This window comes from Kurthia sibirica, assembly GCF_003143975.1.
Lineage (GTDB): Bacteria > Bacillota > Bacilli > Bacillales_A > Planococcaceae > Kurthia > Kurthia sibirica.
The window spans coordinates 1-57,671 of sequence record NZ_QFVR01000006.1 but is presented as its reverse complement, the minus strand read 5'-3'; the positions used below and the strand labels follow the sequence as shown (position 1 = coordinate 57,671).

Annotated in this window: 54 protein-coding genes (1 of these 54 running past the window's edge); 16 read left to right on the top strand and 38 right to left on the bottom strand. The window is 36.0% G+C overall.

From position 1 onward, the window contains the following. The 22 genes from pseG to DEX24_RS06150 all read right to left on the bottom strand — a co-directional run. Positions 1-300 carry the beginning of a UDP-2,4-diacetamido-2,4,6-trideoxy-beta-L-altropyranose hydrolase gene (pseG, locus tag DEX24_RS06255; RefSeq protein WP_109305559.1) on the bottom strand. 765 nt of this gene lie to the left of the window's left edge, so 300 of the gene's 1,065 nt are visible here — the first part of the coding sequence; the start codon lies at positions 298-300; its stop codon lies off the left edge, out of view. A gap of 8 nt (positions 301-308) precedes the next feature. Continuing rightward, the gene (locus DEX24_RS06250; RefSeq protein ID WP_109305558.1) at positions 309-1,034 is read right to left on the bottom strand and encodes a cytidylyltransferase domain-containing protein; all 726 of its coding nucleotides are present in this window, start codon (positions 1,032-1,034) and stop codon (positions 309-311) included. Between the two features lie 37 nt (positions 1,035-1,071). Continuing rightward, complete coding sequence (gene pseB / locus DEX24_RS06245) at positions 1,072-2,049, bottom strand: UDP-N-acetylglucosamine 4,6-dehydratase (inverting) (protein WP_109305557.1); 978 nt, start codon at positions 2,047-2,049, stop codon at positions 1,072-1,074. Between the two features lie 94 nt (positions 2,050-2,143). Further along, positions 2,144-2,458 carry a DUF8042 domain-containing protein gene (locus tag DEX24_RS06240; protein ID WP_246131372.1) on the bottom strand — a complete coding sequence of 105 codons (315 nt, stop codon included), beginning with the start codon at positions 2,456-2,458 and terminating at the stop codon, positions 2,144-2,146. Beyond that, positions 2,458-4,140: a motility associated factor glycosyltransferase family protein gene (locus DEX24_RS06235; protein ID WP_109305555.1), complete on the bottom strand. Its 1,683-nt coding sequence runs from the start codon at positions 4,138-4,140 to the stop codon at positions 2,458-2,460. The genes DEX24_RS06240 and DEX24_RS06235 overlap by 1 nt, the downstream gene beginning before the upstream one ends. A gap of 110 nt (positions 4,141-4,250) precedes the next feature. Next, positions 4,251-5,063 (bottom strand): flagellin N-terminal helical domain-containing protein, encoded by an 813-nt coding sequence (locus DEX24_RS06230; RefSeq protein WP_109305554.1) that lies wholly within the window; start codon positions 5,061-5,063, stop codon positions 4,251-4,253. A gap of 456 nt (positions 5,064-5,519) precedes the next feature. Then, complete coding sequence (locus DEX24_RS06225) at positions 5,520-6,332, bottom strand: flagellin N-terminal helical domain-containing protein (RefSeq protein ID WP_109305554.1); 813 nt, start codon at positions 6,330-6,332, stop codon at positions 5,520-5,522. A 208-nt stretch (positions 6,333-6,540) separates the two neighbouring features. Next, positions 6,541-7,353: a flagellin N-terminal helical domain-containing protein gene (locus tag DEX24_RS06220; protein ID WP_109305553.1), complete on the bottom strand. Its 813-nt coding sequence runs from the start codon at positions 7,351-7,353 to the stop codon at positions 6,541-6,543. Positions 7,354-7,478: 125 nt separating this feature from the next. Next, on the bottom strand, positions 7,479-7,697 hold the full coding sequence (gene csrA / locus DEX24_RS06215) for a carbon storage regulator CsrA (protein ID WP_109305552.1): 219 nt from the start codon (positions 7,695-7,697) through the stop codon (positions 7,479-7,481). Then, complete coding sequence (gene fliW / locus DEX24_RS06210; protein ID WP_109305551.1) at positions 7,697-8,140, bottom strand: flagellar assembly protein FliW; 444 nt, start codon at positions 8,138-8,140, stop codon at positions 7,697-7,699. Before fliW ends, csrA begins: the two co-directional genes overlap by 1 nt. A gap of 2 nt (positions 8,141-8,142) precedes the next feature. Next, a complete protein-coding gene (locus DEX24_RS06205) occupies positions 8,143-8,706 on the bottom strand; it encodes a DUF6470 family protein (protein WP_109305550.1) in 564 nt (187 codons plus the stop codon). A gap of 105 nt (positions 8,707-8,811) precedes the next feature. Continuing rightward, on the bottom strand, positions 8,812-9,735 hold the full coding sequence (gene flgL / locus DEX24_RS06200; protein ID WP_109305549.1) for a flagellar hook-associated protein FlgL: 924 nt from the start codon (positions 9,733-9,735) through the stop codon (positions 8,812-8,814). Positions 9,736-9,748: 13 nt separating this feature from the next. Continuing rightward, the gene (flgK, locus tag DEX24_RS06195) at positions 9,749-11,386 is read right to left on the bottom strand and encodes a flagellar hook-associated protein FlgK (protein ID WP_109305548.1); all 1,638 of its coding nucleotides are present in this window, start codon (positions 11,384-11,386) and stop codon (positions 9,749-9,751) included. Positions 11,387-11,713: 327 nt separating this feature from the next. Continuing rightward, entirely contained in the window at positions 11,714-12,202 is a 489-nt protein-coding gene (locus tag DEX24_RS06190) for a flagellar protein FlgN (RefSeq protein ID WP_109305547.1), read from the bottom strand. 17 nt (positions 12,203-12,219) lie between these two features. Continuing rightward, positions 12,220-12,483 (bottom strand): flagellar biosynthesis anti-sigma factor FlgM, encoded by a 264-nt coding sequence (gene flgM, locus DEX24_RS06185; RefSeq protein WP_109305546.1) that lies wholly within the window; start codon positions 12,481-12,483, stop codon positions 12,220-12,222. A gap of 165 nt (positions 12,484-12,648) precedes the next feature. Continuing rightward, the gene (locus DEX24_RS06180; protein WP_109305545.1) at positions 12,649-13,068 is read right to left on the bottom strand and encodes a TIGR03826 family flagellar region protein; all 420 of its coding nucleotides are present in this window, start codon (positions 13,066-13,068) and stop codon (positions 12,649-12,651) included. 75 nt (positions 13,069-13,143) lie between these two features. Continuing rightward, positions 13,144-13,725 carry a ComF family protein gene (locus tag DEX24_RS06175; protein WP_109305544.1) on the bottom strand — a complete coding sequence of 194 codons (582 nt, stop codon included), beginning with the start codon at positions 13,723-13,725 and terminating at the stop codon, positions 13,144-13,146. Beyond that, on the bottom strand, positions 13,722-15,125 hold the full coding sequence (locus DEX24_RS06170) for an ATP-dependent helicase ComFA (protein WP_109305543.1): 1,404 nt from the start codon (positions 15,123-15,125) through the stop codon (positions 13,722-13,724). Before DEX24_RS06170 ends, DEX24_RS06175 begins: the two co-directional genes overlap by 4 nt. Before the next feature lie 163 nt (positions 15,126-15,288). Then, positions 15,289-16,140: a DegV family protein gene (locus tag DEX24_RS06165; RefSeq protein ID WP_109305542.1), complete on the bottom strand. Its 852-nt coding sequence runs from the start codon at positions 16,138-16,140 to the stop codon at positions 15,289-15,291. 121 nt (positions 16,141-16,261) lie between these two features. Beyond that, entirely contained in the window at positions 16,262-17,050 is a 789-nt protein-coding gene (locus DEX24_RS06160) for a nuclear transport factor 2 family protein (protein WP_109305541.1), read from the bottom strand. Positions 17,051-17,273: 223 nt separating this feature from the next. Continuing rightward, the gene (locus DEX24_RS06155) at positions 17,274-17,948 is read right to left on the bottom strand and encodes a response regulator transcription factor (RefSeq protein ID WP_109305540.1); all 675 of its coding nucleotides are present in this window, start codon (positions 17,946-17,948) and stop codon (positions 17,274-17,276) included. Positions 17,949-17,986: 38 nt separating this feature from the next. After that, on the bottom strand, positions 17,987-19,135 hold the full coding sequence (locus DEX24_RS06150) for a sensor histidine kinase (RefSeq protein ID WP_109305539.1): 1,149 nt from the start codon (positions 19,133-19,135) through the stop codon (positions 17,987-17,989). Positions 19,136-19,329: 194 nt separating this feature from the next. Between DEX24_RS06150 and DEX24_RS06145 the strand changes: the two genes are divergently transcribed. The 3 genes from DEX24_RS06145 (at position 19,330) to DEX24_RS17150 (ending at position 21,498) form a co-directional block, all read left to right on the top strand. Next, the gene (locus DEX24_RS06145; protein ID WP_109305538.1) at positions 19,330-19,965 is read left to right on the top strand and encodes a YigZ family protein; all 636 of its coding nucleotides are present in this window, start codon (positions 19,330-19,332) and stop codon (positions 19,963-19,965) included. A 154-nt stretch (positions 19,966-20,119) separates the two neighbouring features. Beyond that, positions 20,120-21,172 (top strand): LCP family protein, encoded by a 1,053-nt coding sequence (locus DEX24_RS06140; RefSeq protein WP_109305537.1) that lies wholly within the window; start codon positions 20,120-20,122, stop codon positions 21,170-21,172. A gap of 167 nt (positions 21,173-21,339) precedes the next feature. Then, positions 21,340-21,498, top strand: coding sequence for a hypothetical protein (locus tag DEX24_RS17150; RefSeq protein ID WP_170112872.1), 159 nt, complete (start codon positions 21,340-21,342; stop codon positions 21,496-21,498). A gap of 382 nt (positions 21,499-21,880) precedes the next feature. On the opposite strand, the gene DEX24_RS06135 is transcribed toward DEX24_RS17150, so the two are convergent. Both DEX24_RS06135 and DEX24_RS06130 read right to left on the bottom strand, forming a co-directional pair. Beyond that, complete coding sequence (locus tag DEX24_RS06135; protein ID WP_109305536.1) at positions 21,881-22,918, bottom strand: glycosyltransferase family 4 protein; 1,038 nt, start codon at positions 22,916-22,918, stop codon at positions 21,881-21,883. A gap of 265 nt (positions 22,919-23,183) precedes the next feature. Beyond that, a complete protein-coding gene (locus DEX24_RS06130) occupies positions 23,184-24,863 on the bottom strand; it encodes a methyl-accepting chemotaxis protein (RefSeq protein WP_170112871.1) in 1,680 nt (559 codons plus the stop codon). Between the two features lie 318 nt (positions 24,864-25,181). Here DEX24_RS06130 and brnQ point away from each other — a divergent pair, with 318 nt between their 5' ends. The 6 genes from brnQ to DEX24_RS17145 all read left to right on the top strand — a co-directional run bounded on the left by brnQ (position 25,182) and on the right by DEX24_RS17145 (position 33,458). Continuing rightward, on the top strand, positions 25,182-26,501 hold the full coding sequence (brnQ, locus tag DEX24_RS06125; protein ID WP_109305534.1) for a branched-chain amino acid transport system II carrier protein: 1,320 nt from the start codon (positions 25,182-25,184) through the stop codon (positions 26,499-26,501). Between the two features lie 219 nt (positions 26,502-26,720). Further along, complete coding sequence (locus DEX24_RS06120) at positions 26,721-28,298, top strand: FMN-binding glutamate synthase family protein (protein WP_109305533.1); 1,578 nt, start codon at positions 26,721-26,723, stop codon at positions 28,296-28,298. Between the two features lie 237 nt (positions 28,299-28,535). Next, positions 28,536-30,230 (top strand): methyl-accepting chemotaxis protein, encoded by a 1,695-nt coding sequence (locus tag DEX24_RS06115; RefSeq protein ID WP_170112870.1) that lies wholly within the window; start codon positions 28,536-28,538, stop codon positions 30,228-30,230. 455 nt (positions 30,231-30,685) lie between these two features. Then, positions 30,686-31,993, top strand: coding sequence for a C40 family peptidase (locus DEX24_RS06110; RefSeq protein WP_246131525.1), 1,308 nt, complete (start codon positions 30,686-30,688; stop codon positions 31,991-31,993). Between the two features lie 328 nt (positions 31,994-32,321). Continuing rightward, positions 32,322-33,008: a C40 family peptidase gene (locus tag DEX24_RS06105; protein WP_109305530.1), complete on the top strand. Its 687-nt coding sequence runs from the start codon at positions 32,322-32,324 to the stop codon at positions 33,006-33,008. Positions 33,009-33,287: 279 nt separating this feature from the next. Beyond that, complete coding sequence (locus tag DEX24_RS17145) at positions 33,288-33,458, top strand: hypothetical protein (RefSeq protein ID WP_170112869.1); 171 nt, start codon at positions 33,288-33,290, stop codon at positions 33,456-33,458. An 80-nt stretch (positions 33,459-33,538) separates the two neighbouring features. Here DEX24_RS17145 and DEX24_RS06100 read toward each other — a convergent pair whose 3' ends face one another. After that, positions 33,539-35,077: a trypsin-like peptidase domain-containing protein gene (locus DEX24_RS06100; RefSeq protein ID WP_170112868.1), complete on the bottom strand. Its 1,539-nt coding sequence runs from the start codon at positions 35,075-35,077 to the stop codon at positions 33,539-33,541. A 473-nt stretch (positions 35,078-35,550) separates the two neighbouring features. Here DEX24_RS06100 and DEX24_RS06095 point away from each other — a divergent pair, with 473 nt between their 5' ends. After that, positions 35,551-36,276 (top strand): WecB/TagA/CpsF family glycosyltransferase, encoded by a 726-nt coding sequence (locus DEX24_RS06095; protein ID WP_109305528.1) that lies wholly within the window; start codon positions 35,551-35,553, stop codon positions 36,274-36,276. 118 nt (positions 36,277-36,394) lie between these two features. Here DEX24_RS06095 and DEX24_RS06090 read toward each other — a convergent pair whose 3' ends face one another. Next, the gene (locus DEX24_RS06090) at positions 36,395-38,959 is read right to left on the bottom strand and encodes a toxin-antitoxin system YwqK family antitoxin (RefSeq protein WP_109305527.1); all 2,565 of its coding nucleotides are present in this window, start codon (positions 38,957-38,959) and stop codon (positions 36,395-36,397) included. A 594-nt stretch (positions 38,960-39,553) separates the two neighbouring features. Further along, positions 39,554-41,254 carry a methyl-accepting chemotaxis protein gene (locus DEX24_RS06085; RefSeq protein ID WP_170112867.1) on the bottom strand — a complete coding sequence of 567 codons (1,701 nt, stop codon included), beginning with the start codon at positions 41,252-41,254 and terminating at the stop codon, positions 39,554-39,556. Between the two features lie 353 nt (positions 41,255-41,607). Between DEX24_RS06085 and DEX24_RS06080 the strand changes: the two genes are divergently transcribed. Beyond that, positions 41,608-43,209 carry a hypothetical protein gene (locus DEX24_RS06080; protein ID WP_109305525.1) on the top strand — a complete coding sequence of 534 codons (1,602 nt, stop codon included), beginning with the start codon at positions 41,608-41,610 and terminating at the stop codon, positions 43,207-43,209. A gap of 396 nt (positions 43,210-43,605) precedes the next feature. Here the strand turns inward: DEX24_RS06080 and DEX24_RS06075 are convergent, their stop codons facing one another. After that, the gene (locus DEX24_RS06075) at positions 43,606-43,899 is read right to left on the bottom strand and encodes a DUF2653 family protein (protein WP_109305524.1); all 294 of its coding nucleotides are present in this window, start codon (positions 43,897-43,899) and stop codon (positions 43,606-43,608) included. Further along, complete coding sequence (locus DEX24_RS06070; protein WP_109305523.1) at positions 43,887-44,333, bottom strand: hypothetical protein; 447 nt, start codon at positions 44,331-44,333, stop codon at positions 43,887-43,889. Before DEX24_RS06070 ends, DEX24_RS06075 begins: the two co-directional genes overlap by 13 nt. A 273-nt stretch (positions 44,334-44,606) precedes the next feature. On the opposite strand from DEX24_RS06070, the gene DEX24_RS06065 reads away from it, so the two are divergent. Then, positions 44,607-45,002 carry a PaaI family thioesterase gene (locus DEX24_RS06065; protein ID WP_109305522.1) on the top strand — a complete coding sequence of 132 codons (396 nt, stop codon included), beginning with the start codon at positions 44,607-44,609 and terminating at the stop codon, positions 45,000-45,002. A 197-nt stretch (positions 45,003-45,199) separates the two neighbouring features. Here the strand turns inward: DEX24_RS06065 and DEX24_RS06060 are convergent, their stop codons facing one another. Continuing rightward, positions 45,200-45,508 (bottom strand): VOC family protein, encoded by a 309-nt coding sequence (locus DEX24_RS06060; protein WP_307725588.1) that lies wholly within the window; start codon positions 45,506-45,508, stop codon positions 45,200-45,202. 172 nt (positions 45,509-45,680) lie between these two features. Between DEX24_RS06060 and DEX24_RS06055 the strand changes: the two genes are divergently transcribed. Further along, entirely contained in the window at positions 45,681-46,097 is a 417-nt protein-coding gene (locus DEX24_RS06055) for a PaaI family thioesterase (protein ID WP_170112866.1), read from the top strand. Between the two features lie 55 nt (positions 46,098-46,152). On the opposite strand, the gene DEX24_RS06050 is transcribed toward DEX24_RS06055, so the two are convergent. Continuing rightward, a complete protein-coding gene (locus DEX24_RS06050; protein WP_109305520.1) occupies positions 46,153-47,532 on the bottom strand; it encodes a S41 family peptidase in 1,380 nt (459 codons plus the stop codon). A 105-nt stretch (positions 47,533-47,637) separates the two neighbouring features. On the opposite strand from DEX24_RS06050, the gene DEX24_RS06045 reads away from it, so the two are divergent. Continuing rightward, positions 47,638-47,967, top strand: coding sequence for a hypothetical protein (locus DEX24_RS06045; RefSeq protein WP_109305519.1), 330 nt, complete (start codon positions 47,638-47,640; stop codon positions 47,965-47,967). Positions 47,968-48,067: 100 nt separating this feature from the next. Here DEX24_RS06045 and DEX24_RS06040 read toward each other — a convergent pair whose 3' ends face one another. From DEX24_RS06040 to DEX24_RS06025, 4 genes are all read right to left on the bottom strand, one after another. Then, the gene (locus DEX24_RS06040) at positions 48,068-49,072 is read right to left on the bottom strand and encodes a hypothetical protein (RefSeq protein ID WP_109305518.1); all 1,005 of its coding nucleotides are present in this window, start codon (positions 49,070-49,072) and stop codon (positions 48,068-48,070) included. An 81-nt stretch (positions 49,073-49,153) separates the two neighbouring features. Then, complete coding sequence (locus tag DEX24_RS06035; RefSeq protein WP_109305517.1) at positions 49,154-49,609, bottom strand: helix-turn-helix domain-containing protein; 456 nt, start codon at positions 49,607-49,609, stop codon at positions 49,154-49,156. A gap of 304 nt (positions 49,610-49,913) precedes the next feature. Next, positions 49,914-50,348, bottom strand: a complete 435-nt coding sequence (locus tag DEX24_RS06030) for a universal stress protein (RefSeq protein ID WP_109305516.1) — start codon at positions 50,346-50,348, stop codon at positions 49,914-49,916. A gap of 93 nt (positions 50,349-50,441) precedes the next feature. Continuing rightward, positions 50,442-51,062 carry a LysE family translocator gene (locus DEX24_RS06025; protein WP_109305515.1) on the bottom strand — a complete coding sequence of 207 codons (621 nt, stop codon included), beginning with the start codon at positions 51,060-51,062 and terminating at the stop codon, positions 50,442-50,444. A gap of 349 nt (positions 51,063-51,411) precedes the next feature. Between DEX24_RS06025 and abc-f the strand changes: the two genes are divergently transcribed. Further along, entirely contained in the window at positions 51,412-53,022 is a 1,611-nt protein-coding gene (abc-f, locus tag DEX24_RS06020) for a ribosomal protection-like ABC-F family protein (RefSeq protein ID WP_109305514.1), read from the top strand. Between the two features lie 620 nt (positions 53,023-53,642). On the opposite strand, the gene panF is transcribed toward abc-f, so the two are convergent. Next, positions 53,643-55,088 (bottom strand): sodium/pantothenate symporter, encoded by a 1,446-nt coding sequence (gene panF, locus DEX24_RS06015; protein ID WP_109305513.1) that lies wholly within the window; start codon positions 55,086-55,088, stop codon positions 53,643-53,645. After that, positions 55,088-55,345, bottom strand: a complete 258-nt coding sequence (locus tag DEX24_RS06010; protein ID WP_109305512.1) for a YhdT family protein — start codon at positions 55,343-55,345, stop codon at positions 55,088-55,090. Before DEX24_RS06010 ends, panF begins: the two co-directional genes overlap by 1 nt. A gap of 127 nt (positions 55,346-55,472) precedes the next feature. Here DEX24_RS06010 and DEX24_RS06005 point away from each other — a divergent pair, with 127 nt between their 5' ends. Beyond that, positions 55,473-56,387 carry a LysR family transcriptional regulator gene (locus DEX24_RS06005; RefSeq protein ID WP_109305511.1) on the top strand — a complete coding sequence of 305 codons (915 nt, stop codon included), beginning with the start codon at positions 55,473-55,475 and terminating at the stop codon, positions 56,385-56,387. 169 nt (positions 56,388-56,556) lie between these two features. On the opposite strand, the gene DEX24_RS06000 is transcribed toward DEX24_RS06005, so the two are convergent. Beyond that, the gene (locus DEX24_RS06000; RefSeq protein ID WP_109305510.1) at positions 56,557-57,162 is read right to left on the bottom strand and encodes a DUF1643 domain-containing protein; all 606 of its coding nucleotides are present in this window, start codon (positions 57,160-57,162) and stop codon (positions 56,557-56,559) included. Between the last annotated feature and the right edge of the window lie 509 nt (positions 57,163-57,671).

The following is a 57,671-nucleotide window of genomic DNA, read 5'->3' as shown; positions in this document are numbered from 1 at the left end:
ACCATAATGATCGACTATTAATAAATCAATTCGTTTACTAGCGATGAATTCAATACATTCAGCACTATCCAAAAACCAATTTTCTTGTGTCCATTCTATTGTAGAACCTTGAATTTGCTTAAGTATATGAACTTCAAAACCACGATTAATAATAAGATTGGCTATATTATTATTCAAATCTCTACATAAAAATTCCACATGGTTATGTTCATGAATCAGTTGTTCAGCTAATGTTAAACAGCGCATTACGTGACCTGAGCCAATATCAGCAGCAGAGTCAACTCGAAATAGAATATTCATTTAATCCCTCATATTTTTTTCTGCTCGATGTGAGCGTTAATATCAAACCAATCTGGATTATGTTCCATCAACTTTACAGCATTGAGTAGATTCAAGGGCAACTTTTGTCTAGCCGAAGTTTCGATCAGATTTTTCACTACTAAAAAATCTTCATCTGTATCAACTGTCCAACGATATTTACTATAATCTTTTTGAGCTTTATATGAACCTATCGAAAACAGATTTGCATGTGTATAAATATATGCTGTAACATGCTCTTTTTCACTAATTAAACTAGCCTCATGATAGGTTTTTTCTAAAACGCTACTGGAAAATACTTCCGTATCCATCCCTCTTGGAAAAGTTCTTTCAATTGTATTTGAAACATAATCAAAGCTGTTTTTTTTAAAATACTGTATGGTGTCATCCACAACTTCAGAATCAATAATAGGACAATCTGAAGTGAGTCTAACAATCGTTTCTCCACCATACGCCTTCCATGTTTCATAATAGCGCGCTAGTACGTCATGCTCTGCCCCACGATAGTAATGAATACGATTATGTTCACAAAATTTGACGATTTCATCATCCTGTTCTTCTATAGTAGTAGCAATTATAATACGATCAATATTTTTACATTTTCTTATACGTTCTATTTGATGTAATAATAAAGATTTACCATTTACTTGCTTCATTATTTTCCCTGGCAACCTAGTTGATCCCATTCTAGCTTGAATGATTGCTGTTACGCCCATTTTGTTTACCTCCTAAAAAAGAAATGTAGTCGATTGACTACATTTCTTTTACTAACTCCTGTAGTTCTTCAATCGACAGCCATTGTGCATTCACATTACTAACATAACTAAAATCACTTGCAAGTGATGTAGAACCCACTTTATTTTCTTCTGACCACCAATTAAACTCTGGTTGAATCACATAATAATCATCAAATTCTATTGTGTGTCTAGCATCATCTTCCGTAATCATCGCTTCATGTAATTTTTCTCCTGGTCGAATACCAACAATTTCAACCTTACATTCAGGTGCGATTGCTTTAGCTAAGTCCATAATATTCATACTTGGAATTTTAGGGACAAATAATTCTCCACCCTGCATACGAGCTAAATTATCGATGACAAATTGAACACCATGTTCAAGAGTAATCCAAAATCTTGTCATGCGTTCATCCGTTACAGGTACTGTTCCAGTTTCACGCATTTTTTTGAAAAATGGCACGACACTACCACGACTACCCACCACATTACCATATCGAACAACAGAGAATTTAGTTTTCTTGTCTCCAACATAGGCATTTGCAGCAATAAAGAGCTTATCTGATGCTAATTTAGTTGCGCCATATAGATTAATAGGACTACATGCTTTATCTGTTGAGAGTGCAATTACCTTCTCGACACCTTGATCAATTGCAGCGTCGATTATATTTTGAGCACCATGAATATTCGTTTTAACTGCTTCAAATGGATTGTATTCACATGCACCCACATGTTTTAGCGCTGCCGCATGGATGACAATATCTACACCATCAAAAGCTCTATATAATCTATCCTTATCACGAACATCCCCTATGAAAAATCGAATACGTGAATCTGTAAATTCCTGTGCCATTTCATATTGCTTTAATTCATCTCGACTAAAAACAATTATTTTTTTAACATCCGACTGCAATGCTTTTTTTATAAATTTTCGACCAAAAGATCCTGTACCACCAGTAACTAATACTGTTTTATTTTGCAAGCTATTGTGTACCATTTATTTTTCCACCTTTTTTTAAGCCATTTAGTATAGTTTTTATATCGTCTATCCTAAATTTTTATGAAGTTCTTCCTGTTATATTTAAAAAATATCAATTAGTACATTCGAAAAATGGTGCAATTTCATATTCAAATAAATCTGCAACAAGTACAAAATCTTGGATTTCTAAACCTGAATTAATTTCCAAAAGAAATTCTTGAATTCTTTTAAAATCAATCTTTTCTATTGTCGATACAGCGGCTAATTTTTCATTCACTTGCATAATCCAACCTGTACCTTCTGAAAAATCTTTAATACTTGATAAAGCTCCATGTAAATCACCCTCACGTAATAGTGTCGCAATTGCCAGACAACCTCCCGGTAGCTTTGTTAAATATTCATTATAACTTTCAATAATCTCTTCCATTACAATTCCCCCATTATATATTCTAAGTATGTTTTTGATGTTGTGATATTTTCTTCAAGCATTCTATACATATATTCATTTTGAGTAAATATACGTACATATTTTTCTTCTGGCTTTTCATTTGGTTTCGCTATAAATTTTGTCATTATATCTAAAATGAGCGGATCTAATATTCTATTTATAATTGTTTTTTCTTTTACCTTAACTACCAATTGATCTGCCTTATCTAATTCTTTTAATACTTTTTTATCAAACTGTGGTGCTGCACTATTTTTGGTTAATGCAATTCGAGCAATTTTTATTTGCTTTATAGATTGTTCCATGAACAGTATTTCATCTTTTAGTTTTTGTTCATATAATGCTTTATTCAAATGATATTTTTGCACTTTAGTAGCGCATAAAACTTCTTGTTGCTCTTGAATAACATCATAACAAAAAGAGTGGAAACTAATTTGTGGAATACCATCTATTTTAATGCCGCCTTCTGTACAGTTAAAAATGGTTCTCCCTTGACTTTGTTCTTGATACAATCTTTCAAAGTCATTTTTCATGAGTAAGAATGCATCATCCGTTAAAACTTGGTCTTCATAATAACCATCTGTATAATACATTCCTCTTGCCTTCATATATTGCTCATCAACGATTTTATAATTTTCATTTGCTTCTGCATGTGTTTTAAAATCTGTATAAGCTAAATCTTGTCCGATAAGAGCAATCGGCCCAGTCGTCATTTTTATAGCACATGAAAATGCATAATTCGCAACCGACGCTCCACCATATAGGAGAGGGACTGTTACGCCAAATGTTCTTTCTACATAGCTTTGAAATTCTGCATCTCCGCCATCTAAAAATACATATTTATCATTTTTCCATTGCTGTTGGATTTTATAATGATTACTAAAACTAGAGATTAAAGTCGTAGGTAAATCACTAATATTTTTAAAATGTTCATAATTTATCTCTCCACCATCAATACTGACAATATAATCTGGGATTATGTCATATTTTAATAAGGTATTAATCGTAGAACCTGCAGCAACTAATAGGATTTTTGAGCGGATTTCTTTGACCAAAGGTAGTTGTTTAATCAACGATGGACCACCAGAAGCGATAATAATTGGACAACTATAACTATCCGTCAATGAATCAAAATTCCTTGTATTTTTAAGTTCCAGTAAATTATAGACATAATTTTTTTCCCACATCTCAGAAAAATTTCGTGTCGTATTTTCTAATACTTGGTTCGTACTTTGAATATTTTTTACCTGTTTCAAGATATTTGAATACTCTTCAGCACATATTTTCTCATAGTTTGGAGCGCATATCACTTTAATTTTTTTACTATAATTCAATAATTTAGAGTGAATCAATCGTGCCCATTCTCTATCATTTTTTTCAGACATTACAGTCAGATCTATAGTTAATTGATGATCTATTTTTTCATATAATGGATCAATAATAAGAAGATTGTCATTGTATATTGATAAATTCAGTATTTCCTGTGCTAAATAACCTAAACCATAACCAAATAAAATACATAAACCTTGTGGATCATATTCTTTCTCAGCAATTCGCTGTGCTTCTTTTATAGGGTCATACTTACTATGTAATAAAAAACCATTCACTTCAACTGTCATATTATTATTTCTAGTTTCAACATAATTGATCGCATAATCACTCAAATTATTCACCTCTTAATATGTATTATATCGGTTTTATTTTCTAAAAATAAAGAAAAGCCATGAAAGAAATTAATCTCTCATGGCCTTACTTATTTATTGCGATTCAACTATTATTGTAATAATTGTAGAACGCCTTGTGGTTGTTGGTTAGCTTGAGCTAACATTGATTGTGCTGCTTGAGTTAAGATGTTGTTTTTAGTGAATTCCATCATTTCTTTTGCCATATCAGTATCACGGATACGTGATTCTGCAGCTGATAAGTTTTCTGATGTAGCACCTAAGTTGTTGATTGTGTGCTCAAGACGGTTTTGTACAGCACCTAAATCTGAACGTTGTGCTGATACTTTAGTAATCGCATCATTGATTGTAGTGATTGCTGTATCTGCTGCTGTTTGAGATGAAATAGAGATACCAGAAACACCTAATTTACCTGCATCCATAGAACCGATTGTTAAGCTAATGTTTTGACCAGCATTAGCACCGATGTGGAATTTTTTAGCAGAGAATGAACCATTTAAAAGTTTTTGCGTATTGAACTCTGTATTGTTAGCAATACGAGTAATTTCTGCAGTTAGTGCTTTTACTTCTTTTTGTAGATCACCACGGTCAGAAGTTACGTTTGTATCACTTGATGATTGTACTGCTAATTCACGCATACGTTGTAAAATTGCGTGTGTTTCGTTTAGTGCACCCTCAGCTGTTTGGATCAGTGAGATACCATCGTTTGCATTTTTTGAAGCCATATCTAAACCGTTGATTTGTCCACGCATTTTTTCAGAAATCGCAAGACCAGCTGCGTCATCACCTGCACGGTTAATTTGGTAACCTGAAGATAATTTTTCTAAGTTTTTAGAAGCTGCGACATTGTTTCCTGTTAAGTTACGGTGTGTGTTTAGTGCTGCGATATTGTGTTGAATTCTCATTGTGAGATTCCTCCTTGAATTTGTTTTTTATTCCACGTCCCTGTGGAAGTTGTTTGGCTTTTCAACCTTACACAATATATATCGCTATATTTCTCTATTTGTTTAGCTTTTTTAACATTTTAATTTGGCGAGATTGTATAAAACGATAAATTCTTCGCTACATTGCCTTCTTATTATTACTGTCTACCAGAAATTCAGTGAATTCCTCATCACTTGGCTAAACCTAACAAGTTTTAAGCTTGAAGTGAATGGCTTCGGTCTACTAAAATGTAAATCTTTCTTCTAAATTACAGCTGAAAAACAACAAAAAATTCATGAACAAATCATTATATGATGACATAACTTGAGTTACAAACATAAGGGAAGTGTCTTTTCTTTAATTGTAATCTAAACTAAAGAAAAGCCATGAAAGAAATTAATCTCTCATGGCCTTACCTATTTATTGCGATTCAACTATTATTGTAATAATTGTAGAACGCCTTGTGGTTGTTGGTTAGCTTGAGCTAACATTGATTGTGCTGCTTGAGTTAAGATGTTGTTTTTAGTGAATTCCATCATTTCTTTTGCCATATCAGTATCACGGATACGTGATTCTGCAGCTGATAAGTTTTCTGATGTAGCACCTAAGTTGTTGATTGTGTGCTCAAGACGGTTTTGTACAGCACCTAAATCTGAACGTTGTGCTGATACTTTAGTAATCGCATCATTGATTGTAGTGATTGCTGTATCTGCTGCTGTTTGAGATGAAATAGAGATACCAGAAACACCTAATTTACCTGCATCCATAGAACCGATTGTTAAGCTAATGTTTTGACCAGCATTAGCACCGATGTGGAATTTTTTAGCAGAGAATGAACCATTTAAAAGTTTTTGCGTATTGAACTCTGTATTGTTAGCAATACGAGTAATTTCTGCAGTTAGTGCTTTTACTTCTTTTTGTAGATCACCACGGTCAGAAGTTACGTTTGTATCACTTGATGATTGTACTGCTAATTCACGCATACGTTGTAAAATTGCGTGTGTTTCGTTTAGTGCACCCTCAGCTGTTTGGATCAGTGAGATACCATCGTTTGCATTTTTTGAAGCCATATCTAAACCGTTGATTTGTCCACGCATTTTTTCAGAAATCGCAAGACCAGCTGCGTCATCACCTGCACGGTTAATTTGGTAACCTGAAGATAATTTTTCTAAGTTTTTAGAAGCTGCGACATTGTTTCCTGTTAAGTTACGGTGTGTGTTTAGTGCTGCGATATTGTGTTGAATTCTCATTGTGAGATTCCTCCTTGAATTTGTTTTTTATTCCACGTCCCTGTGGAAGCTGTTTGGTTTTTCAACCTTACAACGTATATATCGCTATATTTTTGTATTTGTTTAGCTTTTTTCTAAATAAAAAAGAACATCTTCATAAAGTTGAAACGACCAACTTGTCCATGAAGATGTCTTGACTTTATAGAAATGCTCATACTTTGAATACGGATTACTGAAGCAACTGCAATACTCCTTGTGGTTGTTGGTTGGCCTGCGCTAACATCGATTGAGCAGCCTGAGTTAAAATATTATTCTTAGTAAACTCCATCATTTCTTTTGCCATATCCGTATCTCTAATTCTCGATTCTGCAGCTGATAAGTTTTCTGATGTAGCACCTAAGTTGTTAATCGTATGCTCCAGTCTATTTTGAACTGCGCCTAAATCTGAACGTTGGGCTGAGACAGTTTTAATTGCATCATTTATAGTGGTAATTGCTGTATCTGCTGTATTTTGAGAAGAAATAGAAATACCATGGACACCAAGTGCACTTGCAGTCATTGAATCAATTGAAAGGGAGATATTCTGACCAGAATTGGCGCCAATATGCAATTTCTTATCAGTAAATGAACCATTCAATAAATTTTGTGTATTAAATTCTGTATTTTTTGCAATTCTCGTGATTTCAGCAGTAAGTGCCCCAACCTCTTTTTGAATATCTTTTCGATCTGATGTCACATTCGTATCACTAGCTGCTTGCACCGCTAATTCACGCATGCGTTGTAAAATCGCATGTGTTTCATTTAGTCCACCTTCAGCTGTTTGGATAAGAGCTATACCATCATGTGCATTTTTCGTTGCCATGTTGAGCCCTGAAATTTGCCCACGCATTTTTTCAGAGATGGCTAATCCTGCTGCATCATCACCTGCACGATTAATTTTAAAACCAGATGATAACTTCTCTAGATTTTTCGATACTAAAGTATTATTTTGTGTTAAGTTGCGCAACGTATTTAACGCTGGAATATTGTGTTGAATTCTCATTTCCGGATTCCTCCTTTAATTTGTCTTCTCACTAATTCTTACGTAAAACGTTAGTAATAATCCTCTTGTTATCTTTTATATCGGCTGATTTTTTAAATGTTTAATTTTTCCATACGAATCTTTTTCTAAAAATTTTTTAAATCTTTTAGCATGTCTATATTAAAATTAATAGCTTGCTCATTTTCGTGTTGAATCGCATTATATACTTCTTCTCGATGTACTTTAATATCTTTTGGTGCTTCAATACCTAATTTAATTTGTTCTCCATCAATGGCAATTATTTTCACCGTAATATCGGAGCCAATTGTGATAGATTCACCAATTTTGCGAGTTAATACTAGCATTAGCGCGTACTCCCTTCAGCTTTCTTCAGTGGATATTGTAGCGGAAATAATGTAGATTCATTTAAAATTATTTGTTTACCAATATTACATTGTGAATTGATTACAATAGGTGCCAATAAATTCATAGTAGATTTTTCCAATGAGTCTTTCAAAGTCAATATGCTATAAATTAATACGGTATTTGGATTTTCTAATTCCAATATTTTTTGATCCTCTTTTGTTAGGTCAAACGCATAATCTTCTTTAAATTCATATGGATACGCCATTATAAAACCAATTTCAGGTGTTTTAACAGACTGTAAAATTATGAAAGGTGAGCTCTCTTGTAACGGGATTAAAACAAATTCTTGCTCTGATTCAAATGCTGGAATACCATCTGGAAATTTTATAATAGCTTCTTCTGCTATGCTTATTTCACCAGAAAATTTTGTTTGAATATTCATGTTTACTCTCCTTTAATGACTGTCGTTTCGACAGTAGGTCTTTGAATTACAGTACCGGATACATCACTTCGTGTAGCTTGGTGGTCGACTCCACCTAATTTTACATCGATTTTAGGTTTATTTGCTTGTATATTTATTTGCAAACTCCCTGCTACGTATTTAATTTTCACTGCACCAACTGATGGTTTCCATTCAATCCCTAATCTTTGTTGCTCAAACGTATCATGTTGTTTCGCAACATTGACAATCGCATTGCCACTATTTTTGCCAATATTCATGAGTGCATTGCCTTCCGATACGCGCCTAGAAACACCTTCTTGTACAGCGATTAAACCATTTTGAGCAAACTGCTGTACAGACTCTTTAGGGCTCAATAAGCCTAAATCTCTGTATGCCTGAGATGAATCCACCAATAATTTGGCATCTTTATGGCTTATTTGTAACGTCGCTGCTGGCTGTTCAATGAATTGTTTAGCTTCTCTTTGCTTGATATATTGTTGTGAATCACTAATCGTTAAATCGATTTTTGCATCCGTCGTTCGAATTTGAATTTGATCTAATTTCATATCTACTCACCTCAAAAATAAAAGTTGTCCATCAGTTAATTTTTTCGACATTAAAGTTTAAAACTTTAATGAAAAAACAACAACGATCTGAACAACTTCTAATTATTATAAGAAATCTACTAATGTTGGTTGAAGAATTTTTGCACCGACTGACAATGCTGCTCGATGGATTGATTCTTCTGTAATTAATTGCGTAATGGTTGCTTCATATTCAACATCTTCATTATTGGACATTGCTTTAGTAACTGTTAATTTTTGAGAAGAAAGTCGATCCATCATCGAATCAACACGATTTTCTTTCGCACCAACTTCTGCACGCACATTTAATACATGATCGGTAATTTTTGCCAGCTTACTAAGCTGATCTCCAATTGCAGTACCTGATGTCGAACCCGCATTGAGGATATCTGGATCTGTCATAGCTGTCTGGATATTTGACATAAAGTCATCAATTTCTTTAAACATTGCTTTGGCATTCGTGTTCATATTAATTTGAATACCATCGTATAATTCGATTGGTAAGTTCTCTGAATTCCCGCCCATATTTGCTTCCAAAATGACTGTACCAGCAGTAGCATTTACTGTGCTATCTGGATACAAAGGTGACAATGTATTTGAACCACTAAAAATGTACTTGTCTCCAACTTGTGTATTGGCTACATCCCTAATTTGCTGGCGAATTTGATCAATTTCTGTACGAATAGACATACGATCTTCATCTGTAGTAGTGTCTGTAGCTGCTTGCACGGTTAATTCTTTTACTCTTTTGAGCGCATCGCCTACTTGTCCTAAAGATGTATCTGATGAATCTAAATAACTCGTCACTTCATTCATATTGCGCGTAAATTGCTCATTTTTAACTAGTGTTGAACGATAGCCCATTCCTTTGATCGTCGCAACCGGATCATCTGAAGGTCTGTTTAACTTAGACCCTGTTGTTAGTTGTTCTTGTAATTTCCCCATTTTATTGTAACTAGCACTTAAATTACGTAACATATTATTAGAAAGCATCGATTGTGTAACACGCATAATTCGTAACCTCCTATAAACCTACTCGGCCCATGCCGTTTATTATTTTCTCTAATGTTTCGTCCATTACTGTGATCATGCGTGCAGAAGCATTGTAAGCTTGTTGATACATAATCATATTTGTCATTTCTTCATCTAAAGAAACCGCACTAACTGATGCTTTGTTATTTGATATGGAGGCTTGAAGTGTTGCAGAATTTGATGCCATAGCTAACGCTTGTTCACCTTTCACACCAAGATCACCAATCATCCCTTGATAAAAGGACTGCGCGGAGGCATTATTCAAACCTGCGATTACTTTGGTTTTTAAATTTGATAAAGCAATGGCTGTTTTACCATTACCTTCCATATCAGCCGCATCTGATGCAGCTACCTTATTTAAGTCCGCTGCAATATCAGGTGACACCATAATATTCGTAGCGCTCATCGGTTTCGTCGCATCTTTCGCCACGAAGAAATCGCCACCGGCTTGTGAAGGAACAACAACGCCATTCGCATCAGTATATGCTAATGTAAATCCACTATTATGGATGGCATTAAATGCATGAGCAAATTCCAGTGTTAACTTATCGAGATCTGCCATTTTTTCAGGATATAGTCCGCTAATATTAATCGTATTTACAGGGAGTCCGCCTGGATCACGCACTGCCGAACCATAGCTATGAACAAGCCCTTGTAAAATACCACTTCCATTATTTAGTTTGGCTAGATCTAACGAAGTTGCCGTACCTGTGGCCCCCATTTTAACTGTAAACTGTGTAAATGGTGTAAATGTTTCCGAATCATCAAAGTCACCCTCAGTATACGTTGTTACACCCGCTGCATCCGTTTGTGAAGAGTAGCCCTGTGCTGTTAAAGTCGCAGATTCCTTGCCTTTGACAACATCCACTTTTGTACCATCTGATAATTTGATGGATACATTATAGATCCCTTCTGCGATATCTTTTGCGTTACCGCCAGACGGAACTTTTTCAATTGTGATTGGAAAATATTGTGCTAGCTGATCTACTAAATTATCACGTGCATCGTAGAGGTCATTTGGTAAATAACCATTGGGCTCTGTCGTACCTATTTGTTCATTTAATTGTGCGATTTTTTTCAAGATTGAATTCACATTTTTAGTTTCTGCAGTGATTTCTGTTTTTAAATTCGTTTGAATTTGCCCAAGCTGCGTTCCTAAATAATTCAATGTATCGGCAAAGTGATTTGACTTTTCGATAGCCACTTGACGCGTTGCACTATTTTCTGGTTTGGCACTTAAATCTTGAAAAGATTTAAATAAACTATCAAATGCTGAATTCAAACCATATGTAGACGGTTCATTCATAACATCTTCCATTTGACTAATCGCTTCTGTTTTTGTTCCCCAATAACCGAGTTTCGTTGTTTCTTGGCGAAGTTGATTATCTATAAACTGGTCGCGAACACGTGTAATAGAACCAGCTTCCGCCCCTGTTCCTAAGTAACCAGGAATTTTTGGTGAGTTCATCCCAATTCCTGGGAATCCTGTAGTTGGGACAATATTAACCGTTTGACGAGAATAGCCGATTGTATTGGCATTTGAAATATTATGTCCTGTCGTATAAAGAGCCGATTGGTGAACACTTAGTCCACGTTTACTCGTTTCAAGACCCATGAAAGTTGAAGCCATTTTGTACTCTCTCCTTTTTATGTACGTTTTGTTCTATGTTCTTTTAATCGTCCTCTTCATATTTTTATGAAGTCTTTCTCATAAAAAAAGGTTCTGCATCAACTAGTAGGGTGGAGTGATTTGGATTTTTCTATTTGTTCGTTTCGGACGAATGCTTTCCACAGGCTTTGGCTGAGCCTCCACAAGCTCGTGTCTCCTGCGGAATCAGCTGAAGCGAGGACCGTGGAAAGCGTCGAGCAGAGGCGCTATTGTTTGAAAACTCCAACAAATAGTATAGAACCTAAAAAAAGTGATGAATGCTCATTGCACTCATCACCTATTTTTTTGCTATGCTTGTGAATCAAACTGACCGCTTTGTATTGTCTGTCTTGAACCCGATGCTGATTTATAATTAATCTGGTCTGGCTGCGGACGTAAAATATCTAAAGTGAAATTGACAAACTGTAAAGACGAGAACATCATTTTTTGATTGAGATCATTTTGATTTTTTAATGTGTCAATCGTCAACAATAAATCCTTACGTCTCTGCTCCAACTGGGCAACTTCCTCAGAAGATGCATGCGTCATGAGCGTCGTAATATTCGTATCTTCCACGACAATCTGTCGATTTTGAAAATATGCTAACACTGCTTTTTGACGCTGGCTCTCAAGCTGGCTTATAGCCGCGATATGCGCTTGTTCATTTTTCATCGTCGCTTCTAACTCTTCAATATTCGACGTTTTCAGCACTTCTGTTTTCGAATATGCGAGTTTTAAAAGGCTGCGATGCATCGTATTCAGCTTATCCATAATCGCTACAATCTGTTCAATAGACATGCTAAATTACTCCTTTATTATGGGCGGAAATTCTTTAAGAGATCATTTGCTAAGCGATCGGCATCTACTTGATAAGTACCCGCCTCAATTTGTTTTTTAATCATATTTACTTTATCTACACGCGTTGATGCGAAGTCTTTGATGCCTTGAAGGTCCTTGGCCTGAGAAGATATTTCTAGCTGATCTGAAAAATTCATCGTCGCCTTCTTCGCTGCCTCCGTTTTAAGTTGTTGATTTTTATATGGATTTATTGGATTCACACCAAAGTTGTTAATCTTCATTTGTTACGACCTCCTATCGATGTTTTCTATACATCTTATTTCGGCAAGTTTTACAATGAATTTAGCCTATTTTTATAATAGAGCCACTTTAACTATTTCGCTTTTTATTACCTAGTTCTATAGACCCTCAATAATTACTTTCCTTCTATTTATATAGTCTTTATACTATTTTTTTGGTCTACGTTCAGATAGGTATGTCGCTTTTTCGCTTTTCTGTACAGCTTCTCGAAATTCCTGCGCTGCTTCAAATTTATTCAAATCACCTTTCAATGATTTTTGGCAATGATCACAGATTTTACCGACGCTTGTTAAGTGACCACAATTATCACATGGGTAGCCCAAATTTGGGAATAACGCTGTTTGTAAACGTCCTTTTCTCACCCATTTATACAGTAATTCTTGTTCCACTTCTGTGGCCTCTACAATGCGTTCAACAGTCGCTGCACGATTTTCACGTTTTCTTAAAAAGCGATAAACAATCTGATACTGTTCTTCTTCTTGTGCAGCACATTTACTACAGATTTCACGAATACCATTATAGTTAAAAAAACCATTACATTTTGGACAGTTTCTTAATTCTCCCATATTTTCACCCTCCGAAAAATCTCTCTTTTCATTAATGTCGGTCTATTTCTTTAGTAGTTTATCATAAAAAGTAATTTAACCTTTAATAAGTGTCAAATAGTGTACAGATTTCACTTGTGCTTGTTGTAAAATTTTTGTCGCATGTTGGATTGTCGTACCTGTAGTCCATAAATCATCGACAATCAGTATACGCTTCCCTGCTATTTCCACTGTTGGCTTCAAACGAAATAAGTTTTCCATTTGGAGGCGCTGTTGTTTATTTTTGTCACTTTGCCGCTCAGTTGTCGTCTTTTCAAGTAAATGTTCAAAAGGAAGATTCGCGGATTTTAATAGCTCGTCGACATGGGCAAACGTTCTTTGTCGTAGTCGTTTCACATGCATCGGAATTGGCATAATAATATCAACTTCGTAGCGCTTAATCGCTTGCTGAAGTTCTTTGGCAAAAACTATTGTTAAACGACAATCTTGTAGAAACTTTAGTTGATGTAAGTATTTCTTCATTGCTTCGTTATAGCGATAAAGACTATTTGGCATTTGGCTTTTTTCGAATAATTCGCGACAATTTGTACAAATACTTTTTGTTTTTTCTCCATGAATTATTTGTTGCCAACTAGCCGTTAACTTCAGTTTACTATCACATAATAAACAGTTTTTCATACTGTATACCCCATTTTATTCGTTTTTTTTATAATGCGTTGGCAACTTGTCATTTTTGTCGTAATACCGTGATGAAAAAAAACCACTTCACCAATAGAGAATTGTTTTGAACGGCCTACACGCCCACTTATTTGTATGAGTGTAGCTGTTGTGAAAACAGCATGTTCTGCACCGACCACCGCTACTTGCAAATTAGCAATCGTAATCCCACGTTCGAGAATAGTCGTCGTTAATAAACCGCTATATTTTTTTTGACGTAATTTCCGCACTTTTTCATGGCGTTTTGGATCGTCAGCATAAACGGAGGCAATTTGCGGTATTTGTTGACTCAATCGCTTCTCTGCTGCCAACATCAAATCGATTGAGGAAAAGAACAGGAGGAATGGTGCTTTGATTGCTAAACATTTTTCTATCCAAATAATTAATTTTTTTGGTATTATATTTTGTCGGATTTTACGCTCATAATTCCATAAGGGCTGTATTTTAGGTACTGGTAGTGCTACACCATGAAAGCGTCTCGATAAAAAAGAATAGGCTGCCTTTTTTTTAAAAGAAGCAATTTGCTGTATCGTCGGGGTAGCTGTCAATAATAGGAGACGGCCTACACGGCTACATGATTTATTTACAGCATGCTGTAAATAATGATCCTTACTGTAAGGAAAAGCATCCACTTCATCGACAATAATCAAATCAAAAGCCTCTTCAAAGCGATACAATTGATGCGTTGTAGCAATGACGATTTGTGCATATTTTTTTGATTTTTTCTGCCCGGCATATAGTGCTTGAACCTCTATTGTAGTGAAAGCTTGTTGAATGCGTGGTACTAACTCTATGACGACATCTGTACGGGGGGTAGCGATACAAATACGCCAATTCTCTATGAGAGCTTGTGCTATAACTGGAAAGAGAATTTCTGTTTTACCAGCCCCAGTCACTGCATGAACGAGATGATTCCGTCCTTTCATCATACTAGATAGCACGTCAATGCTCACCTGCTGCTGCTGAGCGGTCAATTGTCCTTGCCAGCTCATCTTAGGGTGATGTCGAGACACAGGGGGAGCAAGACACCATTTAGCGAGCATCGTGCAACAGCTAATACGTCCTAGTTGCAAACATTGTAAACAATAAAGGCATGAGCCCTTACAGCGTTCACAAGTAAAATGATGAAATTGTTGTTTTTTTGTATTGTGACAACGGCGACAAAATGGTTTATGGCCTTGCTGTATACCTGGCATGATAGCGATGAATTTCTGTGTTATATGGTAGCGTAAAATATCTTGTAGGAAGGGGAGATCGTCGAACTGCCAAAGTCGACCACATAAAAATTGTTGGACTTCAGCATCAAAAATAGGTGTTTTTATCATTTGAGGGGGGATTTTAACGTTTAGAAGTCTCGTCATTCTCTACCTCCTTCTCGGAATGGTAGCGGTCTCCATTATTATAGTTGCCGACAACAAAAAAAGCATCCAAAGCTCGTGGGCTTCGGATGCTTCTTGTAGAATATTGTTTAGTCTCTATAGTTTATCATTATTTCGCCATATTTACTACCATAAATTTCGACAGTCAGTTTTCTCTTTTAAACCAGCCCATACCAATAGAACCTTCGCCTAAGTGTGTACCAATTACGGGCCCAAAGTAACTCAATTTGAATTCGACTGTAGGAAATTTAGTAGCTAATTCCGTCATCCAAGCACGCCCTTCATCTTCGCAGTTTGCATGGATAATGGATGCTTCAATAGCGCCATTATATTTTTCAACAGCCTGTGCCAATAAATCTTCTACACGCTTCATCGCTTTTTTGCGTGTACGAATTTTTTCAAATGGTATGATTACTTTGTTGTCAAAATGTAATACTGGTTTTATTTGCAACAAGCCTCCAATTAACGCGGCTCCAGCAGATAATCGACCACCACGTTGAAGATGTGCTAAATCATTGACGATAAAATAAGCGCTCATCGTATCACGCATCTTCTCCAATTCCGTCACAATTGTTTTCGCTGTTGCACCTTGTTGTGCCAGTTTTGCTGCACGAATGACAAAATAACCTTGGATGGCGCATGCAATTTCGCTGTCAAAACCATAAACTGTAATTCCTTCAACGAGATCCCCTGCTTGAAGCGCCCCGTTATATGTACCACTTATGCCACTTGATAAATGAATTGTGACAACCTCATCATGTTCTTTTGCAAGTTCTTCATACATCGTGATAAATTTACCAATTGCAGGTTGTGTCGTTTTTGGTAGTTGTTTTTGATCGCGTACTTTATCATAAAATACTGACATAGAGATGGATACTTCTTCTTCAAAGCTTTCCTGCTCAATAACTACACTCAATGGTACCATATGAATATTATATTTTTGTCGTTCTTCTGGCGTTAAGTATGCCGTGCTATCTGTTACGATTGCTGTTGTCATTTTTTACGTTCACTCTCCCATTTCTTTTATTTTAAAGTATGAGCTAGTAAAAAGAAACAAAATTACTTCATACTAAAAAACCACTTGCTTCCATATAGCGAAACAAATGGCGATTCTCTATTTATTGTGCATTCGTTGCATTACCAATTGCTTGCAATGATGTCACGCGCCATTGCCCATCTTCTTTGATGAATTGTGTTAATTGCTTGCCCTCGTCCTTCGCTTCATTATTATCTTGTTTTACTTCGATTATAATATCCGCATAGACAAATGCCGAAGTAGCGCTATAGTCTGTGATGGTCACATTTTCAACAGTTCTATGAATATCATAGTTAGCGAAAATTGTTTTTGTACTCGTTAAATCTTCCGCCAAATCAAAGCCTTGTGGGCTTGTTGCCAATACTTTTTCATAGCGTTTAATATCTTTAGCATTAAAAGCATCAATATATTCTTGGAATGCTGACAAAATTTCTTGTTCATCTTGTTGTGGAATATTCACTGCTGCACTAACCTGACCATCAACAACTGAAAAACCACCAGATTCATCATTTGCTTCATTTGTTTGTTGTTTTTGTTTGGTAGTGCCATCTGCTTTCCCACTGCTAACCGTTGATGTAGCATCGTCCTTTTTCCCAATCGGTTCTGTAGTTTCTGTCTCATCATTACTTTCTTGATCAGTTGACTCACTTTTTTGTGTTGATTCAACTGGTGGCGTGACTACTTTACCTTCATCAATTTGCTTCGTTTCTGCCTGCTGCTCTACTTCATTTTTTTGTACAATTTCTGTTGAAGACTTTTCTCCATCATCGATTGTTGAACTACTATTTGTAGCATCTTTTGTAGAGTCATTCCCGCAGCCTGCAAGCATTAGTATACACGCCGCAGAAAAAGCAATCTGTTTAAGTGACATTGACTCAAAACCTCCTTTATATAGTGTAACATCGCAGTGAAAAATAGCTTTTTCACTCATTAATAAATAGGACGTATTAAACATAATGAAGTTACAAACTAATCATTATTTTTTATTATGCCAAATTTACTAAAAATAGTCTTCAATAAACTGTCAAAATAAAAAAACTGTCCTAAAAAGCTACATATTGTAGCTTTTTGGACAGTTTTGAAGTGGATGTAAATTAACGTACTTCTACCCAGCCATTTTTAATCGCTGTAACAACTGCTTGTGTACGGTCATTAACACTCATTTTTTGTAAAATGCTTGATACATGGTTTTTAACTGTTTTTTCTGAGATGAATAAAGATTCTCCGATTGCACGGTTACTTTGACCATCTGTTAATAATTGTAATACTTCACATTCACGTTTTGTTAATAAGTGGAATGGACGACGGATCTCTGTTTGATGGAATGACCCTTTATTTTCGCGTTCGCTTAAACGACGGTATTCAGCAACAAGATTTTTTGTCACTTTTGGATGTAAGTAAGAACCGCCGTTTGCAACGATTTTAATAGCGCTAACAATTTCATCTGCATCCATTTCTTTCAGCATATATCCAAGCGCACCTGATTTAAGTGCATGTGATACATAAGATTCATCATCATGAATTGACAGCATGATTACTTTTGCATCTGGGTATTTTTCTAGTAATTCAGCAGTAGCTTCTACGCCATTTTTTTGCGGCATATTAATGTCCATTAACACAACATCTGGTGAAAAATCTTCATACAATTGAATTGTATCAAGTCCATCTTCGCCTTCTGCAACTACATCAAAAGAATTTTCGAAATCTAAAATACGTTTTACTCCTTCACGGAATAATTGGTGGTCATCTACTATTATAATTTTTGTCATTGAAAATTTCCTCCTCGGAAAACTACTTCATTCTACTTTTATTTTCCAGGCAATAAGGGAATTGTTACTAATACCGCAGTTCCATTATGTTCACCTGAATTTATTTCCATTCGTCCACTCAATAACTCTACTCTTTCACGCATACCTACCAAACCAAAAGAACCCTCTTTACTTACTTTGGTATTAAATCCACTGCCATTATCCTTAACAGAAATCACAACATTGTCTTTTTTCCAAATGAAGGTAACGACAATCTCGGTAGCTTTGCCGTGTTTAATTGCATTGTTTACACACTCTTGAATCAATCTGAAAATCGCTATTTCATAATTTGTCTTAATTCGTATGGCTTCACCAATCGAACTGAAATGAATAACCGTCTCAGGATTATAGTCTTCAACAGAATGTAAGTACTTTCTAAGTGTAGGGACTATTCCTAAATCGTCAAGTGCCATCGGGCGTAAATCATAAATAATACGTCGTACTTCATGTAATGCATCTCTAACCATGCCTTTTAAAGATAATATCTCTTCAAGTGCTTGTTCTGCTCCACGTTCTTTAAATGTTCGGTTGATTAGATCTGTTCGCAGTAGAACATTGGCAAGCATTTGCGCTGGGCCGTCATGAATCTCTCGAGAAATACGTTTGCGTTCTTCCTCAGTAGCTTCAATAATTTTTATCGTAAAATCTTCTTTTAACTTGGCATTTTCTAAAGCAGGTCCTACATGCTTCAAATCATATGTTAAATAGTTTAGAACAACATTTACTTGATTTACAAGATGATCGGCTTTTTCAATAGTATCCAATAAGGCACGAATGCGGCGTTCTAAATCATCTCGACGTTCTCTTAATGTTTTTTCTTCTGTTTGCACTACTGAAAGTCGAATTTGAATTTTATTTGCTTGCTCATAGGCATTCTTCACTTGTTCTTCACTATATACTTTAAAGTTTCGTGACACCTCTGCCAAATATTGTCGAGAACTTTGTGATCTTTCTTCTAATAAATCATTCTCTTCTATGATATTCTTTATTTTATGACGAATATCCTCTAATTCAAGTTTCATTTCTTCAAAGGAACTACGACTTTGCTCACTGATCGTAAAAATATCATGCTTTGATTCATCAATCGTTTTAACCATTCGATTAAACACTAAATCAAGTGACTTTATATCGAATTTATCGTTCGCCATACACATACTCCTTACAATTTATGCTACATTAAAAAACATTACGTCATAGCTATGAATTAGTTAATTATATTTATAAAATGCCGCGCTGTCTATTTAATTATAACATTTTTATGCCAAAACTATATATTAAATATTTATCATTGGTGTGACAAATGAATTATACATATTATTTTTTTACTAAGGAGAGGTTTTTAATGAGAGAAAATTACATAACAATTAAGCAAAAAGGGACTAATGAACTAACTGTTTCAAAATCAAAATTTATAGCCCATTGTTCCCGAGCATCCAATGAGGAAGATGCACTAGTTTTTATCCAAAAAATCAAAAAAGAGCATGCTTCTGCAACGCATAATTGCTCAGCCTATTTGATAGGAGAGCACAATCAACTACAAAAGGCCAATGATGATGGTGAACCAAGTGGCACAGCTGGCGTCCCCATATTAGAAGTATTGAAAAAACAAGGGTTGCAAGATGTAGTAGTAGTAATTACCCGTTATTATGGTGGTATCAAACTAGGAGCTGGCGGTCTAGTACGTGCATACGGTAAAGCGACAACACTCGGAATTGCTGCAGCTGGTGTCGTCGAAAGAAGATTACACGAGCGTATAAAAGTCTCCGTAGACTATACGCTTCTGGGTAAATTAGAAAATGAAATCCGCAACTCTTCCTATATACTACATCATATAAATTATACAGATCACGTAGAATTTATTGTAGATGTTGATCAAACGGCTATTGATTTCTTTACTGAATGGGTGACAAATGTCACGATCGGGCAAGTCAAATTAACTACTGAAAAAAAACACTTCATCGACTTTGAACAATTGTAATATGTTTTTAATTGTACTCATTTTTTATAGCATAGTATAATATAGAACGTTGCCATGATAATTTTTTATCTTTGGTGAAACTTAATTTTTATACCAAGCGTCAATTATATATACAATAAAGCAAATTATAGATAGAACCTAAAGGAGAACAGTTATGTCAGACAATAAAAGTACATCTGTCCGAAAGCCTGTCAAAAAAAAGTCGGGTAAAGTTTGGAAAATAATCCTCACATTTTTACTAATTATATTACTTGCTATAGGCTCATATCTCGTTTACTTATATTTTGTTGGAAAAAGTGCAGCCGATAAAGCATACGATGATAGCGGTCGAGTTAAGTCTGATTTACGTGAAGAACAGGTAACACCGTTTAAAGATAATGTTTCTATTTTATTCGTTGGTGTAGATGATAGTGAGAAGCGCGGTCAAGGAGAAAATAATTCCCGTTCTGATTCACTGATGTTGGCCACCCTCAATAATAAAGATCATTCTGTCAAATTATTAAGTATTCCTCGTGATTCTTATGTAACTATTCCGGCATTTGGTTATGACGATAAAATTACACATGCACACACTGCACCAACTGGTGTTCAATCAACAATTGAAACAGTTGAAAAAATGCTCGATGTGCCTGTCGACTATTATTTCGAACTAAATTTTGATTCATTCATTGAAATCGTTGATGCATTGGATGGCATTGAAGTAGATGTACCTTATGATTTACACGAACTGGATGAAAATGACAAACGTACCGTCAACTTGAAAAAAGGCGTACAAGTCGTAAACGGTCGAGAAGCGTTGGCATTAGCGCGTACGCGTCACCAAGATAATGATTTCAAACGTGGCGAACGCCAGCAAATGATTTTAAAAGCAATTGCAGCAAAAGCAACTTCAGTTTCTTCATTTACAAAATACGATTCACTCTTAACAGCAATCGGTGATAATATGACGACAAATATGACCTTTAAACAAATGAAATCCTTCTTCTCCTACTTACAAGATGGTATGCCATCAATGGAATCATTAAAATTAGAAGGTTCCGATGATATGTCTACTGGCGTTTATTATTTCAAAATAAATGATGAGAGCTTATTATCAACTAGTCAAACACTACAAAAACAATTGGAGCTTCCACAAACATCCGATTTAACACCAGCAGACCCTGAAAACCCAAACGCAGCTACTGATACAACAACAGATCAACAATAACACTTTCTAGACATATTAAAAAAGGCTCTCTATTAGTTATAATAGAGAGCCTTTTTTGGCGCTTTTGAAAAATATGCCACTTGTCCCAACTAGCCTCGATTACTCCTTTAATCGCGGCGTAATCCTTCGAAATCATGTGATTTATTGTCGCGGGCGATGATGTAACTATGATTTTAAAGTTAAATTTTACCGTAAACAGGTGTTACTTACCGCTTGACTCGATTTACTTACCGCTTGACCCATTTTACTTACCGGTTGACTCGATTTACTTACCGGTTGACCCATTTTACTTACCGGTTAGCCAATTACCTCGATTACTCTCTTGATCGCGGCTTAATATTTCGAAATCATGTGATTTATTATCGCGGGCGGTGGGATAACTATAATTTTAAAGTTAAAATTTTACCGTAAACAGGTGTTACTTACCGGTTAGCGCGATTTACTTACCGCTTGACCCGTTTTACTTACCGGTTGACTCGATTTACTTACCGCTTAATCCATTTTACTTACCGGTTGACTCGATTTACTTACCGCTTGACCCGTTTTACTTACCGCTTGACCCGTTTTACTTACCGCTTGACCCGTGTTACTTACCGCTTGACCCGTTTTACTAGTTTTGGTTTCATGAGATTATTGGAATATAAAAAGAGAGCTGCATGTAATCTGCAGCTCTCTTTTTGGTTATTTAGTTGTCTTTGTCGTTATTTTTCATTTTTTTTTAACGAGATTCAGCAGCGGGCGATATTTCGAGCCTGCTAAGCCAATCACTTCTACGAATAATTCAATTGTTAATAGTAAAATAATAACGAGTAAAATAGCACCCCATACTTTTGCCATTGAAAATATAATCGCTGCAAGGCCAAACATAGAGGCGATGCCATAAATAATTAACACCGTTTGGCGATGGGTGAATCCAATACTAATCAGTCTATGATGTAAATGAGATTTATCCGGTTGGAAAGGCGGTTGTTTGTTTAACAAGCGTCTGACAATTGCAAAAAATGTATCTGAAATAGGAACGCCCAGCATAATAATAGGGATGACTAACGATACAAATGTAACATTTTTAAAACCCATTAATGCTAGGACCGAGATGATAAAGCCGAGGAATAAGGCACCTGTATCTCCCATAAATATTTTTGCTGGATGAAAATTGTAAAATAGGAAACCAACTGTGCTAACGACTAACATAAGGGCCATTACAAGAACAAAACTATCATTCATAATAAATGCCATTGCCGCTAGTGTTAAGAGCGCAATGCTCGATACGCCAGCTGCTAAACCGTCTAATCCATCAATTAAATTAATGGCGTTCGTAATACCAACAATCCAAATGAGTGTTAAGGGAATACTTAAGTATCCAAAATCTAACACACCACCGAATGGAATATTAATCGACGCAATTTGAATATCTCCGAAAAAGATGACGATTGCAGCTGCTACTGTTTGACCTAGAAATTTTGCTTTTGCTGAAATTTCAAGCATATCATCTAATACACCGATTATAATAATGACAAAACTAGCGATGATGATTGGAATAATTGCGGGATTTTCAGGTCTATATACGAGAACTCCAATTAAAAATGCAAGGAATATCGCGAGCCCACCAAGGCGCGGCATAATGTGTGCGTGCACCTTTCGATAGTTAGGACGATCGACGGCACCTACGCGATACGCAAGTTTTTTAACAACTGGAGTAAGCAAAATTGAGGCAATGAATGCGACAACTAACGCGAGGTAGTGCATACCTTTCCTCCTTATACTATCTACATTAATTGACTAAAATAATTAGTCAGAAGAAGTTTATATTTATATTCAAATTCACTGTATTATATCATGTATTAACAAAAATTGAATAGTTCTCATGAAATCTTCATTGTTCTAGCTATAAGCTAAGACGTCAATCACTGCAAGAGGTTGCTCTTTTTATTATATTACTATAAAAAAAGAAGACAGCGTAACTATGCCACGGCTGTCTACTCTATCTTTTAGTACCTTTTAATTGTTACTTTTAAACATTGAAACGTTTTGTAGATTTTGTCATCGTTTCAATTTCTAGATATACATCCTGTACCGCATCTTTTACAATTAAACTATAGGCCTTATTTTGCTGTACATGTTGTGAAGTCGCTTCTATTTTTTCTGTATTTTTGTGAATGAAATTACCGAGTTCTTCGATTAATACTAATGTTTTTTCCTTGTCTTCTTCTATTATAAGAATCTTTTCTGCCATGTCTTCAAATTGTTGCTGCGACTTATCCAGTTCCATCGTAATCTGCTGCATGCTAGTAGAGGTAGACGTAACGGCTGCCATCGTCTCATCTGCGCAATGCAAACTTTTAGAAAAAGACATGGCCATGCGATCCCCTTGTAGATGAATTTCTGTTGAAACATTTTGTATATGTTGCGCAGCTTGATTGACTTGTTCAGCTAGACTGCGCACTTCCATAGCGACGACAGCAAAACTTTTACCTGATTCTCCAGCATGTGCGGCTTCGATTTCAGCATTTAGGGCCAACAAATGGGTCTGTCTCGAAATAGCTTTCACACTAGTTGATACACGTAAAATATCTGTCATACGTTCATGTAACAGGCTTCTTTCAGTATCTGCTCCATTAATCAATTGTTGAAGTTGAAGCATTGAATGGAGCGATTTTGTCATGGACTGATTATTCAATAGAGCCTGCTTGGCTGTTAGTTCTGTGTTTGTCGACAATTGTTCAATCGCCTCAATCATCTTGCTGAGACTCTTCGAAAAATTGAGGACAAAATGAACGATGGCATCTGAAGTTGCTGTTTGCTGTTGGGCGTTGGCTAATACTTCATGTAATTCATCTTCCATTTGCACGGCACCATCATATGCATGACTAGCTGTCGAACGTAAGGATGTCGTGAAATTCGTGATTTCCTGTGCCCCTTTTTGAATCATAAGAATCGTTGAATGAAGCTGTTCCTTCATGTCATTCATCGCAATGGTAACATCTCCAATTTCATCCTTCGTTTCTATTTCAAGAGCTGAAACAAGCAGATTCCCCTGCGCAATTTGACGTGCTTTTAGTGCTAATTTTTTTAATTGCTTACCTGCTTGACGATTTGTTAGATATAGTAAAAGACATGAAATTATTAAAGCTAGTAGAAAGGCAGAAATTAAAATGATCATGGATTGTCTTTGTGATGTAGTCATTTGAGCCGTGATATGTGTACGCTTTTTTGATTGTTCATCAATATTTTTAGAAATGAGTAAATCTGCATCACTATAATTTTGATAAATACTATTTAATTGTCGGCGTTTTGCAATATTATCTTTCTTTTTTACGGAAACTTGTAGGTAATTGCTATATGTATGGTTAATCTTATCAGCTATTTCTTGAATAGGTGCTATCTCTAAAAAAGTAATCGTTTGTAGACTCTCCTTTATGCTCGTATTGGCAGTTTGCACATCTTCATTGAATTTTGGCAGTGGATCGCCAGTATAATGGTTAATGGCAATATAAAGCGTAGAAAAATTTTGTGAAAGTTCTTCTAGTTGACTCACTTCGTTTGAAATACGATTGAGTTCTGTAGACCATTTTTTATTGGCAATTAATTGGGCAACAAGCCATGTTGTCATCACAGCAAACAATACAATTGTTACCGCTGTTGCCATCATATATTTTCTATTTAAAGATAATGATAACCATAATTTCTTCAAATGATACACCTCCATAGACAATGTAACATAGGTATTTTAGATTATGTTATGCATTACAAGACGTTTACAAAGTCTTTACTTACACTACATATTATTATTTAAATTCATTAATTTTCTATTTCAACTAGTATATACAGTCATAAATGTTCATTTTATGGATATTATCAAAATTGTTCATTCCTTTTAAGTCTTATTCGTGTTACTATTTGGAGGTTAGTTTTTCTTATTTAATTTGAATTTTCAGATAAAAACAAATAGTTAGATATTATTTTATATAATGATAAATACTAATCACACTTACATGAAGGAGTTCTTACTATGAAAAATCAATCTTTATCACTTTGGGGAAAAGTATCCGTAGGTTTTATGTTATTTGCGCTGTTCCTAGGTGCAGGCAATATTATCTTCCCTCCCGAACTGGGGCAAAAATCAGGGAATGAATTCGTCATCGCTATAATTGCCTTCTTAATAACAGGCGTAGGTCTACCGTTGCTTGGCGTTATTACTGTAGCAAAATCTGGCGGTGAATTGCAGGATATGGCGGGTCGCGTGAGCCCCATGTTCGGTATAATCTTTACCTCAATCGTCTTTTTAGCAATTGGACCATTTTTTGCAATGCCTCGTACAGGTACGGTTTCATATGAATTAGGCATTAAACCGTATTTATCTGAAGCAGTTGCAAATTCTCATTGGCCACTCATTATTTTTACGGTTTTTTTCTTCCTAATCACAAGCTTTTTTGCCTTGAAGCCTACAAAATTAATTGATACAGTCGGCAAAATATTAACACCTGCATTACTCATTGTAATCTCTGCTTTAGCAATTAAAGCGATTGTTACACCAATGGCTGGTCCAGGTGAGGCAGTGGGCAATTACATTGCTAATCCATTTGGTGAAGGTTTTAAACAAGGTTACTTAACAATGGACTTTTTGGCGGCACTTATTTTTGGGATTGTCATCGTTCAAGCACTGAAAGGGAAAAATATTACGCATCATCCGACCATTGTAAAAACGACAATATTTGCAGCATTTGTTGCAGCAGCAGGTCTTGCACTGGTTTATATTTCTCTTGGTTATATTGGTTCATCTTCTGTCCAAACAATTGGCTTTATAGGTGACGGATCAGAGGTTATTACAAAATCGGCAAATGTGTTATATGGTCAGTTCGGCAATATTCTGTTGACGGCTGTTATTATACTAGCCTGTTTAACAACTTCTATCGGCTTAATGACTGCGTCATCCGAGTTTTTCTATAAACTATTTCCAAAAATCTCTTATAATAAATGGGTGTTTATTTTCGCTCTATTTACGACGGTCATTTCAAATTTCGGCTTAAAATCATTAATCAAAATTTCATTACCTGTCTTATACGCTATTTATCCATTGGCCATTGTACTTATGATTCTAGTATTGTGTTCACGTCTATTTAAGGATGCTAGAGCGGTGTATGTCGTTGCCTTAATCTTCACAGCTTTTGTCAGTATTTATGATGGTTTAAAAGAGATGGGTGTTAAATTTAGTGCCTATGAAAAATTCTTGAATGCGATTCCATTGAGCAGTTTAAGCTTAGGTTGGCTCATCCCAGCAATCATTGGTGCACTCATCGGTTACGTAATCTCATTATCCCGAAAAAATTAATAATCATAAGAAAAAAAGACAGTTGCATTGGCACTGTCTTTTTTTACTGCTGTTTTATAGTAAAAATTAGTAGGTTTGAGTATCATTTCATAGCGGAATATTCTGTATATAAAATTCTTTTAAAAAAACACTTGTATCTATCTCAAAACGTGATATATTTAATGCTATATTGATATGTATTCACAATTTAGACATATACAGAAAAGGACGTGTAACCCCATGGATTGGCATGATTTACTATCTGCAATTCTAGTAACGATTATTGCTTTAATTATTATTATTCCGCTTGTTTTTGTAATCGTTTTCTATTTATTAGACCGCAAACAAAAACAACACTCAATACTTCGCAACTTTCCGGTACTCGGACGTATGCGCTATTTAACAGAGAAAATCGGACCTGAGCTTCGCCAATATTTATTTGACGATGATAATAAAGGTCGCCCATTCTCTCGTGAAGAATTTTTACATGTAGTATTACCCGGTAAATATTTGGGTAGTGTCATTGGTTTCGGGTCAAAACGAAACTTTGAAGAAGCCGGTTATTATATTCGCAATGCCGTTTTCACAAAACAAGTTGAAGAACTAACAGTAGACCAAGATCATCTTGTCGCTACTCAAAAATATGTTATTGATTCAGATGAATTATTTTCTCGTAAGGAACATACGGTACAAGTTGATGCAAAACCGTGGTTGCTTACAGATGATAATGCCGTAATTCTTGGACCAAATTGTCGAGAACCCTTCCATGTGAAAGGCATGTTTGGTCAATCAGCGATGAGTTATGGTGCGTTAGGTAAAAATGCCATCAGCGCTTTATCTGCTGGTATTGGTCAAGTACCTGGTTCTTGGATGAATACAGGTGAAGGTGGCGTATCGCCCCATCACCTAAACGGCGGTGCAGATTTAATTGCACAAATTGGCTCAGGTCTTTTTGGTTACCGTACCATCGATGGAGAGTTTAGTTTTGAAAAATTAAAAGAAAAAGCAGCTATTCCACAAGTCAAAGCATTTGAACTGAAATTGGCTCAAGGGGCTAAAACGCGTGGTGGACATGTTGAAGGTGAAAAAGTAACACCTGAAATTGCTGAAATTCGTGGGGTTGAAGTTGGTAAAACAATCAACTCTCCTAACCGTTTCCGTCAATTCAATAGTTTTGAAACTTTATTTGATTTTATTGAACAAATACGCGAAGCTGGTGGTTTACCAGTTGGTATTAAAATTGTAGTCGGTAGCAAACAAGATGCCGATGATCTTGCAGCATATATGGCTTCTTCTAATAAAGGACCAGACTTCATCTCAATTGATGGCGCTGAAGGTGGTACTGGTGCTACATTCCAAGAACTTGCAGATAGTGTTGGCCTTCCACTTCATACAGGTCTTACATTGCTACAAGATGCACTGGTACGCTATGGCGTGCGTCATCGCGTAAAAATCATCGCTGCTGGGAAGATTATTTCTGCGGATAAAGCAGCCGTTATTTTAGGTTTGGGTGCTGACTTGATCTATATCGCTCGTGGCTTCATGATGTCTGTAGGTTGTATTATGGCTCAAAAATGTCATACAAATGAGTGTCCTGCTGGTGTTGCAACGACAGACCCTAAACTACAAAATGGTTTAATCGTCGATGAGAAAAAATTCCGTGTATCCAATTATATTTTAAATCTTCGTGAAGGACTTTTCCGTGTAGCTGCTGCTGCTGGTGTTGATTCTCCTACGAAAATTTCTAAAGAACATATTATTTATAAAGATGAGATCGGTCGTGTCTATACATTAGATGAACTAGCCGAAAAACGCTAAATTTATACCCAAAACGCACTGCCAGAACTTTCTGCGCAGTGCGTTTTTTTAGTTTCTTCTATATTATAGAAAGATTTTTTAATTTTATTACTATATTCAAGATGAATACCCTAAAATCTATTGCTAAATTAAGCCATATGATGGATAATTGTATTTCCTCTTAGAGTCTTTCATCACAATAAGATGGTATTATTATCCATTATAAACAACTTTAGAAGTACAAAGGAGAGTTTCTATATGAGTTTTAAAAAAATTATTAGAATCGCTAGTTTATATGTTTCATTAATTGTTATTTTAAATATTGTTATTTTATTTATGCTTAAAGATAGTATTTCTCAACAACATGATTTTGCTCAAAACAAAGATACATTCTCAGAAGTAGGCTTAGCTATTCAAACAACATCGGAAACAAAGTCTGCTAAAGCACGTATCTATATCGATAATCATTCTGTACGTTTTTTAGATCAGTATAATGAAGCGGTAAAAAATACACCTGATTTTAAAAAATTACAAACTGATTTAAAAAAAGCCCATGTACCAGATCGTATTATTGCACAATCAGAGATGATTGAATCTCAATCTGCCTTTTTAAATACTATCGAAAAAACAGTGCTCGATACAATTCAAAAAGACAATTCAAATAAAGAAATACAAAAACAATTATCTGACGAGCAATATGTGATTGCACGTGATAATGTGACAAATTCCATTAATACATTCATCGCTTCACTAAACAAATGGACGCTTGCTGAAATGGAGAAATCGAATAAAAAAGTGAATTTATATTTCATTTTAATCGCTTCTTGTAATGCCCTATTATTTATCGCGTCACTATCAACATTAGCTTTCCTATCACGTAAAGTAAAACCGGTACATAAATTGATTCAATTGACTAAAGAATTCGCTAAAGGGAATCTACAACATAAACCACAGCGAAAGAAATCGCAGGATGAATTTTCAATTTTAACGAATACCTTTGCTGATATGCATGAACAATTACATGCGACGCTTTTAACGGTTACAGATACGAGCTCTAACTTAGCTGCCTCAGCAGAAGAATTACTTGCTAGCACAGAAGTATCAAATGATGCCAACCAACAAATCACTATTGCTACTGACCAACTTTCGACAGATATGGTCCAGCAAAGTGAATATATTTCCCAGAGTACACGGAGTATTCAATATATTGCTGAGCAAATCCAATTAGTTACGACAACAGCAAACTATGCTTCCTCTTTAGCAACAGACTCAAAGAATGTTACAACGGATGGTGGATTGAGCTTAAAACAAGCTGTTGAACAAGTATATGCGATTAGAAAATCGGTCGAAAGTACACGCCAAGCTTTGGGGCAACTCGAATCACGTACTACCGCCATTGACTCGATGGTTAGTGCCATTACAAACATTGCTGACCAAACAAATTTACTTGCTTTAAATGCTGCTATAGAGGCCGCTCGTGCTGGTGAACATGGTAAAGGCTTTGCAGTCGTAGCCGATGAAGTACGTAAATTAGCTGAACAATCGAATGCATCTGCGCAAGAAATACGCTTGACCATTTCGACAATTCATGAAGATATGACTTCAACCATGCAAGAAATGAGTGAAACCGAAATAAGTGTTACAAAGGGAATCAGTTTCTTTAAAACAACTGGTGAATCCTTCGAAGAAATTTTTAATTCTACTATTAATATGAAATCTAAGACAACTGAAATTACTGATTTACTCCAAACAGTTGATCAAGTGACTGGAGAAATCGCGCAATTCTTTACACGTGTAGAAGATTTATCTGGTCAGACAGCTTCTAAAACACAACAAATTGCTGCACTTACAGAAGAACAATACGCCTCAACTCAAGAAATGCGTGCATCTTCTGAAGAACTAAGTCAGCTTGCTGATGGCCTATCCCATCATGTATCTGCGTTTAAACTTTAATAAATGACGCCAGATAAGTAGACGTAATTGGTCTACTTATCTGGTTTTTTTAGTTTTAATATCAAAAAGGTAATTTTCCTCTAAAATATGTACATTTTATTAATAAATACCAAAAGTAGGTATAAAGTTCATCTTCTTTTAAATTTATCTTTTATTTAATAAATTATGCAAAGCTTTAGTATATCCTTATTAAAATGTTATTTCTCTTTTAAGCAATGTTTTTTAGTTATATACACATAATGAAAATTTTTGTTTTCAAGACTATTTGACTATGATAGACTACAATTAACATTAAGTATTTAGAACTAACTTAGAAACCATAATTAGCCATTTATGCAAGATTACCTTTGCTAGTATTTTCCGAATTTGTTTGAGACATTGTATTAAAGGTAATTATTCAATAAACTAAGTTTTCTAATGACTATAGTATTCGTATTAAAGAAGGAGTGAACATTGTGAAAAAATCATTATACGCCGCTGCCGCACTTGGAGCAGCAGTACTACTTGCAGGGCATGATGACGCAGAAGCCAGTTCAAAAACATATAAAGTTAAAAGCGGCGATAGTCTTTCTCTAATTGCTAGTAAATACAACATGACAACAACAGCACTCAAAAAACTCAATAAACTCACATCCGATATGATTTACGTCAATCAAGTATTGAAAATTACAGGTTCACCAAATTCAACGAATTCGTCTAAGCAAACAACTACACAGAAAAAGCCTACTTCTTCGAGTTCGTCTTCAAGTTATACTGTTAAAAGTGGTGACTATCTATATGCGATTGCTACAAAATATCGTATGTCAGTAGACCAATTAAAAAAACTCAATAAGCTCTCTTCTGATCATATATATATTGGACAAAAACTTAAAATCACTGGCAAAATTACCACAACTTCAAATCCAGTGAAACCAACAACGCCAACTAAAAAACCAGTACCGACAAAAAAACCAACTTCAACAACCGGTACTTCAAGTTATACCGTTAAAAGTGGTGATAGTTTATCTGCTATTGCAAATCGCTATAATACAACAGTTGCTTCGATTACGCAGCTTAATCATTTAAAATCAACTGTGATTTATGTTGGACAAAGCTTAAAACTTACTGGCAAAGTAACTGTCACGAAACCAACAACGCCAACTAAACCTACAATAACCAAACCAACGAAGCCTACTACGTCGACATCACAATACACTGTGAAGAGTGGTGATAGCTTATCTGCTATTGCGAGTCGCTATAATATCTCTACAGCTAAATTAATGTCGTTAAACTCATTAACCGGCCCTATGATTTATGTTGGACAAAAACTAAAAGTATCTGGCTCTGTTACTACTACAAAACCAAATACAGGTAATGGTAATTCAACTGTCAACAAACCCACAACACCAGTTGGTAACCCATCAACATCTTCTTCACTAATCACAAATGCTAAAAAGTACTTAGGTGTGCCTTATGCTTGGGGCGGTACTAATCCAAATGGCTTTGATTGTTCTGGTTTCATCTATTATATTTTTAATCAAAGTGGAAAATCGATTAGCCGCACAAATGCAGTTGGTTATTATTCATTAGCTACACCCATTTCTTCGCCCAAAGTTGGTGATCTTGTCTTCTTCAAAAATACGTATAAAATTGGTATTACACATTTAGGCATTTATATGGGGAATGGCATGTTCATTCACGCTGGTGGTGACCGTGTACAAATTTCATCTGTAAGTGAAAATTACTGGGCCAGTCATTTTGCAGGATATGGCCGTTTAAATTAATAATACTGATAAAAAAGAGCTGAATTCTGCTCTTTTTTTATGTTCATTTTTGTAACTATTACAGACTGTAATCCCCTAAAAAGCTATATATTGTTATATTTCTTAACTTTTTTTGCTATTTGCAATAAATTATTATTAATTAACCTATATTTACAAACTTATTATGTATTTTAGCTCATTTTCTGTAACGCAACTGTAATATAACTGTAATTGAAATACAGTTGATATAACAGCTGATTTTTTATACAGTAGGTATAGAGAAAAAATAACAATTGAACTTAAATGACTAGTACATATAAAAAACGAACTTAACGGAGGAATTTCATTCATGTTAAAGAAACTAATTATCTCAACAATCGCTACAGGGGCTATCGCTTTATCAGCAGCATTCGGATCAACTACTGATGCATCAGCAGCAACTCAACAAAACTACTCAGCTACAAAATATGTTAAATCATATGATGGAACTTTAAACTTACGTAGCTCTGCTTCTGTAAAAGGAAAATTAGTTGGTACTGTTAAAAATGGTGCTAAAGTTAAAACTACTGCTAAAAAAACAGTTTCTGGCACTACTTGGGTTAAAGGTACAGTTTCTGGTAAAACAGGATGGATGAACGCTAACTACCTTACAAACAACAAAGTTAAAAAAGCTTCAGCAAGCCACTCAGGATTAATTTCTTATGGCGCTCAATTCCGTGGTACACCTTATGTATGGGGTGGCACAACACCACGCGGCTTTGATTGTTCTGGATTCACATCTTATGTTTACAAAAATGCAGCTGGTAAAACAATTCCACGCACAAGCGGTGCTCAATATGCTGCTTCGAAAAAAATCTCTAGAAGCCAATTACAAGCTGGCGATTTAGTATTCTTCTCAGCTGGTGGCGGACGTGTTACACACGTAGCCCTTTATGCTGGTAACGGTCAACTATTACATGCAGCTGGTAACTCGGTTAAATATCAATCATTAGCTGGTTACTGGTCACCACTAGTAGTAGGTTATGGTCGTTTCTAATTAGTAAATAAAATATCCTCTAACTTCGTTTACTAGAGACTTTGAGCTTAGCGCTCAAAGTCTCTTTTTTCGGTTCTATTATATATGTTGGGGTATTAAAACAATTCATGTTTTAGACAATTAGAAATAGCGAGAGCTTTCCGCCGACAAGTAACGCACTATTTATTTTAATCATGATAAACATACCTAAAAATAGACAGAAAAAAGCACAGGTTCACCAAATCTTCTCTACTTAAAATGCTGAATAATAAGTAAGAGTAGAAAGGTGAGCTATACTATATGAAGCCTATGATGAATATTCCAGGATTAAAAAATGTTTTAGTCACCAAAACGGAAGAAATTGAAGGTAAGTATGCTCCTTTTATAGAAATGCCGAAGCGTTCACCTATTTGTCCAGCTTGTCAGTCAATCACTTTGTTGAACGCAGATAGATTTGCTGCTATTTTTTAGTTCTATTTTAAATGAAAATAGAACTAAAAAAGACTGTTCGCACAAGCTATACTACTAGCTTGTTGAACAGTCTTTTTTTATTAAGGTGTTACATCTGTCGCTGGTTTTTCTTCTTCCTTATCTTCAGCTGCTTCACCTTGATCAATCGGTTTAGAGGTCGAACCATTTGTATCCGTATCAGCATCATTATCTTCTACCGGTGGTTTTTCTTCTTCCGTTGTACCATTACCTGATGTATCTGTAGACTCGTCAGGGGCCTTATCTTCCGTTACAGGCGGTTCAACTACTTGTTGATCGCCCGTATCTACGCTGTTATTAATAACGATTGAAGAAATCATATATTCACCGAAATCATCAATTATAATCGTATACGTTAGATTCTCTGTTACTGTTTGCTGTTTTTTTGTAGCTGTATCGATATACGTGACAACCGTCTTCATATTCACTGTAGAACTTGCTTCACCAATTGTAATACCTGTCACATTGTATTTAATATTTTTGAATTGTTTTGTTTTAGATGAATACGTATCAATCATCGTTTTAGCTGTTGCCACAGCTTTACTATTTTCCAATAAGTAGGAAGAATAATAATCATGCTTACCACTATTTAATGTTTGTGCAACTAATAAATAATAACTTTCCATGCTATCTTTTAAGAGCTTATTAGAGAAATAGGCTTCATCCGCATGGTTATTATCAAAATCTTCATTATCATCAAAGTTGATTGTCGGGTTTTTAGCTGACCATGTATTAATGAACGATAATACGGAACTAATTGGAATTGCATAACCGACTTCCGGATGATCCTCTAAAATAATGGAGTTAATACCAATAACATTACCTGTTTCAGCATTAATCAATGGACCGCCACTTGAACCTTTATTGAGCTTAGCCGTTATTTCGTATAAATGATTATATGTATAACCATCTACAAATTCCGCTCCAATACTTTTTACAATTCCTTCTGTAGTCGTACCATATTGATCTTTTGGACTCCCAATGGCTACAACCTTCGTACCAACAGCTGCTGTTGCTGAATCCAGTACTAATGGATTTTTTCCCGCTAAATCGGGTACGCGTATTAAAGCAATATCGGTTTTAGTGGAGATCCCGATGACTTCACCTTGAAACTCTTGCCCATGTTGATTTTTAACAACAACGAAACCAGCATCTTTTGCCACATGGGCATTCGTTAAGATATCGCCCTTTTGGTTGACAAGAAAACCAGAACCTTGCTGTAAATCTGTATACACTGTGTAAACCTGTGTTTTAGCATTTGCAATGATTGCATCCTTATCATAGGTAGGCATGACAACCGTTGTTTCAGCTTTGTTTGTCGTTCCTTCACTAGGCTCTGTTTTTGGTGTTTCATTTGTTACTTTGCCCGTTTCTTTGTCAGATGGTTCTTCTTTTTCTTTTCCATCATCCTTGGCTTGTTCATTCGTGTTATTATTTTTTTCCTCATTTTGTACTTTTACTGTGTTTGGTGCATTTTCCTTACCATCATTTTTAGTGAGTAGTGCATAAACTCCACCAACAACCGCAATGATGAGGATAAATGCTACAGCAAAGCGCTTAACCGCAGCCTTCTTTGGCTTGTAACGTTTCTTTTCGCTCATCATACCCACTCCTATTCTATTTTTCTCTTATATCTATTAACGGATTGCACAGCCAAAAAGTTTCATTTATCTTTTTTAAACTGCTGACGAGTGATCGCTTTGAACGCAAATTACATTCAATTACCAATGCCTATCATAGCACATCTTTTCGATATTTTAATGAGAAATTCAACGTAATTTCATAAAATTGATGTCCAACTATTGTACAATGGTCAGAAATCCCTTTTTAGGCATATGAAGAATATTTTTTGTTACCTATAAAATTATATTGTTACGTCCGATAGGCAATCGATGAAATGCAGTAGGTAGAAGTAGGATGATTTTTCTTCAACCGATTAATCAAGTATGGGCTAGATTTTATGCCATTAGCTCATTTTTAAAGTACCTTACCTAACAAACTTACTTTATAGATGCGTATGATCTATAATTTCTTATATAATGAATATATTATAAGATGAAGGATGCGCTCTATTATGGAAAAAGTAACTATATTAAATATACATGTGACAAATACGACGAAACAGCAATTTGTCGAACAAATGATTCTCGAACGAGCACAGCGTAAAGCCCCGCTCAAAATAGTAACAGCTAATCCAGAGATTATGATGTTAGCAAAAGAAAATAATCATTACGAACAACTATTACAGCAATCTGATCATGTCGTGGCAGACGGAATCGGTGTCGTTTTGGGCGCCAAGATGCTCCATACACCTCTGCAAGAAAGAATCCCCGGTTATGAGCTTGTCCATAGCTTTTTAGACCAGGCCCCTGCTCACAATAATCGGTTTTATTTTTATGGGGGAAAACCCGGCGTTGCGCAGGCTGCTGCCGAAAAAGTAAAAACACTATACCCACAAGCTGAAGTGGTCGGTATAGCAGATGGTTACGGCGGCAATGGCGATGAAGAAACGGTCGCCATAGAAATTAGCAAACTACAACCACATTATATTTTTGTCGCATTAGGCGCACCAAAGCAAGAACAATGGATTGCCGATCATGCCCATCGATTCCAACACTGTGTCATGATGGGGGTTGGTGGTAGTTTTGACGTACTGTCCGGCCAAGTGAATCGCGCACCAAAAATCTTTATCAAACTCAATTTAGAATGGTTCCATCGCCTGATCACACAGCCGACACGTGCCAAACGCATGTTGAAAATACCTCAATTCTTATGGGCAGTAAAGCGCCAAAATAAATAGTTCTGTGCGAGTTTTATCTATTTCATATGATAAAACTCGCTTTTTTATACAAAAAATCTCGATTGGTTATTCACCAATCGAGATTTTGAGGGGTATTACAGTTTGTTAATATTTATATTTATTTAATGATTGCTAGGTTACCAGCAGCATCAGCTAATTTAGATTCTTTAGCTAATTCAATTGTAACTTGATCATTTAACTTGAATCCTGCTACAGATTTATTAGTAATTACTAATTGTCCAGTAGCATCAATTGTTAAATCGCGATCAGCAGTTGCTAATACAATGCCGCCCACTTTAACTGTTACACCATCAAAATCAGCTGGTGTTACTAATGCTTCAGAGAATTTCACTGATGCTTGAGTAGTTGAAGATACTGTTGCTACACCATTAGATGTTGACGCTACGTTATCTGTAAGTTCTACTGTCACGACAGTTTGAGCTGTAGAAATTGTGTTACCTTTAACATCTTTGATATTTTCAGCAGTTAATGTACGTTTACCAGTTGTTGCAATTGTTTCTTTTGGTAATGTAATTTCAACTGTATTTTTGTTACCAACAAATTCTAAAGTTGTTCCAGCAGGTAATGCTTCACCAGCTAATTTGTAGTTAGAAGCTAATTTAGCTGAAGCATCTAATCCATCAACAACGCTAGCAAATGCTACTGTAATTACATTTTCTTTAACTGTAGCTGTATAAGTGATTTTCGCTTCAGGTTTTACTTCTTCTGCTGCAATAGTTACTACTGCATTGAATTTATCTTCGCCTAAAGTGAAGTTATACGTTCCGCTATTTAAAGCAGTTGGTAATGTGTAAGTGATTGATTTTTCATCTTGAGATAAATCACCTTTAGTTGCTGTTACAGTTTGATTTTTGTTTAAGATATCATCTGTTGTTCTGTGATCAAAACCAAATGTTGGTAAAGTAGTTGGTACCGCTACTTTATTATCATAAGTTACAGTGATAGTTTTACCATCTTCAGCTACTTTAGCACTAACTAATTTAGCAACTACTGCATCTGCTTTTTGAATTGTTGTAGTGTATTCGAAAGCTTTTTCTTGTTTGTTACCAGCTAAATCTTCAACATCAGTAACTACAAATTTAACATCTTTTAAGAATAATAGAGGTGTAACTAAGATACTTGAAGCATCAATTGTGTAGAAACCATCTTCAGCAATTGTACCTAAAGTTAATGAAGTACCATTAGCTGTAACTGTTGCACCAGTTTTAATTACTTCAGAGAATTTCACTTTAACATTAGTACCATCAGTAATGAATGATGCTGTTGGAGCTACTTTATCTTCTGCAGTAACAATTGTTGTTTCAGCTGTTGCTGTTTTATTACCCGATAGATCTTCTAAATTATTGATTACAACTTTAACTGTTGAACCAGCTTTAATATCTTTAATAACAATTGTATTGTCAGTTGTTAACGAAACGGCTTTAACCATACCATCAACGCTTACTGCACCAACAGATTTTAATTTTTCAGAAAAAGAAATAGTTGCATCTACAGTTTCAGCACCTGTTGTTACTGTTTTAACTTCTTTGATTGTTGGAGCTACTTCATCTTTAAAGTTAACTATTTTAACAAATTTTGGAGTAGAAACTTTAGCATCTGCTTTAGTTACTACTGGATTTACTGTAGCAGTAGCATCTTTAAGCTCAGTAACACCAGTATTTAATGCATAAGTAAGAGTTAAAGTACGACCATCTGCAGAAAGTTTTGGTTCAGTTAATGTAGCACCATCAACAGTTGCAACTGTTGATTCTTTAGTAGCAGCGTCTACAGCTTCAGCTTCTACTGATACAGCTTTGTTGAATTTAACTTCGATTGTAGATTCGTTAATCGCTTCAACTGAAGCTACTTTAGCGCCCACTTTAAGGCCTTTTTCAAATGCTTCTTCTTTACCTGCAACATCAAAAGTACCGTCTGCGATTACTTCGTTATTGTAGAATTTTTCTTCGAATTCTTTGATGCCTTTGTTGAACTCAGCGTCATCGTATAATTTTCCTTCGAATAATGCTAAACCTTTGTTAAGAGCGCCTTTAATGTAAAGCTCTTCTTTGTAAAGACCTGTTTCGACAACTTTTACGCCATCTACATAGTATGCTTCTTCATACGTTCCTGTTGTTACAACTTTTTTACCCGCTACATAATAAGCACCTTTATAAGTACCTGTACCAACAACTTTTTTACCTGCTACATAATAAGCTTTGTTATAGTAACCTGTTGTTACTTTTTTAACGCCGTTTACATAGTATGTTGCTTTGTATGTGCCTGTTGCTAATTTACCATCTTTATAGTATTTAGCGCCGTATAGGCCTGTTGTTACTTTTTTAACACCTTTAACATAGTATGCTTTGTTGTATGTGCCTGTTGCTACTTTGTAAACACCTTTAGAGTAGTATTTACCTTTGTATGTGCCAGTCGCTTTTGCTCCTGCTTTGTAGTATGTTTTGCCTTTAAGACCTGTTAATTTTTTACCGTCTTTGTAGACAAGTTTATTGTATGTTACAAAACCTTTAGCTACTTTACCTGTTTTAGCTACTACTAATTTACCGCTTTTGATCTTGTATTTGCTTGCTGCAGAAGCATCAGTTGCTCCTGGAATTACTGTTGTTGCGACTAGTGATGCACCAAGTGCGATTGCTGCAGCTGTTTTTACTAATTTAAATGACATTATTATTTCTCCCCATTCTTATAGACTAATAGTAATAGTATAGTGTGTGCGAATATTACTAAACAATATTCTACATACGCCCTTTTGTATTACTTGTTAACTATACTATCATACAATTTGATATTATTTTACTCTTTTTCACATTTTTTTATCAATTCTGTAAATAATAATTTGTTTTACCTATTAAATAAATGACAATTATCATTTATTTAATATAAAAATACATAATTATCATTTTTGCATCAAAGTTATCATACTAATCAAATTAGTACTATTATTTATCATTAATTATCAAATCCGTACTATTTGTAAGTACAAAGGGATATAATTAGTATTTTACTCATATTAATTAGTCATAATTTAGGTGTTTATTATGATTTCATAGCTAATAATTAATAAAAATATCAATTTTAGACTATATACCTATTTTGTTTTCGACATTTTTCGACTGTTTTCACTATCATTCTACCACCATATCAATTGAACTACTTACATATGTAAAAGCTTATCATTTTTCTAATTGGTAAATAATTACTTTTGAAAATAAAAAAACAATCGTTCGCGTGATTCATCATCGCTAACGATTGTCCTACTTTATTCATATAACTTAAATTTATTCACTTCTTCATTCAATTGGTTGGCCATCTGTGATAATTCATTGGCAGAATTCGAAATTTCCTCCATTGAACTCGTTGTTTCTTCTATTGTAGCCGTTGTTTCTTCAACACCCGCTGCAGATTCCTCCGAAACAGATGCAATTTGATCAATGGAAGAATTGATCTGATGGGTCGACTTCATAATACCTGTTAAACTTTGTGAAATACTATTGGCATGATCATTCATCAATACTACAGCACTGGCAATGTGATCAAATGTTTGCGCTGTTTCAACAATTTGCTCCGTACCTTTTGATACTTCACTATAACCAGATTGTAGTGAAGTTGTCACTGCTGTCGTGTCATTTTGCATGGTTTCTACTATAGAAGATATATCCGTGACCGATAAAGCAACCTGTTCTGCAAGTTTGCGCACTTCATCTGCTACTACAGCAAAACCTCGCCCCTCTTCCCCAGCACGCGCTGCTTCAATGGCAGCATTTAACGCTAGAAGATTCGTTTGCTCAGCAACAGTTTGAATGACCAATACTAATTTTGTAATTTCTAGCGATTGTGTTTCTAAAAACTCCACTTTTTCAACTGCCGCTTTAACAATTTCATCAATTGACGTCATCTGCGTTGTCGAAGAATCCATTAAGATCCGCCCACTATCTGTTAATCTCTTTACTTCACTCGCTTTTTCAGCGATTAAATTACCACCAGCATTCGCTTCAGTTACTTGAAGCGTGAAGCTTTCAATGACCTGCACTAAATCTGTAGCATGACTTGCTTGATCCTCTGTACCTTCCGCTAATTCTTGCATCGTCATAGAGATTTGGTTGGACCCTTCACGCACTTCCCCTGATGACTGCGCTAAATGCTCGCTCGCCGTTTTCACTTGAGTTGAAATAAGTTGTACAGCGGCAATCATTTCACGTAATTTTGCACTCACTACATTTGCTGCTACTGTTAACTGACCTGCTTCATCATGTGACTTTATAGGTAGGTCATCTTGTGAAATATCACCTGTTGCTATGCGTTGCATACGTTCTGTCACACGCTTAATAGGACGAAGAATAATATTGGATGTAAAATAAGCAACGATTAAGGACAAAATAAACAAGGCAATCGTACAAATAATCATCATTGTTTTCATGGTGCTATTAATAGAAAGAACATCCTGCCCTTTCTCTTCTATTAATTGAAAACGATTTTCCGCCATTTTCTCAAAACCATCTCGAATTCGATTAGCATCAGCATCTAAATTTTGTAAATTTTTTTGTGCCTTTACCTTTTCTCCCTCTTCATATGTTTTAAAAACATTTTCTAACACATTCTCACGCCAATCAATCGAATCTGCAACTAGTGTCATGGCGTTTTTAGATGCATGGTATTGCTCTAATTCATCATTGTATTTTTTAGCTTGCTCCGTATACGCTAAAAACACTTCTTTTTCAGCCTGATCACCTGATAGAACATAACCTCTTGCCGAAGCAAGTCGTACTGCAAAACTCGCTGATAATTGTTGGTCTAGGTTCAATAGATGAAGTTCTGTAGTAATCATGTCCTTTGTCTCTTTACTCACTTTATTTTGTTGATAATACATAAATATATTTAGTAGCAATACGATAACGGCAATAATACCAAAACCCATAATAATTTTCGTACGAATAGATGTATTTTTTTGTTTATTGTTCATAGATATGAAACCTCCTAGTGTAATCATTCTATTTCCTCAAAACCAATGTATATAAACCACTTATCCTATCCAGTGAGGCAACTTTAGACTCTAAAATAAGGAAATTTACTTACAATTAAGACAAACTTTCATAACTTTATAGCTTTTTAAGGCTGTTTTATTCTATTTCGCACTATTTCTAAAAAATAAATACAGACTATTTACATTTATTAATTCCATATAACATTATTTCGATATATTTCCTTCGTGTTACACCCAGCTAACATAATGTTACAAAACACAGCAACAACAAAATATATACTTTACCTATGTTTTAATTAGAAGGTATGCTATTTGAAAGGAGTGAATCCATCGTGGATTCTAAAGCGAGTGGTTTTCAAGTTACATCACTGATTGAAAAGCCACATACAGTACCAACAGCTCAACAATATATACAATTAGCACAATCGATTAATACGAAAAAATATTTTAAACTCTTGAAAGAAGGTACTAAAATACATCCAACTAGTTTAAAAATACAAGCACGGATTATTCGCCACTATTTAAAAAACAACCAACCAAAAACAGCATTAAAACACTTATTGACGAGCAGACATAGATCACGACAAAACAATACATATTTGTTTTACCAACATTGTGCAACTCTTTTAGCCAAAAATGGTCGTATAGCAGATGCCTTACAACTTGTAGCAAAAGGTCTACTAAAAAATGATGCACAGCAGCAATATATTGAGTTTGCCAGTAAATTTGCCTTGCGTCATACCGCTTGGTCATTAGCAGAAACTGCTTTTAAGAGGCTACAAAAATTACAGCCTACTACTGAATCTGCTTATAATCTCGCTGTTTGCTACCAAATGATCGGTAAAACCGATGAGTCAAAATCATTAATCCAATATTGTATCGATACAGATCCTGAAGGTTATGAAGAACTATTCGAAGATCAGTACCGCAAATACACCATCTATACGAACGAACAATCGACTATCGAACTCTATAAATACATCAATCCGTCTACTACAGTCGTTGCAACATTTGATACGATTGATAAAACAATTGACCGTATTCCTTTTGCTTATAATTTGATTAAGAAGAAAAAAATGGATATTATTGCCTTGCGTAGACATTCTATTCATAATTTCCATCAAGATTTAAGCCGTGAAACATATGTTGAAGCTACACAGCTATTATTGAAAGCGTATTCTACAAAATTCGCGTATGGTACAAGCTTAGGTGGTTATAGTGCCTTATATTTTGGTACGACGATTCCAGAAGCTATTGTGTTAGCTATGGCCCCTCGTAACTCGGCTATTGCCGATTATGGCTCAGAAAATGTAGATCAAATCGTGCCACATCAACATATCACACCACATCCGAAAAATACCAATGCTCGTGTTTCTATATTATTTGATCCAAAAAATACAATCGACAACCGCTATGTCAACAATGAAGTACTTGCTTCTTACCCACACGCACAAGTCATACACTTACCTTATGCAGGTCATCGTTTACCAAAGTATTTGGCTCAAACGAAGCAATTAAAACCTCTTGTAGATCGGTTTTTAGCTGCAGAACCTCTACCTACCATCCACTTTGGTGAAAAGCGCTATTTGTCCAATGAATATTTTTGGGTAATGGCCGAAAAATGTTTGGATCATCACCATTTTACGTGGGCACTACAATTCGCTAACCACGCAATTGAATTGGCACCCACTTTTGATCGCCCCCACGCTTCAAAAATCCAAGCGCTTATGGCCTTGAAAAAAATGAAGGAAGCAGTCGCTGCCTGTCACCTAGCTATTGTGGAATTTCCTATGCAGGCTCGCTTTACGATTTTGCTTGCGGAATGTTATGTATTGGAAAATAACCAAGTGAAGGCTGTATCAATAATTGAGCAACAACTGCAACATAATCATTCAAAAAAACTGGCATCTTATTTACAGCAACTCACATTATAAATAAAGGTTCTACGTCAACTATTGAGATGGCGTGATGTGGATTTTTCACATCACGCCACTTTTTCTATTTGTTCGTTTCAGATGACCACTTTCCAGCAGGCGTCATCGTTCTTTACTACACAAATTATTCACCCTAAATGCAAACCAATTTCTTGATCCTGTAGCTTCAATAAAATCTTCGCTCGAAAATGAACAAAGCGTCTACATCCAGATGTATGGCGTTTTAAAACCTTTTTTACTATGAATACTTTCTAAAAAGTTGTTTAAACTCTCTACTTGCCCGCGGATAGCGTCGAGCAGAAGTGGTATTGTAATCGTATAGAACCTAAATAAAGCAAAAAAAGGATGTCACAAAAGCTAATCCAATAGCCACTGTGACATCCTTTAATTTGTTTATTATTGTGAAACGTAGGCGATAATACCTTCTTCATCATGTAATTCAATGCGAATAGCCGTGCCGTACGGATCCAGCTCTAAAAATTCTTCAACCCAAATTCTTAGCGCCGCTAACATATTGCCTTCTTTATAAAAAGTTTGCTGTCCATTTGATTCTGCTTCAGCACCAAAACCGGCATCATCTTCATATGTCAGCTCGACTTGAACATCTTCAGGCATAATCAGCTTTTCTCTTGCATGGTATAAGCAAATAGAATTGATGACATCTTGTTCAGAGATTATTAGTTCTTCCATGCTTTGCGCTCACGTTCTTCTTTTTCTCGTTTGTTGCGCGTAAACATCTGGAATATTTTCACAATTAACATGATGACTACTAAAATACCGACGATATTAACAAGCAAACCAAAGATGCTGCCCATTGCGCCCATACCCGATAGTAGACCACCGAATAGTAAACCAGCTAAACCACCAAGCATTAGGCCTTTCATTAGCCCGCCTTTATTACTTTTTTGTGCTGCTGATTGATTTTTTGTTTTCGTATCTGTTGCTTTTTTTGTAGCATTTGAATTTGTATTTGAGTTCGTATTTGAACTTCTATTCGTATTGAAACCACTCTTACCTGATTTATAACCACGAGCATCTGCTGTAGAAAAATGGTTCACCACTAATGGTCCCACTGTAGCAAATGTCAATGTTGCTGCGAATACTGCTGCGATAATTTTTTTCACTTAAAAAAACCCTCCTAGTAATATGTAGTACAAGTTTATCATTAAATGCTGACATTCTGTAATGAAAGGTACTCACGGTGTAAAATTCATGACAATTTATTGTCCATTTAACGTGTTTGTGCATGACAATTCAATGACAATATAGGTTTTTTATTGAAATCATTTTTTTGCTTTACTATAAAAAGAATTTTTTTTCTTTTTATATAGCTATTTTGCCCATTGTTCCTTATCATTAAATGTACAGATTACACACAACTAGCAGGAGGTATTATTTTGACAACTACTCAATCCATCCAACAATTATTTGAAGCCACAGAGCTTTGGCATAGTGTTGGCTTCCAATATATTCATGCAGAAAAAGGCGTTGCCACATTGCAAGTACCCTTTAATACACATATTACAAATACTGGTGGTTCACTACATGGTGGTATTATTATGATGTCACTTGATAATGTGATGGGCATGGCCGCCATGTCACTTGGTTTCAACCAAGTATTAACGATGCAAATGGAGACACGTTTCCTACGTCAAGGAACAGATGGTATGTTAACGGCAACTGCTTCTGTCGTCGAACAAACGCGTTCCACTTTAATCGTCGAGGGAAAAATTCGTAATGCTTCCAATGAACTCATCGCAATGTGCACCGCTACTTTTAAAGGTTTGAAGTAGCTAGATCAACAGACTAAGATGAGTAGCGCCGACCAAGACCTTGGTTTGTACTACTTAATCTTAGTCTGTTTTATTCGATTATGAGCATATCTTCCTGATCAAATTGCCATGATTCGGCATAGGCCACTTCCCAATCAACACCATCAAGATCGCGAAAATAACCACTATAGCCACCCCACGCAACAGGTTCTGCCGCTTTAAGAATTTTTGCCCCTAGTTTTTTCCGCTAACTGTAGTTGCTCGTCCACTTCTTGCTGTGATTTAGCATTGTATGCCAATGTAATGCCCTTGAATTGTCCTTCCATCGCAGCATCTGGCATGGTAATTTTCATATCTGCTACTAAACCTGCCATTGGAAACAATTCTAATTTCGTGCCCTTATTATTAAAAAATACGATGGGCGGTGCATCTTGTTGCTCCGTCGTTTGAAAACCTAACCCTTTATAAAAAGCCAATGATTTCGATAAATCCTTTACTCCAATAGCAATTAAATTAATTCTATTCATCATGTAACCTCCCCTTTCATCCATACTAGTATACCCAATAATAACATTTCCATGCATGCGCCTAGCATGGCTACTGCATCATGACAAGGACAATAAACCATAGAAAATGTATGACACAATAATATGCACTTGACGACTTGTCATGTACAATATGGAAAAGGGGGCAAAGTTCATGAGTAGATTGGATAAATTACTAGCATTAGGTGTTGAACAACCGAAGTCCGAACAATTATTAGGTATTGTTTTTGAAAGCGCAAATGATGGTCATTCCATATGTAAATGGCATGTTACACCAGCGCATCTAAATGGCGCAGGTATTGTACTAGGTGGTTTTACTACGGCTGCTGCTGATGTGGGTATGGGTTATGCCGTGATGAGTTTAGAAGGAATGGAAGAACACTTCACAAGCGTATCCATTAATACCACCTTCCATCGTCCAGGAAATCCTGGAGAAATCACCATTGATACAAAGGTCATTCGCAATGGACGTACCATGTTATATTTGGAATCTGAATTATTCCAAAACGATAAATTACTTGCTAATGTCACATCAACTATGATGAAACTACCCATCAAAATGACACATTAAATCATGTTAAAATAATAAAACAGCCAAGAAAATACCTATTTTCTTGGCTGTTTCATTATTTTTTAATCGTCACATAGCTATATGCAGCCTGACCTTTTTTAGGTGTCATTTTAATATAATAACGAGTCCCCGCTTTAATACCGGCGTTTGCATGGATTTTCAGCTGTTTAGCGACTGTTTTCTTCACTGTAATTTTACGTGTTGGTCCCCCAATTTGCATCAAATATACGGTAGATGTTGAGAGCTGTGACCAACTGAAAGTCTTCGACGGTTTGATTATGAGATCCTGTGTCTTCACTGTTTGTGAAATAGTTGGTAACTTTATATTTTTCACTAATTCTTTTTTCAAAATAGCTTGATGACTAACAAAAACTTCCTGACCTTTGGCCGTTTTAATATGAGGCGTAATTCCTTTTTTATTAATGGTGAGCGCTTCCTGTTTGGATGATGGTGCAAAAAACTCTGCAATCGTCAGCTTGACATAGCCTTTTTTATTCTTTGTTTGGAAAAAGCTTTGCATAACGCCCTTACCATAAGATTTTTGGCCATACACAGTAGCCAATTTTTGACCTTTTAATGCGCCTGCTGTCATCTCTGATGCACTTGCAGAATTGCCATTAATCAATAGCGCAACAGGACCATTAAATTGTTTTTTTTGTTTTACAGATGGCATATAATACATATTTTTATCTTTGGCCATTTTGAAAAAGTAAGCAATATGCTGTCCTTTAAATAGACCAATTATTTTCTCTGCAGCGCCAACATCTCCACCACCATTATCACGTAAATCTAAAATCCAACGTTTTGCATTCGGCAAATTTTTCATAGCCTTTTGTATATCTGCTGCACTATTGGATGAAAAACTATTTAAACGAATATAACCAACAGCGCCGGCCAATTTTTTCGTCTCAACATTTGGGATTGTGATGACCGTACGTGTAACAACCCTCGTCCATTCTTTTTTAGTTGTCGGTCTATAAACAGTTACCGATACGTTTGTATTCTTTTTACCTCGTAACAAGGTAGTGGCTGCATGAAAACTCATGCCAGCTAAACTACGTCCATCAATTTTTGTAATAATATCTCCTGTTTTCAGCTTGTTTTTTGCAGCTCCACCGCCAACAATAATTTCTTCTATAAATAATCCCCGATCATTCGTTGTTACTGTCACGCCAATGCCCGTAACTGTCATTTCAACAGCAGAGAAAAAATCATCAAACTCTGCATTGGTCATATACATTGAATAGGGATCTAATTTTGACATTAACTGTTTAATTGTCGTAGCATTTTTTAAATCTGTTGTAGAAATACTCGGATAATAGTTGTCTTTCACAAGCTGTTTCACTTCTGCTAAAGGCTCACTGGCTTGCGCGCTCACTGGATACAGAAGCATTGCTGCAGCTGCACTTACTAGCATTATTTTTTGTTTGAACATTTTGTTTGCCCCCTTTTAGAGTAGGATGAACGGCATTTCAAAACATGTCGTGTCATCTATGCTATCCTTATGTATGAGAAGTTATTGTAGAAGGGTTTGGATAGTATGAAAAAAATCTATTATATTTGTATACTTATTATGTTAGTAGTCGTTCTAGCGGCTTGCGATGACGAAATCACCTTAAACGGTCACTATCAAGCTAGTGCGACTAATTATTCTATCGATATGGATTTTGATGCACCATCTAAACTTGTCACACTAGAAAACGATGGGAAAAAGATGACAAGCCAATACAAAATTGAACTGGACCAATTAATCTTGGATCATCGCCCCACTTATCAAATTGTTAAAATAGGTGACGAACAGTATGAGTTATATAAAATAACCGACGAAGGTGTTTCACCAAAAATGGCCTATACTTTATCAAAAAAATAAAGACTGCTCCCCGGATAGGTTCATTGCGCTTGTACTCGTAATGACTCCTATTCTTGGTGCGTAGTCTTTTTATTTTATCATTTTTTTCCAAATGGCTACATTATTTTTTTGTGACTTTTATTTTTTTATAGTCACTCGTCCCAAATTTACTCGTTACACGTACAAAAATAGCAGCATTCAATTTTTGTCGCGGTATGCTGATTGTATATTGCCCCTTAGAATTAGTGAGACCTTTATAAATTTTACCATTGATTTTCACTGTTATTTTACTACTATGAATAGATTGACCCGTCACTTTTTTGCTACCTACTATTACTTTTTTTACAACTGGCGGCGGTGGCAACATTTCTTTTATTTTTGTCGTTAATGTATATTGGCCATAGGTTGCCACATTGCTGTTGACGACAATATAATAATCACCTTTCGTAATCCTTGCTGAATCACGCCAACTTTTTGGTTTTTGTACAGTAGCATGACCGAATAAATTATTACTAAAGTAAATACGCCCGTTCTCATTGACAACTTGCACGCTCATATTAGTAATCGTGGATGTGACAATAACTTCGAGTGTTGCGTATTTTTTAACATTTGTTATTTTATATAGATCTACATTATCGTTCCAACCGATTACCCCTTTAACCTTTGTATTATTTGGTAGTAATAACTGCGCTTTTTTCTGCGTATCATTTGGTTCTATTTCATTGCTTGAAATAGCTTTTTGAGTCGCAGCTATGACAAAATGACCATTTAGTTGCGCTTGATTTTTTATGTGTATCGCGTATTTCCCCGGTTTTAAAATATGCGTGGTTGTCCATGTTTTTGGTTTTGCTACAGTTGCGCCTGCATAGTCCCAATGGACACTCATTTGATCTGCCTGGTTATTCTCCAAACTACTATAGAGATTTGGCAGATCCGTTTTAATTGTTAATGTGACGGAACTCATCTTGCTCACTTCGATGATAAATGTTTTCTGTATGTCACTCGCCGTAATCGCTGAAGTAATTGGGTGATTATTTTGCAAGCGAATCGTCGTTTCAGCAGAAGCCTTATACGTCCCACTAGACAACAAGAGAAACAGTACGATGATTAGCATGGATTTTTTCATTTATGGACACTCCTTTCCTTTATTATCGGTACTGTCTATCGAGTTATTAGTATGTATTGTCCAATTAAAAATAAAAAAAGCTCAGACATATAGTGATCTCAGGTCAGACAAAAAAGGGCTCTGTGTCAAATGTTGAGGTGAATGAAATTGGATTTCTACTTGATCACCGAACCTTTGTAAGTACTGTTTTATCGTATCTTTCCGACGATTTGGCAAGATAGCAATCGGTTCATGTGTTTCTGCATTGGTAATGATTAGTTGGAATTTACCGGCATTTGTATCTCCTTTATATGCATCAATTGCGATTGCTTTTGGTAGCGTGACACCTGACACTAATTGTTGTTCTGCGACTTGATCAAAAAAAAAACGACGAATAACAGTTGAACTAAATGTCCCCATTTTCTCAGCAACTGATTGGAATGTAGGTGATTTAACGCATAGCATTTGAATCGCTTGATGCCATTCTTTTGAAAAGCGTTGATCACGGTTCAATAAAAGAAGTTTTTTCTGAAAAACGTTTTCCACAAGAACAGACATAGCACCGACGCTTATAATACAAAACCATAAGTCGTTCAAACCATTTTATGTGCTTTTTTCTGTCTATTTTTAGGTATGTTCATCATGATTAAAAGAAATGGCGAGGACTCCTGCCGAAAAACAAGTAGTAAGCAATCCTTTATTTGTCGGCGGAAAGCTCTCGCTATTTCTAATTGTCTAAAACATGAATTGTTTTAATACCCCAACATATAGAATAGAACCCCAAAAAAGGAACATCGCATTTACATATACGATGTTCCTTTTAATTTTGGCTAAACTATTGTCCCAGCCGCTGTCCTTATCATTATTTACGAACGACTAAGACATCACATTCCGCTGTTCTCACAATATTCTCTGACACGCTCCCCAAAAATAAACGTTCAGAAGGTGTTGTACCCGATGCGCCGCAAATAATTAAATCAGCATTGACGCGACGTGAAATTTCCTGCGTAATAATCGTGCGTGGTGAACCTGATTCAACAATAATATTGATATTCTCAATACCTGCTAATTCTGCTTCATTATAGCTTTCCATCAAACTTGAAGCGAATAACTCTGAGTCTTTTTCAAGTTTTTTAGCATTATGCGATTCAATATTCACCCATGATCTCGTATCAATAATACTGACGATGTGCAGGCTTGCTTTATTTAGCTTTGCGGTTTGAATTGCACGCTCCAAAGCTAATTCCGCATTTTTAGAACCATCAATGGCTACAATAATATTTTCATATACTGACATTCGACGCCCTCCTCATAAATAATAGTAATCTGTTACTATTTTAACAGTTAATCTTATTTATGCACATTGATAACGTGACAAGACAGCGACAAATTATGCAGATTTCTCAAATGCCAAACGGATACCAAACAATAGTAAAACAACCCCTGTACATCCTTGAATGGATTTTTGTACATGTGGTTTTTTCAACCACTTTGCAAATAACTCAATTAAAAAAACATATAATAAAAACCAAATGATTGTCATCACTGCATAAGTGAAGCCCATCAATGTAAATTGCATCATATGATTATAGCCGGGCTGAACAAATTGTGGCAGAAAAGTTAAAAAGAATACCGCCACTTTTGGATTTGCCGCACAGGTGATAAAACCTTGTAAGAAAAAGGATTTTTGTTTACCTGCTGAGATGGTTGCATCTTGTGCAACTGGTTTGTCTTTTAAAGATTTTAATGCCATAAATCCTATATAAATTAAATATGCTGCGCCAATATATTTTAATAGCGAAAAAAGTAAAGCCGATTTCATCAGAAGGGCAGACAAGCCTAGAACGGCTGCTGCAGTATGAATAAGTAGACCTGAAACAGATCCTAAAACGGTTTTTACACCAGCTGATTTTCCGTGCATAATCGAATTTTGGATGACTAATCCCGAATCCGGACCCGGTAAGATAATTAATAGGAAGGACATTAAAATGAACGGACCAATGACGGACATTTCATTTCCTCCTGCCTTTATTTTTTCACTATAATATCATATTTTTTTCGGTAAATGAGCTTTTTGAGGAAAGTAGTTTACTTAGTAGTTTGATAGCATGCTAAAGCATTGCAAATCTATTTTAGCCATGTTATAGTGGCACTAAATCTAAGAAAGTACGAGGTAGAGGGCCATGAATAACTAATCTTTTTCTAATCAAACTTTATTGTGCGACCACGAAATTGGATTAGTCTGTTCACCGCCCTATTTTCACTACTGATAGGACTTCTTTGTGTACAATCTGACTAATCCTTGCCATTTATTTGGGAAGGGTTTTTTTCTGCCTTCCTTTAACAGAAGGGGTGATTTTATGTCAACATTTATAACGATCCATTCATTACAGGTTCACGCACTTTTTTCAGCCAAGCACTTAACGGTTCAACAACATGCCGTCATTGGTGTCGTTGGTAAAAATGGTGCTGGTAAATCCACTTTACTTCAACTGATTACTGGTGATTTACAACCGACTGCAGGCATAATTGATCGCAAATTAGCACCTAATCGTATGCATCTGGTCCATCAAGACCTTGTATCCTTTACTGAACAAGCACCCGCCAACAATGATTTTAAAACATGGACGAGTTGGTATACATCTGGCGATTTCCACTCTTTGAGCGGCGGTGAACGATTAAAAAACAGACTTGGCGCTGCCTTCACAAGTCACACGGATTTACTCCTACTTGATGAACCAACAAATCATCTTGACGAAAAATCCGTTGATTTATTAATTTCAACGATTCACACAACAAAACCAACACTGGTCATTGCTTCACATGATCGCTATTTTCTTGATGCCGTTGCAACAGAAATTTGGGCCATTGCTGATGGCATCATCACAGTTTATGCAGGAAATTACAGCGCCTATGAACAACAGCTCGCATTACAAAAGAAAACACAACAGAAACTTTTTGAACAGCAGCAAAAAGAACAGCGCAAAGTAAAAGAACAAATGCAAAAGCTGACAAATTGGTCCGCCTCCGCTCATGCACAATCGACAAAGCAGGAATTCCCTAAAGAATATTATCGGTCGAAAGCAAAACAAATGGATAAGCAAAGAAAGTCTGTAGAGAAACGATTAGCTGCAAAACTGGAGAAGACCGGTGTCACAAATAGTACAGATGACGATACTGTTCACTTTGTCTTACAAGCGGATGCCGTAAAATCAGGTACGCTTTTTGAACTTAAAAATACCGCTAAACACTTCGGAGAAAAAACACTCCTACACCCGACGAATGGCAGTATTCCATTTGGTACTAAACTTGCTATTACTGGAGCGAATGGTAGCGGTAAATCGACGTTGCTAAATATGTTGCTCCAACAGGTCTCATATGATGGAGAAATTTGGTCTTCCAGCTTTGCCAATATCGGTTATTTAAGCCAAGATGTCTTTGATTTGCCACTTGAAAAAACAGTAAAGACCTACTTTGATCTGCAAACGGAGGACGTCGGTCCTTTTATAACGATGCTCGTGCAACTTGGCTTTCTCCCTGAACACTATACGATGCAACTTGCACAACTGAGCATGGGCGAACGTATTAAAATTAAATTATTGAAATTAATTGTCGAGCAAAAAAATGTTCTCATTCTTGATGAACCGACAAATCATCTAGATTTAGCTGCACGACAAGAATTAGAAACTGTCTTGCAACATTATAATGGCACACTTATTTTTGTGTCACACGACCGCTATTTCAGAAAAAAAATTGCCACAATGACCTGGCAGTTACATGAAGGCATCTTATCAGAATCACAATTCATTTCGACTGTAGATAAGACGAATAATGACTTATTACTACTGTCTTTACAAAAGGATCAGTTACTTAGTGAATTATCATTTGAACCTTTTGGTAGTGACAAGTATTGGGCGCTTGATGCACAATTTAAAACGGTACTAGCGACAATCAAATCCATCGAAAAATGATTGCCTCCGCACAATAAATGGTCGATACAACTCTTGCTATCCGTACTTCTCCTACCAAGCACAAATAGAGGACTATTTTTTAGTGCGTCACTTAAAAAAGACAAAAAAAACATGATGCAGCCAGTTTTCGATACTTTATCGGAGACTGGTTGTTTCGTTAGCGTGGAAGGCAACAATTCGATTGCGCATTATTAACGAGCGTTTTTTTCTTTAAATCGCTCAACTACATCAACCACTTCCTCGTCCTTTTAAAACACCTCCATTTATTGTTTTAAAACTCAATTCTCACATTCTAATTTTTGTATAATGGAAAGGGGATCAAACTTTTGTCCACAACGAGAATAGATTGTTTAAAGCGCTCTTACTCTCCCTATTTTAACTAGTTAATTCATTAACGTTTGCTCGCTTGGAACACCAGACAGTATCATCTGAAGAGCTGTCATTTTAATTTCATACGGATTACGTATACATGCGCATAAAAAATACACCTCCAAAGAATTAGAGGGCGCTATGCCAAAATTCTTTGAAGATGCTTTTTTTATTTTGTCTAACCTGAAGCGGTCTGTTTATTGCCGAGGCAATACTTTTTATCTGAATCAACTTTTCACATATTTAGTAAACTAAATATAATCTGGTGCTGCCTTCACTTTTTTATGCGTCACTAAACTGACGATGACAAAAGCGATGAATGAAGTGAGTACAGGGAAGGTGACACTGTGCACACCGTAGATATTCGGCGCAAATTGTGTGATGGCAATATACATGGCTAAACCAATGAGCATAGCCGCCAACGCCCCATATTTATTGGCCTTTCTCCAGTACAGACCAAGAACGATTGGCCAGACGAATACCGCTTCTAGGCCTCCGAAGGCAAAAAGATTCAACCAGACAATGACTTCCGGTGGATTAAATGACATGAATACGACTAAAATACCAACAACTGCTGTAGATAGAAAGCTCGTCTTTTTAATATGGTTTTCCGTCGCATTCGGTTTAATATAATGTAAATAGACGTCTTTGACAATCGTCGAACTGACCATCATTAACAAGGCATTTACCGTAGACATAATAGCCGCCATTGGAGCTGCTAATACAATCCCCGCCAAAACAGGTGGTAACACTCCCATCGTCAATGTGGGCATTACTTTATCACCTAGCGCGATTCCTGGAATAACTGCACGTCCGAAAATACCGACTAAATGCATACCAAACATGATGGTGGCAATCCCGATTGTACCAATTAAAATAGCGCTATGCATGCCTTTAGCGTTTTTATAACTCATTGCACGCACGGCAATTTGTGGTAAACCAATAACACCAACACCGACTAAAATCCAAAATGAGGATACATAGGCTGGTGAATAGACATGACCAACACCAAATGGCGATACAAGCTCCGCATTTTCCGTGACAAGTTTGCCCATAATCGCGTCTATACCACCACCTGCGATGACTACGCCGACTAGGAGGATAATTGTACCGATGACCATAATCGAGCCTTGTAATGCATCTGTCAGCGCTACTGCTCGGAAACCGCCGATAATGACATAGATTAAGACGACTGCAGCAAAAATGAATAGGGCTGTCGTATAACTCATACCAGTCAGTGATTCAATTAACCTAGCACCACCCACCCATTGCGCGACCATCGAAGCAAAAAGAAAAATAATAATACTCACTGCTGAAATAATCACGACACTATTGCTATCATAACGAGAACGTAGAAAATCAATCAATGTAATCGATTTTAATTTCCTGGTGACAATCGCAAACTTTTTACCAAGAATCATCAAGACAAAATAACCTGCTGGCAATTGGGCCAAGGCTAATAATACCCAACCCAAACCGGTATTGTATGCGACACCTGGGCCACTTATAAAACTCGATGCGCTACCATATGTAGCCATCATCGTCATCGCCAGTAAGAAACCACCCATCTCCCGGCCACCTAAAAAATATTCGGATAAAAATGAATCGGAGCTACGCACAAATTTATTCGACCAAAAACCAATTCCAAATATAATAATGACAAAAACAATTAACGGAATAATGACTGTCCAATGCACTACTGTTCCTCCTCCTCAAAATCAACTTCTTTGAAGAAGAACTTGATTACGATGAAAATTAAAACGATCATAAAACCTGTTCCTGCTATACAACTATAGAAAAACCAAGCTGGAAAACCTAGAATATATGTATAATTTTCAGGGTCTCCACTCCCTAAACCATAGGCAAAACCATACCAGATTGCAAAATTGATTATGACGAGTCCAATACCAATCAATGCTTCACGATTGGCGACACGATATCGTTTATCCTTCATGTGGCTCCACTCCTCCATATTGAATATATTTATTTTCTACTATTAGTGTAAATCTCTTTTTAGTTTATGTAAATTTCATTATAATAAACATTAATGAAGTTTACATTAACTAAGGAGAGCAAACAATATGACCATTGAACAATTAAAGTATGTCGTTGCTGTCGCTAAATATGGCACATTAAAAGTCGCTTCTGAAGAATTACATATCACGTTATCTGCACTTAGCCAAGGACTCAATAAGATTGAAAATGAATTAGGTTTACGGTTATTCCAACGCAATCGCACCGGCTCGACCATTACAAAAGAAGGCAAAGTCATCGTAGCACAAGCCCAAAAAATACTCTTTGCCATTGACGATTTATATGAAGCAGCGGAAGTATTACAAAATAATTTAACCGGTATTTTAAAAGTCGCTTCGATTCCCGGTCCATTTTTTCAATTATTCACCTCCGCACAATTGATGAAATCCGTTTACCCAGATATTAATATTCAAATTCGCGAACAAAACACGCAAACGATGCTCGACGAATTGCAAAGTGAAAAAGTAGATATTGCTCTTGCAGTATACAATAAAGAAGATTTGGAAAAATATCCAGAACTTTCTTTTCGAAAAATTAAAGATTGTGAGATGCTTGTTGTCGCACACAAGGATTCCCCCATCATTCAATCAAAACGCGTAATGACAGAAGAGCTTGGTCAACAACCCGTCATTTTATTTGATGATAAAATCGTCATCGCAACGATGAATGAAATCAAGCGCATGTTTGGTCGCAATGATATTGTCATTAGTGTCAATAACCCGCATATCGTCCAACAATATGTTGAAGAAAACAAAGCCTATACGGTCGGACTTGATGTGACATTCCACCATTCTCAACGGTTTATGCAAGATATGCAATTTGCAAAAGTTGATTTTTTAACGGAAATTCCGACGACGCACTCTTTTGGCATTGTAATGAAGTCCAATCGTCATGAAACACAGCTAATGAAGGAATTTGCCTATCGTTTGACGAAGGATTTCCAAGAAAAAAACAGTTTATAACATCCATCATTCAGTAGATGTAAAGTCTGATTAACTTTCGATTAACTAAGAACATAAAACATGCAACTCGGTCTAATCACCAAGTTGCATGTTTATTTTATAGCTGCAACGACACCAAACCGCCAGAGCCGTACATCATTAGAAGGCAGAATAGGCGACCTGCTAGAAGCTAGCTTTTTTCTTCACGAATAGCCGCTATATCAAACGGTTCGATTGTTTCTATATATTTGCGATAAGGATTTGCGGGTTGACCACTAACTGACAAGGAATCTGCATGGCTATACGTAAAAAGATGAATTTTATGCTGACATTTTTCTTCTATCACCATATTTTTAAATAGACGGAGCGCGTAGTCAAATTGTTTTTTCGGTATATAGGTTGGCCGATCTCCCCATGCTAAGATAAAGACCGTCGACCGTTTTATTTGTTGGCGGATGGCTTTGTGATTTTTTCGCAGCACCTCCGCTAAAGTGCTTTCACTAATTAAGTGATATAATTCTTCTGCAATTGCTACTTTGTAGGGGAAATAAGTGAGGATCGTGATCTCTTGATAATCTTTTTTACTCAAAAAGCGAATTAATTGATTTGTGAGGGCATCGGAAGTATGACGGTTTGCAGCGCTCGGATGCATCAATAATACAGAAGCATAATACTCTGAGTTACTCGACATATTATCGAGTGTTAAAGAATAACGCACATCTTGCTTTTTGCCAAAAATAGCAATTGTTGTCTGGTCAATGTAATCGACAAAAACATTAGCAGGATATTTTGACATGCCATCTTCTCCTTTCGAAAACAGTATACCAAATAATGACAAAAATTCCACTTGTGTAAATGTGATAAATGACTCCCTTAAGATTACTCTTTTCGGAATGAGGCCCTCCTTTCATAGCCAAAAACAAAAGACAGCCTTTTTTACATTTGAAAAAAAGTAATCATTCCTTCACGAGGGCACTGAAAAAGTCCTCGCTTTTCCTCGTAGCCGTTGATTCCGTTCCGGCGGGCGCTTTTCGCGGGCACGGCTCCAGCCTTCTCCCTCACTTCGCTCAGTCCGGGTGCTTCCGCTCGTGCTGTTCCCGCAGAAGTCGCCGCCTGCACTCCATCAACTTGTACTATTCATCGGTTAAAATGTGGTCTCGCCCGGTCACGGACCATCTTGTATAATAGTAGTTACTAATTAAAGGTGGTGCGACCATGATTTCCAAACAAGAAACCCTTAACTTAAGTCCCTATATGGCACTATATGATTTAATCATTCCAAAAGATAATATGCTTCGCCAGATT

Bases quoted from the DNA above. Each gene is read 5' to 3' on its own strand.
- DEX24_RS06250 (WP_109305558.1), bottom strand. From the start codon at position 1,034: ATGGGCGTAACAGCAATCATTCAAGCTAGAATGGGATCAACTAGGTTG.
- pseB (WP_109305557.1), bottom strand. From the start codon at position 2,049: ATGGTACACAATAGCTTGCAAAATAAAACAGTATTAGTTACTGGTGGT.
- DEX24_RS06240 (WP_246131372.1), bottom strand. From the start codon at position 2,458: ATGGAAGAGATTATTGAAAGTTATAATGAATATTTAACAAAGCTACCG.
- DEX24_RS06230 (WP_109305554.1), bottom strand. From the start codon at position 5,063: ATGAGAATTCAACACAATATCGCAGCACTAAACACACACCGTAACTTA.
- DEX24_RS06225 (WP_109305554.1), bottom strand. From the start codon at position 6,332: ATGAGAATTCAACACAATATCGCAGCACTAAACACACACCGTAACTTA.
- DEX24_RS06220 (WP_109305553.1), bottom strand. From the start codon at position 7,353: ATGAGAATTCAACACAATATTCCAGCGTTAAATACGTTGCGCAACTTA.
- csrA (WP_109305552.1), bottom strand. From the start codon at position 7,697: ATGCTAGTATTAACTCGCAAAATTGGTGAATCTATCACAATTGGCTCC.
- fliW (WP_109305551.1), bottom strand. From the start codon at position 8,140: ATGAATATTCAAACAAAATTTTCTGGTGAAATAAGCATAGCAGAAGAA.
- DEX24_RS06205 (WP_109305550.1), bottom strand. From the start codon at position 8,706: ATGAAATTAGATCAAATTCAAATTCGAACGACGGATGCAAAAATCGAT.
- flgL (WP_109305549.1), bottom strand. From the start codon at position 9,735: ATGCGTGTTACACAATCGATGCTTTCTAATAATATGTTACGTAATTTA.
- flgK (WP_109305548.1), bottom strand. From the start codon at position 11,386: ATGGCTTCAACTTTCATGGGTCTTGAAACGAGTAAACGTGGACTAAGT.
- DEX24_RS06190 (WP_109305547.1), bottom strand. From the start codon at position 12,202: ATGTCTATTGAACAGATTGTAGCGATTATGGATAAGCTGAATACGATG.
- flgM (WP_109305546.1), bottom strand. From the start codon at position 12,483: ATGAAGATTAACAACTTTGGTGTGAATCCAATAAATCCATATAAAAAT.
- DEX24_RS06180 (WP_109305545.1), bottom strand. From the start codon at position 13,068: ATGGGAGAATTAAGAAACTGTCCAAAATGTAATGGTTTTTTTAACTAT.
- DEX24_RS06175 (WP_109305544.1), bottom strand. From the start codon at position 13,725: ATGAAAAACTGTTTATTATGTGATAGTAAACTGAAGTTAACGGCTAGT.
- DEX24_RS06170 (WP_109305543.1), bottom strand. From the start codon at position 15,125: ATGACGAGACTTCTAAACGTTAAAATCCCCCCTCAAATGATAAAAACA.
- DEX24_RS06165 (WP_109305542.1), bottom strand. From the start codon at position 16,140: ATGACAACAGCAATCGTAACAGATAGCACGGCATACTTAACGCCAGAA.
- DEX24_RS06160 (WP_109305541.1), bottom strand. From the start codon at position 17,050: ATGTCACTTAAACAGATTGCTTTTTCTGCGGCGTGTATACTAATGCTT.
- DEX24_RS06155 (WP_109305540.1), bottom strand. From the start codon at position 17,948: ATGACAAAAATTATAATAGTAGATGACCACCAATTATTCCGTGAAGGA.
- DEX24_RS06150 (WP_109305539.1), bottom strand. From the start codon at position 19,135: ATGGCGAACGATAAATTCGATATAAAGTCACTTGATTTAGTGTTTAAT.
- DEX24_RS06145 (WP_109305538.1), top strand. From the start codon at position 19,330: ATGAGAGAAAATTACATAACAATTAAGCAAAAAGGGACTAATGAACTA.
- DEX24_RS06140 (WP_109305537.1), top strand. From the start codon at position 20,120: ATGTCAGACAATAAAAGTACATCTGTCCGAAAGCCTGTCAAAAAAAAG.
- DEX24_RS17150 (WP_170112872.1), top strand. From the start codon at position 21,340: ATGATTTTAAAGTTAAATTTTACCGTAAACAGGTGTTACTTACCGCTT.
- DEX24_RS06135 (WP_109305536.1), bottom strand. From the start codon at position 22,918: ATGCACTACCTCGCGTTAGTTGTCGCATTCATTGCCTCAATTTTGCTT.
- brnQ (WP_109305534.1), top strand. From the start codon at position 25,182: ATGAAAAATCAATCTTTATCACTTTGGGGAAAAGTATCCGTAGGTTTT.
- DEX24_RS06120 (WP_109305533.1), top strand. From the start codon at position 26,721: ATGGATTGGCATGATTTACTATCTGCAATTCTAGTAACGATTATTGCT.
- DEX24_RS06115 (WP_170112870.1), top strand. From the start codon at position 28,536: ATGAGTTTTAAAAAAATTATTAGAATCGCTAGTTTATATGTTTCATTA.
- DEX24_RS06105 (WP_109305530.1), top strand. From the start codon at position 32,322: ATGTTAAAGAAACTAATTATCTCAACAATCGCTACAGGGGCTATCGCT.
- DEX24_RS17145 (WP_170112869.1), top strand. From the start codon at position 33,288: ATGAAGCCTATGATGAATATTCCAGGATTAAAAAATGTTTTAGTCACC.
- DEX24_RS06100 (WP_170112868.1), bottom strand. From the start codon at position 35,077: ATGAGCGAAAAGAAACGTTACAAGCCAAAGAAGGCTGCGGTTAAGCGC.
- DEX24_RS06095 (WP_109305528.1), top strand. From the start codon at position 35,551: ATGGAAAAAGTAACTATATTAAATATACATGTGACAAATACGACGAAA.
- DEX24_RS06090 (WP_109305527.1), bottom strand. From the start codon at position 38,959: ATGTCATTTAAATTAGTAAAAACAGCTGCAGCAATCGCACTTGGTGCA.
- DEX24_RS06085 (WP_170112867.1), bottom strand. From the start codon at position 41,254: ATGAACAATAAACAAAAAAATACATCTATTCGTACGAAAATTATTATG.
- DEX24_RS06075 (WP_109305524.1), bottom strand. From the start codon at position 43,899: ATGGAAGAACTAATAATCTCTGAACAAGATGTCATCAATTCTATTTGC.
- DEX24_RS06060 (WP_307725588.1), bottom strand. From the start codon at position 45,508: ATGAATAGAATTAATTTAATTGCTATTGGAGTAAAGGATTTATCGAAA.
- DEX24_RS06055 (WP_170112866.1), top strand. From the start codon at position 45,681: ATGAGTAGATTGGATAAATTACTAGCATTAGGTGTTGAACAACCGAAG.
- DEX24_RS06050 (WP_109305520.1), bottom strand. From the start codon at position 47,532: ATGTTCAAACAAAAAATAATGCTAGTAAGTGCAGCTGCAGCAATGCTT.
- DEX24_RS06045 (WP_109305519.1), top strand. From the start codon at position 47,638: ATGAAAAAAATCTATTATATTTGTATACTTATTATGTTAGTAGTCGTT.
- DEX24_RS06040 (WP_109305518.1), bottom strand. From the start codon at position 49,072: ATGAAAAAATCCATGCTAATCATCGTACTGTTTCTCTTGTTGTCTAGT.
- DEX24_RS06035 (WP_109305517.1), bottom strand. From the start codon at position 49,609: ATGTCTGTTCTTGTGGAAAACGTTTTTCAGAAAAAACTTCTTTTATTG.
- DEX24_RS06030 (WP_109305516.1), bottom strand. From the start codon at position 50,348: ATGTCAGTATATGAAAATATTATTGTAGCCATTGATGGTTCTAAAAAT.
- DEX24_RS06025 (WP_109305515.1), bottom strand. From the start codon at position 51,062: ATGTCCGTCATTGGTCCGTTCATTTTAATGTCCTTCCTATTAATTATC.
- abc-f (WP_109305514.1), top strand. From the start codon at position 51,412: ATGTCAACATTTATAACGATCCATTCATTACAGGTTCACGCACTTTTT.
- DEX24_RS06010 (WP_109305512.1), bottom strand. From the start codon at position 55,345: ATGAAGGATAAACGATATCGTGTCGCCAATCGTGAAGCATTGATTGGT.
- DEX24_RS06005 (WP_109305511.1), top strand. From the start codon at position 55,473: ATGACCATTGAACAATTAAAGTATGTCGTTGCTGTCGCTAAATATGGC.
- DEX24_RS06000 (WP_109305510.1), bottom strand. From the start codon at position 57,162: ATGTCAAAATATCCTGCTAATGTTTTTGTCGATTACATTGACCAGACA.